Raw genomic sequence first — 57,671 nt, 5'->3', positions numbered from 1 at the left:
AACGATTACATTACAAACCAATACACTATCGTGTCCGGGTGGTTTATGTACATCATATGGTGTTTGGTCAACGGGTGTTTATACCGTTTGGTTCCAGATGAGATTTAATTCTGGATTTTATTGGAGCCGAGGCGGAAAATGCGGATATGGTATCCTAATTGGTGACCAGAATACTGGCGGAGATCCGGGATGGGATGGTAATGGCGGAAGTGCCAGATTTATGTGGTATTGCCCAAATGGATCAAATTCTGCTAAAGGAAGCGGAGCTTATTTGCAGCCTTACGTTTATTACAAAGATCAGCCGGGACAATTTGGTAATGATTTTGGAAAAAAATACTATATCCAGGAAAACGTTACATATAACTGTCAAATATCAGTTAAGCTAAATACTGGATCAAGTACAAACGGATACGTAAAATATTATGTAAATGGTACAGAGATATTGAATCAAACTATTCGCTGGGTGACTAACGATGCAAAACGAAATGTTAATGCAGTAAGTTTACACACTTTCCGTGGTGGTAGTCAGGAATATTGGAAAGCTCCGGTAACAAGTTCTATTTATTATCCAAGTGCATCTTGGGATGCTCTATAATACTTATACGGTTTAAAACATTTTAGCCGGAATAAATAAAAATCACAACTTCGATATTGTTTATTATATACTAATAACACATCGAAGTTGTTGGTTTTTCTAACTATCTTTGTTATCACTTTCATAAACAATTCTGTCAAAAATTATGCTTTCTATATCAAATTTGGTTGTAGAAGAAGAGATTAAAAATTCATTCTCGATACGCTTTCTTGAAGACAAGAAATACGAGCAAAAATCAACGTACAGACTTGTTTATAACCGAATCTTACTAATTGAATCCGGCAAAGGAGAAATAATTATAGACGATCAGGTTTTTCAAATTTCATCTTTACAATTATTTTTAATCGCAAAAGGACAATTTATAAGTTTTAATGCTGAAACAAAATTTACTGGATACGAACTTAGTTTTGGCGATTGTTTTTGGGAAAGAACGCCTTCCAGCGCCAACAACTGTAAAGCTGTTTTGTTTAATAATGCTTCTGCCAATCAAACCATTCCGTTAAATCATCAGGACAATATTGAACTTATTTCAATTTTTAAATCTTTATGGTATGAATATCAAAAAGAGGAATACATCAATCAATTAGATGCTTTGGCTGCATATCTAAAAATTATAATGATTAAAATTGCAAACGTAAATCATTCTCTCTCAAAAGGATTTGACAGTTACGAAAATCAAACCTATGCACAGTTTTTAGAATTAATCAGCAAGAACTATAAAACGTCCCGAGAAGTGGCAGATTATGCAGATCTTTTAGGAATTTCGGCACGAAAGCTAACAGATTTATGCAAACGCTGCAGTAACAGAGGCGCAAAAGAATTAATAAACGGACAAATTCTTGCCGAAGCCAAAAGAGCGCTGCAGTTTACTTCTAACCCAGTAAAAGAAATTGCTTTTCAACTCAATTTTACTACTGCAGAGCAATTCAGTCATTTCTTTAAAAAGAATGCTCAGGTTTCTCCTCATGAATACAGATTACTTTTTTTAAATATCGGAAATTAACTCCTTAATAATAATCCTGTAATTTTTGACATGCGCTTGACGTAATTTGACATTCCTCAAACAAGTTTCTCACGATACCTTTGAAAAAAACAAATTATCATGTCAGTAAACAAACTAAAAACAGTTGCAGGAATAATTATTCCGGATAGTTCTATTGCACAGCAGGCTACAGAACTTTTATTAGAACACGGTACAGAATTTATCTACAATCATTCTTTGCGTGTATTTCTGTTTTCTTCTTTAAACGGAAAAAGAAAACAACTTAAATATGATGAAGAATTATTGTATGTGGCTTCCGCTTTTCACGATTTGGGTTTAACGAAACATTACAGCAGTACAGATCTTCGTTTTGAAGTAGACGGTGCCAATGCGGCAAGAGATTTCCTCAAAAGCCATAATTTACCAAAAGAGTCACTGCAATTGGTTTGGGATACTATCGCACTGCATACTACAATTGGTATTGCAGAACATAAAGAACCAGAAGTCGCGCTTATGTATTCTGGAGTTGGTCTGGATGTTATGGGCGAAGGATATGAACATTTAAGCGATCAAAACAGGATTGAAATTCTGGACGCTTTCCCACGTGATGATTTTAAGAATAAAATTATTCCAACTTTTTTCAGCGGATTTGAACACAAAACAGAAACTACTTTTGGGAACATAAAAGCTGATGTCTGTGCTTACATGATTCCGAATTTTCATCGCAAGAATTTTTGCGACTGTATTTTGCATTCTCCATGGAAAGAGTAATAAAAATTAATTTACAAATAGTAAGATGAGAATTTAGTAACTCATTCTCAAAATTGTATAAAATAAATAGCAGTAAAAAAATTTAATTTTAAGTTATGCTAATTGAAAAGTTAGATAAAGCTTAAACTATAAATTTAAACCTCTCTATTATGATTTTTGACGATTACTATTATATACCAGAAGAATCTACAGGCGACATGACTTCTTACGAAGAGCAGCTGCTTTTAAATTATGATGATTATCTGCAAGGAAATCTTTCGAACACATTAACATCGCATAAGCATTTCAATCTTGAACTGGATGATCTTGAAGATGAATTCCTAGATGATGATATGGAATCTGAATACGACGAAAATGACTGGGAAGAACTGGAGAATGAAGATGATTCTGAACCTGAAACTTTTTTAATGCAAAGCTGAAAGTGGATGCATAAATATTGGTAAAGGAGCCTTTGAAAATATTCATTGGCTCCTTTATCTTATAATTGATTTTGATTGAATTTATACTAATGAAGTTCCTCCATCAATAATTAAAGTCTGTCCAGTGCCGTATTCCTGTTCCAGTAAATACACAAATGTTTTAGCAACATCTTCGGCCTCACCTACTCTTTTTACAGGCAAAGCGTTTCCAATATTAGTATACATTTCATTTCTTTCATTCTCAGACATACCGCCCCAAAGTTCTGTTTTTACTACTCCAGGCGAAACAATATTAACTCTTATTGGTGCTAATTCCATTGCTAATGCTCTTGAAAAACCTTCCATAGCTGCACAAATACTGGCGCCTAAAGCCCAGCCTTTATTAGGTCTGTTGCTTGCAATTCCGCTGGTTAGTACAATTGAACCTGTAGAATTGATAAATGGCGCTGCATATTTTACGGCTGTAAAAGCGCCCCAATAACGAATATTAAAATAATTTTTAGCTGTTTCTAAAGCAGTATCTTCCACATTTGAAAGCATAATATTTTCACCCGCAGTAAAAATCAAATGATCAAATGGGCCAATTTTTTCAAAAAAACTTTTGACTTGCAATTCATCAGTCACATCAATAACATATCCACTTGCCTGACCTTTTATTTCCTGCAAAGCTTTGTCTATACGCTGTTGATTACTAGACGCAATTATTATATTTGCTCCTTTTTGTGCGATTGATTTTGCAGTTGCCAAACCAATTCCGGCACTTCCGCCTATTATAACTACTTTTTTGCCTTTTAGATTTTCCATTGTTTCTTGTTTACTATTATTCACTATTTTTTAGTCGAACAAAAGTAGAAAGTCACTTACGGAATGGATTTAACAAATGTTAAAAAGCAAATTTAGAATGCATTCTTTTTAATTCTGCTTAAGGATTGTTTGGCAATGCCGAGATAAGAAGCAATATCAGTTTGTGATACTCTGTAGGCAATATTGGGTTGTCGCTCAATAAATTTTTGATAACGGGATGTTGCATCTGTACCAAGATAAAAATTACGCAATTCTACTTTATTAAGCAGCGCTTGTTGAAAAATAGAATCGAGCATTGGTTTAAAATAAGGTAAATCTTTAATTAAAGACTCTAATTTACTTCTTTCCAAAACAATTATTTCTGAGTTACAAGCAGCCTGAACAATATCTTGAGAAACTATATTTTCGGTAAAACTTTTCAAAATAGTGCAAAAGTGATTTTCGCCGAAAAAGAAATGAATAACATCATTTCCTTTATCGCTAACGCTCGCAATTTTCAATACGCCATTGCAGACAAAAAAGATTTCATTGGCAATTTTATTTTCTTCAATTAAAATCTCTCCTTCTTTTACAGATCTATATTCTAAATATTGCGCAATACTATTTTTATCTTCTAAAGAAATTTCATGAAAAAGATCTAAATGATTACAAAACTGTTCCAGCATATTATTACAATCTTCTTTTAGCATTTTCAGTATATTTTAACTTTATCAAAGTTAGAAAGATTAATCGTCATTGATAAAAAAAAAATCCAAATCCCAATCGTAAAATTGGAATTTGGATTTTTATTATTTAGAATTTAAACTATTTAGTCCAAAATAAAACTTACACTAACATTTGCTGTAATTTCGATTTCACCAACTGCTAATGTTTCGTTTTCAGCACCTGCATTATCAGCAGCCATTGACTTCATAGCTGCGTACATTGGCTGCGGGTGATAAATTTGTGAGTTATCTGAAATAACATATGCTTTACCTACTTTTTGACCTAAAACTGAAACGTAATCTTCTGCTTTTGCTTTAGCATCTTTCATCGCTAATTTTCTGGCTTCAGACTGTAATGATGTTAATTTAGAAGATTCAAAAGAAACTCTGTCAATACGATTAATTCCTTGTTGAACCAAACCTTCCATCAATTCATCATATTTAGATAAATCTTTTAAAACGATTTCTACAGTTTGTGTCGCATTGTAGCTTGTTTTCTTTTTCTCGTAATCGTATTGCGGATTAAGTGCTACTTGCTTTGTTTTGAAATCTGCAGTTGGAAGATTCATTTTTTTGATGAATTTTAAAACCGCATCCATTTTTTCGTCATTTTGCTTTTTGACATCTTTAGCATTATTCCCTTTTGTTTCAACCGTAGCTGAAATACAAACCTGATCAGGTGCTACTTTTACTTTTCCTTCCCCATTTACATTAATTTGAGGAATTTGTTTGGTTTCCTGGCCGTAAGACATAGTCATAAACATGATTGTTAAAAATAATACTAGTTTTCTCATTTCTGTGATATTTTAAGTTATTGATTAAAGCATTTCAAAAGTTATGCCAGCATTATAATTTTCCCAATTTAGCCATGCCGAAAAGAATTAAAATTGGGACTAAAAGTAAAACAACGATGAAAGTATTATCATAAACTAATGAAGGCTCTTTTATCAAAGTAATTAAGTATCCGCCAATTGCGCCTCCAAAATGAGCTGTATGTCCAATATTATCATTTTTTGCTTTCATTCCGTAAATAGAATATAATAAATATAAAATTCCGAAAAGATAAGCGGGAATTGGAATTATACCAAAAATTCCAAGTGTCATATCAGGATGAAGTAAAATTGAAGAGTATAAAACCCCGGTCACGGCTCCAGAAGCTCCAACAGCACGATAGCTGTAATCATTTTTATGAAAGATCATGGTAAGAAGACTTCCGAAAATTAAACTTCCAAAATAAACCAGAACAAAAGAAAAAGTTCCCATCCAGTCTATAACCACCGGTGCAAACATCCAAAGTGTATACATATTAAAAACCAAATGTATAATATCTACATGCAAAAAACCAGACGAAAGCATTCTGATTTGTTCTCCTGCACGTATACTCCCAACATGAAATTCGTATTTTCTAAAAAAATAAAGATCATTAAAACCTTTATAACTAATCAGTACATTGGCCACTATAATTCCAATTAAAATGGTATTCATAAATAATATTTAATGTGAAGGGTAAAGATAAACAATATCAAACATAAGTTGATCAGAATCCAAAATATCGAGCTTATTCATTTTTACATTATATTTGTAGAAAAAAATTTTAGATGCAATTTATTGTTTATATAATAGCCTTCCCTTTACTTTGGCTAATCTCTATACTCCCATTTCGCTTATTTTATTTGTTTTCAGATTTTGTATACTTTTTAGTTTACAGAGTTATTAGATATCGTAAAAGTGTAGTACGCGAAAACCTGGCGCTTACTTTTCCTAATTTAAGCAAAGCTGAAAGAAAAGTCATTGAGAAAAAATTCTATCACCATATGTGTGATATGTTTTTAGAGATGGTAAAAACATTGAGCATCACACCCGAAGAAATGGAAAAGCGATTCCATGTAACCAATATTGAATTAGTTCAGGATTATGCAAGACGAGGTAAAAGTGTAATTCTTGTTGCTTCACATTATGCAAGTTATGAATGGCTTTTAACTATTAATCCAAAACTGGGTTTTCAGGGAATTGCAGTATATAAAAAAATTGCTAATCCTTATTTTGACAAATTGATTAGAAAAATTCGTTCCAAATACAATACCGAATTAGTTGAAACAAGAAAAGCGATTCCAACAATGGCCCAAAATCAGCGTGACGGAAAACTAAGTATGTACGGACTTGCAAGTGATCAATCGCCTAAACTCGACAGAATTTTTCATTCGATGAAATTTATGGGTATTGAAGTTCCCGTGCATACAGGAGCCGAAATGCTGGCAAAAAAATATGATTTAAGTGTCATAATGGTAAAAGTAAAAAAGGTTTCAAGAGGTTATTATGAAGCTACTTTTTTAACCATTGCCGATAATCCGCATGATTATAAAAATTTTGACATTACAGAGAAATACCTGAAAGAAGTAGAAAAACAAATTCTTGAAGCTCCTGAATTTTATCTTTGGACACACAAAAGATGGAAACATAGAGTTACTAAATAATTTACAAAAGAAAATCCAAAAAGCAGTCGTTACTTTTTGGATTTTCTTTTATCGTCAAAACTGTAAATCTTGCATATAAGATTTACAAAGGTGTTGAAATATATTTTGATGGGTTTTTGTAATATTTTTTTTTGACTTAAAAACTACACAAACCACATAAATTTGAAGTTAACTAAATCGAATAAAAAAACCTTACCAAAATTTTAATCATGATTAAAAAGTTACTTTTTACATTTTTGTTAATAACCGTTTCTATTACAGCATTTGCCCAGAGTCCGAAACGCGGAATTGCTTATGGAAATAATTCAACGGCTGATTTATTAGCACTTAAACCGGGGATTTCCTGGTGGTACAATTGGGGATCACTTCCTGAAAATGACGTTAATGCGAATTATGCAACTCTTGGAGTTGAATATGTTCCAATGATTTGGGGAAAATTAAGCGATGCTGAAGTACAAAATTTTATAAATAAAATTAAACCAGGTGCTAAATATTTATTAGCTTTTAACGAACCTAACTTTAATGATGGTGCTCGTTTAACTCCTCAGGAAGCTGTAAATGCATGGGTAAACGTAGAAAAAGTTGCTGCTGCAAAAAACTTAGAAATCGTAAGCGCATCACCGGCTTTTAATGGGCCTGATAATTATGGCGGTTACAGCAGTCCTACTGCATGGCACGATCAATTTTTTCTTTTGTGCCCTGATTGTAAAGTCGATTATATTGCTTTTCATACTTATGATAATACAGCTGGCTCTGTTATTGGCGTAACAAGTCTTTTAAAAAAGTATAACCGCCCAGTTTGGGTGACAGAATTTGCAAATCGAGTTATTCAGTCTGAAGCAGATAAAATTGCTTTTATGAAACAAATCCTTAATAGTTTTGAAAACGATCCGGATATTTACAGATATTCTTGGTTTACAGGCCGCGTTCCGGCAGACTGGACAGATATGCAGGAAGGACAATTGTTGAGCCCAACAAGTGGTGTTTTAAAACCAATAGGAACAGAATATATTAATGTTAGTTATACAACAAAAAAATTAAATGTTCCGGGCAGAATTACAGCCAATCAACATTACAGAAGAAAAGGAACCGGACTTCAAAACACAACAGATTCTGGAACAGGACAAAATGTATGTTTTATAGACAGCGGCGACTGGAACGAATTTATGCTTAATGTTGCCAATGCAGGAACTTATAACTTAACGTTTAGAGTTGCTTCGCCAACTATTCCGGGGAAATTTGACATTTTAGTTAATGATGTTGTAGTAAAAACAGATGAAACGTTTCCTGTAACTGGTGGATATCAAACATATGCAGATAAAGTTGTAAACGGAGTTACATTGCCAAAAGGCGAAGTTTATTTAAAAATTAAGTTCAAATCAAGCGATATGAATTTTAATTATATTGATGTAGCTTCAGGAAACTTAGGCGTAAATGATCCAAAAGCAGATAATGATTCTTTTACGATTTATCCAAATCCTATTAAAGTTGAGTCTACACTTCATATAAAATCTTTTACAACAGAACCTATATCTATAAAAATAGTGGATATGAAAGGAAGTGTATGTTTCTCTTCTAATGATTATTCTACAAACGAAGATATTAAAATTGGCGATAAATTAGCCACTGGAGTTTATATTGTAAATGTTTCTTATGGTTCGATTAACAAATCAATGAAAATTATAAAGAACTAAATTTAACTATACAAAAAGCGCCTTTCAAATAAATGAAAGGCGCTTTTTTATTTCTCATTGCAAAATTTATATTCCTGCAATCTCTTTTATTTCATCAATAATACGAAGTGCTAAAGTATCAGCTTCTTTTTGCGAAGGCGCTTCTGTATAGATTCGAATAATTGGTTCCGTATTCGATTTTCTTAAATGAACCCATTCATTAGCAAAATCAATTTTAACGCCGTCAATTGTCGAAATATCTTCGTTTTTATATTTCTCTGTCATAGCCGTTAAAATGGCATCAACATCAATTTGAGGAGTTAATTCAATTTTATTTTTGCTCATATAATATTCCGGATATGAAGCTCTCAATGCAGATACTGATATTTTTTTATTGGCTAAATGCGTTAAAAACAAAGCTACTCCTACCAAACTGTCACGTCCGTAATGCAATTCAGGATAAATAATTCCGCCGTTACCTTCACCGCCAATAACCGCATTATTCTTTTTCATTAATTCAACAACATTCACCTCTCCTACTGCACTTGCTTCATATTTTCCGTTATGTCCGTTTGTAACGTCACGCAATGCACGGGACGAAGACATATTCGAAACTGTATTTCCCGGAGTTTTACTCAAAACATAATCTGCGCAGGCAACCAATGTATATTCTTCACCAAACATTTCACCATCTTCACTAATAAAAGCCAAACGATCAACATCTGGATCAACAACAATTCCTAAATGCGCTTTTTCTTTTACAACTAATTCAGAAATATCCGTTAAATGCTCTTTTAAAGGTTCCGGATTATGCGGAAAATGTCCGTTTGGTTCGCAGTATAATTTTACCACTTCAACGCCCATTAGTTCTAACAAGTTTGGAATAATAATTCCGCCTGAAGAATTCACTCCATCCACAACAACTTTAAACTTAGCATCTTTTACAGCCTGAACATCAACTAAAGGTAAATTCAACACTTCGTCAATATGAATATCCATGTAGGCGTCATTCAGTGTAATTTCTCCAAGATTATCAACATCAGAGAAATCAAAAGCTTCAGCTTCGGCAATTTCAAGAATTTTAGCACCATCATCTCCGCTTAAAAATTCTCCTTTTTCATTCAATAATTTCAAAGCATTCCATTGTTTTGGATTATGAGATGCCGTTAAAATAATTCCTCCATCTGCTTTTTCAAGAGGAACCGCAACTTCAACTGTAGGCGTTGTAGAAAGTCCCAAATCAATTACATTAATTCCTAAACCTATTAAAGTATTTACAACAAGATTATGAATCATAGGTCCCGAAATTCTAGCATCGCGGCCTATTACAACTGTTAGTTTTTCTTTTGAAGTATTGTTTTTAAGAAAAGTTCCGTATGCCGATGCAAATTTTACAGCGTCAACAGGAGTCAGGTTATCTCCCACTTTTCCACCGATTGTTCCTCGTATTCCTGAAATCGATTTTATTAAAGTCATCTTTGTGAGTTATGGTTATTTTATTACAAATATAAAAAAGTTACTAAGCTTATGAGGTTCTACGAGGCTAAGTTTTTTTTCTACTTTAAATATTCAAGTAAAATCTCTGATTATTTTATCATAATTATCAAGGCTCTTAGATGATAAGATGCTAATGTTTTTTTAATACCTTAAATATTTAAGTAAAATAGTGACTATTTTATAACAAAATGATTTAAAAAAGTTTTTATACATTTACTAAAATAACTTAGTGACTGAGTAACTCAGAACCTTAGCAACTTTAGAAAAAATGAATTTCTTAGCCCATATATATCTTTCCGGTGATAATGATTTAATCAAAATTGGCAATTTTATGGCTGATGGCATTCGCGGAAAAAAGTTTGAGCATTTTCCGCAAGATGTTCAAAAAGGAATTCTTTTACACCGCTTTATAGACACTTACACAGACTCTCACGATATTTTTAGACAAAGCACCAGACGTCTTCACGAAAAATACCACCACTATTCCGGAGTAATTATAGATATTGTTTACGATCACTTTTTAGCTAAAAACTGGTCGAATTATTCCGATGAAAAATTAGAAGACTTCATCAATCGTTTTTACAATTCACTGCACGAAAACTATGCTGTTTTAACCGAAAAAACCCAAGGCTTAATGCCTTATATGATAGAAAGAAACTGGCTTTTAAGCTACAGAACTGTCGAAGGAATCCATCAAATTTTAACCCAGATGGACAGAAGATCTAGAAATGTTTCTAAAATGCAGTTTGCCAGTGAAGAATTAAAAGAATTTTATACAGAATTTGAACAGGAATTCACTCTTTTTTTTGAGGACATTCAACAACAAGCCAAACAAAAATTACTTTCCTTATAAACCTAACCATTTTATAAAATATGTTCTTGTTATGAAAAAAATTTCACTTCTTATTTATTTTATATCCTTTTACAATTTTGCACAACACACAGCCTCACCAACTGGTTTAACCGCTTCAAAAGCAATGGTCGTTTCGGCTCGTGCTGAAGCTTCAAAAATTGGCGTAGAAATAATGAAAAAAGGCGGTAATGCATTTGACGCCATGGCCGCAACAGAATTAGCCCTTGCAGTTGCCTATCCATATGCCGGAAATCTTGGCGGCGGCGGATTTATGGTATACCGAAAAGCAAACGGAGAAGTTGGAAGTTTAGATTACCGCGAAAAAGCACCGCTTGCCGCAACAAAAAATATGTTTCTGGACAAAGACGGAAATGTAATTCCCGGAAAAAGTACCGAAACTCCTTTAGCTATTGGTGTTCCCGGAACTATCGCCGGAGTTTTTGCCGTTCATAAAAAATTTGGTTCTCTGCCAATTTCAGAAATCCTGAAACCAGTTATAGCACTTGCAGAAAAGGGTGTCGTTGTAACCCTAAAACAACAAAAACAGCTTGAGAATTATCATGATGCCATTGTAAAAGCAAATGGGCCAACTACCTTAATGGCCGGAAAATTCAAAGAAGGTGACACAATAAAATATCCTGCGCTTGCCAGCACGCTTAAACGAATTTTAAAAGGCGGTAAAGATGAATTCTACAAAGGCAAAACTGCCCAGGTTTTAGTTGATTATCTGAAGAAAAAAGGCGGTATTATAACGCTTAAAGATTTAGCATCTTATGAAGCAAAGTGGAGAAATCCATTGCAGTTTGATTATAAAGATTTAAAAATTACTTCGATGGCTCCTCCTAGCAGCGGCGGTATTTGTCTGGCACAGATTCTAAAAATGATTTCTCCGTTTTATTTATCAAAAATGGGACACAATTCTGAACAGTCAATTCAGGTAATTGTTGAAGCAGAAAGAAGGGCTTACGCCGATAGAAGCCAATTTTTAGGAGATCCTGATTTTGTAAAAATTCCAATTAAAGGTCTTTTATCAGATTCTTATTTAAAAGAAAGAATGTCAAATTTTGATTCCGAAAAAGCTTCATTATCATCAGAAATAAAAGAAGGAAAAATTACGTATAACGAAAGTACCGAAACAACACATTATTCAATTGTCGATCAATTTGGAAACGCTGTTTCTGCAACTACAACAATAAATGACGGTTTTGGATCTAAATATTATTGTGATGAATTAGGCTTTTTCTTAAACAACGAAATGGATGATTTTAGTGCAAAACCGGGATCACCAAATATGTTTGGATTAGTTGGAAACGAAGCAAACAGCATTGCTCCTCAAAAAAGAATGCTAAGTTCCATGACGCCGACAATTGTAGAGAAAAACGGGAAATTATTCATGGTTGTAGGTTCTCCGGGCGGATCTACAATTATAACATCTGTATTGCAGACTATTTTGAATGTTTACGAATATAATTTAAGTATGCAGGCAGCAGTAAATGCACCACGCTTTCATCATCAATGGCTTCCGGATCTTATTACGTTTGAGCCAAATACGTTCAATTATAATACGATTGAAAGTTTAAAAGCAAAAGGATATTTGATCAACGAAAAAACGACACCTGTAATTGGTAAAGTGGATGCTATTTTGGTTTTGCCGGATAATACTCTTGAAGGAGGTGCCGATTTTCGTGGTGATGACAAAGCTGCGGGATTTTAAAGCAAAAAGATTTTAGTAGAAAAATTTGACAAAATCGAATGTTTAAAGCTAAATTTGCATTCTCCGTAACTTTTTTAAAAATACAATGATAAAAAAACTTTTCCGAAGATTAGAAAGCATTATTGCTTTGGCTCAATCTATTTTGACACCAAAGCAATTCATTTTTTTATCCAGTGTTTTGGTCGGAATTTCGTGTGCGTTTGCAGTAATTATTTTAAAAACATTTGCGCATAGCGTTTTTTCATTTGCAACTTACCTTAGCGGAATTTTAAAATTAGGTTTCATTAATAGTATCCTGCCTATAATTGGTATTTTACTGACTGTTTTGGTGGTTAAAAAAGTTTTAAACGGAACTATCCAAAAAGGGACTTCACAAATATTATATGCTGTTGCCAAAAAGGCAAGTATAATTCCGAAAAAGCAAATGTATGCGCAGATTGTTACAAGCTCTTTGACTGTCGGTTTAGGAGGATCAGCAGGTTTAGAAAGCCCAATTGTAATTACGGGAGCTGCTTTTGGTTCCAACTATGCACAGAATTATAAATTAGCTTATAAAGACAGAACTTTGCTAATTGGCTGCGGGGTTGCGGCTGGAATTTCGGCAGCTTTTAATGCACCAATTGCCGGAGTTCTTTTTGCTATAGAAGTTCTTCTGGTCGATGTTAGTATTTCGGCTTTTACGCCAATTATGATTTCGGCAGCGACCGGAGCTTTGGTCTCGGCAATTGTATTAGACGAAAGCATTCTTTTATCTTTCAAAAAACAAGAAACTTTTGATTATCATAATATTCCCTTCTATGTAATTTTAGGTGTTTTAACAGGCGCAATTGCGGTTTATTACTCTAGAAATTTTCAAAAAGTAGAGCATTATTTTTCAGAACTAAAAATGGGTCCTTATAAAAAAGCCCTGATTGGTTCTTCGCTTTTGGCACTTCTTATTTTTATCTTCCCAACATTGTTTGGTGAAGGTTACGAAAGTATCAAAATCCTATCAGAAACTGATCCCGGGCAATTATTAGACAATACTTTATTTGCCAGCTGGAGAAACAATCAATGGGTTTTACTGCTTTTTGTGGGCTGTACCATGATGATAAAAGTATTTGCTTCGGGACTTACAATTGGAAGTGGTGGAAACGGTGGAAACTTTGCTCCTTCCTTATTTTTAGGTTCTTATCTGGGTTATTTCTTTTCTAAATTTATCATTCTGACTGGTTTAGCAAAACTACCAATAAGTAATTTTACAATGGTTGGAATGGCCGGAATCCTGAGCGGATTATTTCATGCGCCGCTTACCGCGATTTTCCTTATTGCAGAAATTACCGGAGGTTATGGATTGATGATTCCGCTTATGATTGTTTCATCAATTAGTTTTGCGATTTCTAAACGTTTTGAAAAATATTCGCTTGACGTAAAAAATCTGGCTAAAAAAGGTCATGCTTTTACCAGCAATAAAGATTCTAATATTTTATCGACTTTAGATATCGACACGATAATCCAAACCGATTATTTAACGGTTTCTCCAGAAGAACATTTAAGTAAATTGGTAGATCTTATTTCGCACTCCAATCAGGTAATTTTTGCTGTTGTAGATAATGAACGAGAACTTGTTGGTGTGGTACATTTTAATGATATTCGAGAAATTATCTTTAATGCGTACCGCGTAAAATATACTTTGATCAAAGATGTGATGAAAACTCCGCCGGCTACAATTTCTTCAAATGACAGTATGGAGATTGTAATGACCAAATTCGAAAGATCTAAAACTGCTTTTCTTCCCGTTTTACGAAATGAAAAATATTTCGGTATGATCTCCAAGTCTATTGCACTTGAAGCCTACAGAATGAAACTCCGTTCCATGACAATAGAATAAGCTTAATATCGGATAAGTTAAAAATTTGGAGTATCCGATATTAAGAAGTACTTTTGTAGGATTATGTGGAACATTGACTTAACATACAGAGAAGAATTTCAATCGACATTTGATCGATTGTACCAAAAAAGGCTTGATTTGCAAAACAGCAGACCACTGCCCAATATCGCTTTACACAAAATTCGCGAAAGCCTATCACTCGAATGGACCTACAATTCAAACAGTATTGAAGGAAACACAATGAGTTTGCGCGAAACCCAAATGGTAATTCAGGAAGGAATCACCATAAAAGGAAAATCGCTTCGGGAACATTTTGAAACACACAATCACGATAAAGCAATTGATTATTTGTATTCAATTGTTGATGATAATTATAAACTTCGAAGCATCGATATTCTTTCCATTCATGGTTTAGTTTTACGTTCTATCGAAGATGATTTTGCAGGTCGTTTACGAAATGGCGGCGTTCGAATTTCGGGAGCTAATTTTATGCCTCCAAACGCCAATAAAGTTTCAGATCTTTTAGATGAATTAATTGAGTTTGTCAATACAAATCCTTTAGGTTTAAACGATATAGAACTAGCCACTATTTATCATCATAAATTAGTGTGGATACATCCATTTTTTGATGGAAACGGGCGTACTGTTCGTTTAAGCATGAATCTGTTATTAATGCGCTGTGGTTTTCCGCCGGCAATTGTTCTTAAAAACGATAGAAAGAAATATTACGAAGCACTAAATCAGGCAAACAATGGCAATTATCAAAAACTAACCCTTTTGATGTGTCAGGCATTAGAGCGAACTTTAAATATATATTTAACCGCAATGCCGGGTAGCAGTTATGATTATCAGCCTATCATAAATATCGTAAGCGAGCCAGAAGCCACTTATGGTCAGGAATATGTAAGTTTATTGGCCAGAACAGGAAAAATTGACGCTTATAAAGAAGGCCGAAACTGGTACACAACCAAAGAAGCTATCGAAGAATACATGGCAACAAGAAAAAGAAAACGCTAGTTTAGGCTAGCGTTATTTTGTTACAATTTTTAACATAAACTTCTATACTCTAGTACTAAAAGAACAAATCAAAGTGGTAACTTTGCGTTTTGCTCAAATTTATGCTAGATAAAGACAATACTATTGAAGTTCTTGGCGCAAGAGTTCATAATCTAAAAAATATCGATATTTCTATTCCGCGTGAAAAACTTGTTGTTATAACAGGTCTTTCAGGTTCGGGAAAATCATCATTAGCGTTTGATACGATTTATGCTGAAGGTCAACGTCGTTATGTAGAAACTTTTTCTGCATATGCGAGGCAGTTCCTTGGCGGATTAGAACGTCCAGATGTTGATAAAATCGACGGACTTTCTCCGGTTATCGCGATTGAACAAAAAACAACTAGTAAAAGTCCGCGTTCAACCGTAGGAACAATTACTGAAATATATGATTTCCTTCGACTTTTATACGCTCGTGGTGCTGACGCTTACAGTTACAACACCGGTGAGAAAATGGTTTCGTATTCTGACGAACAAATTAAGGATTTGATTATTCAGGATTATAATGGAAAACGCATTAATATTCTTGCTCCGGTAATTAAAGCCAGAAAAGGACATTATGCTGAATTATTCCAACAAATTACCAAACAAGGATTTTTGAAAGTCCGTGTAAATGGTGAAGTTCAGGATTTAGTTGCAGGAATGAAACTGGATCGTTACAAAACTCACGATATTGAAATTGTAGTCGACAGAATGTTGATTGAAAATACCGAAGACAATCAAAAACGATTGGCTGAAAGTATTAATACAGCTATGCATCATGGCGAAAATGTATTAATGATTTTAGATCAGGACACAAACGAAGTTCGTTATTTCAGTAGAAATTTAATGTGTCCAACAACCGGAATTTCGTATCAAAATCCAGAACCAAATTTATTTTCTTTCAACTCTCCAAAAGGTGCATGTCCGCATTGTAACGGATTAGGAACGGTTCACGAAATCAATGTTAAAAAGATCATTCCAAATCCGAAATTATCAATTAAAAGCGGTGGATTTGCTCCGCTTGGCGAATATAAATCTTCGTGGATTTTTAAGCAGTTAGAAACTATTGGAGAAAAATTTGGGTTTAAGATTACAGATCCAATTGAGAAAATTCCGGAAGAAGCCATGCAAATGATTTTGTATGGAGGAAAAGATAAATTTGCCATCAACTCAAAAGATCTTGGCGTAACAAGAGAATATAAAATTGATTTTGAAGGAATTTCAAACTTCATCAAAAATCAATATGACGAAAGCGCGACAACAAGCATAAAACGCTGGGCAAAAGATTTCATGGACGAAATTAACTGTCCGGTTTGCGATGGTTCCCGTCTTAAAAAAGAAGCCTTATTTTTCAGGGTTAATGAAAAAAATATCACAGAATTATGTGATATGGATATTTCAGATTTAACGGCTTGGTTTCAGGATTTGAATAAGCATTTAACTGATAAACAGCTTTTAATTGCTTCTGAAGTTGTAAAAGAAATCAAAGATCGTTTAAACTTTTTAATGAATGTTGGTTTAAATTATTTGGCTTTAAGCCGAAGTTCAAAATCACTTTCGGGCGGTGAAGCACAACGTATTCGATTGGCAACACAAATTGGTTCACAGCTAGTTGGTGTTTTATATATTTTGGATGAACCAAGTATTGGTTTACACCAAAGAGACAATGAGAAGTTGATCAAATCTCTGGAACAATTACGTGATATTGGAAACTCGGTTATTGTGGTTGAACACGACAAAGACATGATCGAGACTGCAGATTATGTAATTGATATTGGTCCAAAAGCCGGAAAATACGGAGGAGAAATTATCAGCATTGGGACTCCTGCAGAAACTTTAAAATCAAACACAATTACCGCTCAATATTTGAACGGTAAGATGAAATTAGAGATTCCGAAAGAGCGAAGAAAAGGAAACGGAAAGTTTTTAAAATTAACCGGAGCAACAGGAAATAATCTAAAAAATGTTTCGATAGAACTACCTTTAGGACAATTAATCTGCGTTACAGGAGTTTCAGGAAGTGGAAAATCAACTTTGATTAATGAGACTCTCTACCCTATTTTGAACGCTTATTATTTTAATGGTGTAAAAAAACCACAGCCTTATAAAAAGATTGAAGGTTTAGAACATATTGATAAAGTAATTGATATAGATCAAAGTCCGATTGGAAGAACTCCTCGTTCAAACCCAGCAACTTATACCGAAGTTTTTACTGAAATCAGAAACTTATTTACCATGACTTCTGAAAGTATGATTCGTGGTTATAAAGCCGGACGTTTCAGCTTTAATGTAAAAGGCGGACGCTGCGAAACCTGCGAAGGTTCTGGTGTCAGAACTATCGAAATGAACTTTTTACCAGATGTTTATGTAGAATGCGAAACGTGTCAGGGAAAACGTTTTAACAGAGAAACATTGGAAATTCGATACAAAGGAAAATCAATTTCTGATGTATTGGATATGACGGTTGATGAAGCGGTTCCGTTTTTTGAAAACATTCCGAAAATTCACAGAAAAGTAAAAACAATTCAGGATGTTGGTTTAGGTTATATTACGCTTGGTCAGCAAAGTACAACACTTTCTGGAGGTGAAGCGCAGCGTATCAAACTGGCTGGAGAATTATCTAAAAAAGATACTGGTAATACTTTCTATATTTTAGATGAACCTACAACTGGATTGCACTTTGAAGATATCCGCGTTTTAATGGATGTTATCAATAAACTGGTTGATAAAGGAAATACGATCTTGGTTATCGAACATAATATGGACGTTATTAAACTTGCGGATTATATTATTGATATTGGCCCTGAAGGCGGAAAAGGCGGCGGACAATTAATCGCTAAAGGAACTCCTGAAGAAGTAGCGAAAAATAAAAAAAGTTATACGGCTAAGTTTTTGAAAAAAGAGTTGGAATAAAATATTGTTATTAATGGAATGGTTTAAAATCCGTTGTGTAAAATCAATAACTGATTTTAAACCATTATATCGAAATCTCTAACGGATTGAAATTCGTTATATTGAAACCTCTAACGGATTGAAATCCGTTTCTACAATATGAACCGTTCCTTCGGAACTCTATTCTGGGGAACATTGATATTTTCAACGGATTAAAATCCGTTGCTACCGATATGTCGTTCCTATGGAACTTTATTTAAAACTTAAAAGCAAAATCATTTTAAGAATTATGAACAATGAAATTGAAATTCCTATTGAGCATCAAAAACTAGTTCTGAGTAGAATTGAAGCTAGTAAAGTTTCACCCAAAAGAATGTTAGATTGGGATGAAGTTTCAGAGGAAATAATCCAAACATAAATAACTTCAAATCTGCCAAAAGCTTAATGTATCACAATTTAGTTCCGTAGGAACGACAGATCGGTAGCAACGGATTTTAATCCGTTGAAAATATCGATACGCCCCTAGAATAGAGTTCCGTAGGAACGATACATATTGTAGCAAAGGATTTTAATCAGTTGACAATTTTAAGATACATCTCAATTTAATCCCAAGAAAACATTTTGTATTTCTTTGCAATTTTTAATCTCTTGATTATTAATCTTCAAGCAAAAGTCCCAACAAAGAAATGTTACATTTCAATTAATAAATCTACATTTTTATAACAATTCTTAAAAAAAGCACTAATTTAGTACGCCCTTTTTGTCAACGCTTTTTCATTTTGACGAAAAGACTAAGATATAATCTATGAATCTAAAAGACAAATTCAGTAATGTTGAGCAATATTTTTCGCCTAAAATAATTGACGAAGTAAACGATCAATATATTAAAGTGGCAAAAATAAAAGGTCAGGAAGTTCCATGGCATAATCATGAAAATGAAGATGAGTTATTTTATATTGTCGATGGTGAACTTTTAATGGAAATTGAAAATGAACCAGCCGTTGCAATGAAAAAAGGCGATTTATTTGTCGTAAAGAAAGGTGTAAACCATAGAGTTTCGTCGGTAGAAGAATGTTTGATAATGCTGATAGAATCTAAAACTACAGAACATACCGGAAAGGTAAAAAGCAACATTACAAAATCAATTGAAGAACAAACGTATTAATAAAGAATTCTTCGAATAAACCAATTGTTTAATTGAAACCTAATGCCCTAGCCCTGATGGGAACGGCATCTTTTTGTGGCGGGGTTCGCCACAAAAAATATAGTGGACAGCAGGATTAGCTCCTTCCTTCGACTACGCTCAGGATGACATAAAAGAAACAGCTTAATAAAATATAAATAATTAAAATACCTAAAATGAGATTAGAAGATTTTGATAATGATGAGGATAAAGTAATCCAGGACAGTTTAAAACAGAAAACCTGGAATGAAATTAGAACAAATGACAGCTGGGCGATTTTTAAAATCATGTCCGAATTTGTAAACGGTTACGAAAGCATGGGGCGTATTGGTCCGTGCGTATCTATTTTTGGTTCGGCGAGAACAAAACCAGATGACAAATATTATTTACTTGCAGAAAAAATTGCTTTTAAAATTAGTAAAGCCGGTTATGGCGTAATTACGGGAGGAGGCCCGGGAATTATGGAAGCCGGAAATAAAGGTGCGCATTTAGGCGGCGGAACTTCGGTTGGTTTAAATATCGAACTGCCTTTTGAACAGCATTTTAACCCTTACATCGATCACGATAAAAACCTGAATTTCGATTATTTCTTTGTGAGAAAAGTTATGTTCGTTAAATATTCGCAAGGTTTTGTAGTTATGCCGGGAGGTTTTGGCACACTTGACGAAATGTTTGAAGCGATCACTTTGATTCAGACTAAGAAAATTGGAAAATTCCCAATTATTTTGGTTGGTGTTGAATTTTGGTCTGGTTTACTGGATTGGGTAAAAACAGTGTTGGTAGAAAAAATGCAGACTGTAAGTCCTGAAGATTTGAACTTATTCAAAATTGTAGATACTGAAGATGAAGTTGTTGATGTTCTGGATAAATTCTACAAGAAATACGACTTGAGTCCGAATTTCTAAAATATTTGCAGGGTAAATAAATTTTGTAAGATTAAGTATTCTTAAAAAAATCCGCACTTATTTTACCTATAAGGTTAAATTTACACCTATAACGATATAAAAATTGAAAGCTGTTTTTTAAAACAGCTTTTTTTATGCTATTTTTACATAAAGCCATGAATAAATTTATGCACGAAATTTTAGGTCTATTTATAATTTTTACGCCAATTCTTGAAATCAATATATAAAATTGTAATTCTCATTTTTGTTTTATTTAGTTCAATAAAACAGTATGCACAACATCAGTCTAAGATGGAAGTGGCGGTTAATGTTGAGCTAAAAACACTGAATATAAAACAGGATATTACCTATTTTAATACTTCAAACGATACGTTGGTTACGATTGTTTTGAACGATTGGAATAATGCTTTTGCAGACAAAAACACGCCTTTGGCAAGACGTTTTTCTGATGAGTTTTATCGTGGTTTTCATTTGGCAAAAGCGATTGAAAGAGGAAATACGACCATTTTAAATCTAACCGATTCAGATTTTACGGCGCTGGAATGGGAAAGAACAGATAAAAACCCAGATTTTATCGTGGTTAAGTTAACCCAAAAATTATTTCCGGGTGAACAAATTACATTGCACATCAATTATATTTCGAAAATTCCGAGTGACAAATTCACGCATTATGGATTTAATCAAAACGGGATGAATTTGAAAAACTGGTTTTTAAATCCTGCACGTTTTGAAAATCATCGTTTTATAAGATACAACAACTTTAATCTTGACGATATTGCCAATGCGGTTGTTGATCATGAAGTTGAAATAAAAATCCCGAATGATTATTCGATTACGACAGATTTAAATTCGGTTTCAAAAGACGTTTCAAATTCAGCTTATACTAATTATTCTTTTTCTGGCAAAAACAGATCTGACTTTAATTTATTTATCGAAAGACAAAATAATTTTAAAAGTTATGATAATGGAACTATCGAAGTTCTTTCTGATTTAAAAAATAAAAAAATCAGCGAGGTTCAAAAAGCAATTATAATTGACCGTGTTGCTGCATTTGCAAATGAATTTCTTGGTAAATATCCTAATGAAAAAATTACGGTTTCGCAGGCAGATTATGAGCGAAATCCTTTTTATGGATTGAATCAGCTGCCTTCTTTTATCAGTCCGTTTTCTGATGAATTTATGTTTGAAGTAACGTTCTTCAAAACCTATTTGAACAATTATTTAAAAAACTCTCTTCGACTTGATCCTCGAAAAGACAATTGGGTTTATGACGGAATTCAGATTTATGCCATGATGAAGTACATGGAAGAAAATCATCTGGATGAAAAAATGCTGGGAAGACTTTCGAAAATGAAACTTTTTAAAAGTTACAATATTACCAACCTGACTTTTAATGAGCAGTACAGTTATTATTACATGCTGATGGCTCGCAAAAATCTGGATCAGCCGCTTGGAGATCCAAAAAATACGCTGATAAAATTTAATGAACAGATTGCGAGTAAATACCGCGCGGGTTTAAGTTTGAGTTATCTTGATGATTATTTAAATCATAATATTGTTCCGGAGAGTATTCAGGAATTTTATAATCTGAATAAAACACAGCAGACAAATCGTTATGATTTTGAAAAAATCCTGACTGAAAAAAGCACAAAAAATATTGACTGGTTTTTTAGAACGATAATCGATTCACGTGAAATTATTGACTATAAATTTACACATGTTTCTAAAACGGCAGACAGCATACAGTTTTCGATAAAAAACAAAACCGATATTTATGCTCCAATTCCTATTTATGGTTTAAAGAAAAATGAAGTTGTTTTTAAGGAATGGATTGAGCCTAAAAAAGCAGATTCTGTTTATCAATTTGATCGAAAAAATGCAGATAAATTAGTTATTAATTACAACAATGAAGTTCCTGAATTCAATCAGAGAAACAACTGGAAATCGTTAAAAAGTCTGGTGATTACCAATCGTCCTATAAAATTTAATTTTGCCAAAGATCTTGAAGATCCTTATTACAATCAGATTTTATATATTCCGACATTGACGTATAATTATTATGACGGATTAACGCCGGGAATTCGTTTTCATAATAAAACGATATTAGATAAACCTTTTACTTTTGATATTAATCCGGCCTATTCCATAAAAGCGGGGACAATTTCTGGTTCGTCGGCTTTTTCTTTGAACCAGTTTTATCGAAACAGTACTTTATATAATGTACGCTATTCTATAAGTCAGAACTATTTTCATTATGCGCCAGACGCCACGTACCTTCGATTAAATCCTATGGTGCAGCTGCGTATTCGTGAAGAAAATTTCAGGGATAATAGAAAACAGCTTATTTTGTTTCGTCAGGTAATTGTAAACCGAGAAGCAAGTGCATTTATTACGGATAATTCTAAACCTAATTATTCAGTTTTTGACGCCCGTTATGTAAACACAAAAACAGAACTGGTTAATCATTTTAATTTTATGACTGATATTCAGTTTGGCGGAGGTTTTGGAAAAGTTTCGGGAGAAGTTGAATACAGAAGGTTATTTGAAAATAATCGTAAAATAAATTTAAGATTGTTTGCCGGAAGTTTCTTGTATAATAAAACAAATACTGATTATTTTAGTTTTAGTTTAGATAAGCCTACAGATTATTTATTTGACTATAATATTTTGGGAAGATCTGAAACTAGTGGGATTTTCAGCCAGCAATATGTAATTGCCGAGGGAGGTTTTAAATCAAAAATAAATCCTTCATTTGGTAATCAATGGATGACAACTTTAAACGCCAGCTATGCTTTATGGGACTGGGTTGAAGTTTATGGCGATGTGGGACTTTTGAAAAATAAACGCCAAGATGCATTTTTTGCATATGACAGCGGAGTGCGGTTAAATCTTGTTCCAGACTACTTTGAACTTTATTTTCCTGTCTATTCTAATAACGGGTGGGAAATTTCTCAAAAGAATTACAACGAAAAAATAAGATTTGTTATTACTTTGTCACCAAAAGCATTAGTCACTCTTTTTACCCGAAAATGGTTTTAATTAAATAAATTTTAATCAAAAACATAAATTATTATCACAAAAAAGATAAAAATCATAAAAATAACACAATTAAAGTACGTAGTTTTCTGTTTTTAAATACAAATAATTAAATTATATTTATTTTAAAGAATTATGATTATTGATTGTTTTTAAGTAATTTCGCAGTCTTAACATGACCCACAAGATTATGATAACAGAAAAAAGCAATACTACTTTAACTTTTGAAGATTTCAAAACAGAGGTATTGAACGACTACAGAATTGCAGTAACTAGCCGTGAGTGTAGTCTTTTAGGTCGTAAAGAAGTATTGACAGGAAAAGCCAAATTTGGAATATTTGGTGACGGAAAAGAAGTACCGCAGCTTGCAATGGCTAAAGCCTTTAAAAATGGGGATTTCCGCTCTGGTTATTATCGCGATCAGACTTTTATGATGGCGATTGGCGAATTAACTCCTAAGCAGTTTTTCGCAGGTTTATACGGTCATACTGATTTAGCTCATGATCCAATGTCTGCCGGAAGGCAAATGGGCGGACACTTTGTAACGCACAGTTTAAACGAAGACGGATCGTGGAAAGACTTAACAAAACAAAAAAATTCAAGTTCAGATATATCGCCTACAGCGGGACAAATGCCAAGATTATTGGGATTAGCTCAGGCTTCAAAAATTTACAGAAACGTTAATGGAATTACCATTAAAGATAAATTTTCTGTAGATGGAAATGAAGTTGCGTGGGGAACAATAGGAAACGCAAGTACGTCTGAAGGTTTGTTTTTTGAAACTATAAATGCTGCCGGAGTTTTACAAGTTCCGATGGTAATGAGTGTTTGGGATGATGAATACGGAATTTCGGTTCACGCCAAACATCAAACTACAAAAGAAAACATTTCTGAAATCCTTAAAGGATATCAAAGAGATGAAGATTCTAAAGGTTATGAAATTTTTAGAGTAAAAGGATGGGATTATGCAGAGTTAGTTTCGACTTACGAAAGAGCGGGTGCAATTGCACGTGAAGAGCATATTCCGGTTTTAATTCACGTAAACGAATTAACACAGCCGCAAGGCCACTCTACTTCTGGTTCTCACGAACGTTATAAAAATGCCGAAAGATTAGCCTGGGAAAGAGATTTTGACTGTATTCGTCAAATGCGTTTATGGATGATTGCTATTAATATTGCATCTCCGGAAGAATTAGCAGAACTTGATTTTGAATTAAGGAAAGAAGTTCTTGAAGCTAAAAAAGAGGCATGGAATGATTTTATCAATCCAATTATCGAAGATCAAAAAAATCTTTTGGATTTATTGGAGCAAATTGCAGAAGCAAGCATCAACCATAAAGATAGAATCAGAAAATATATTTCAGAATTAAGTGCGATAAAAGCGCCTTTAAAGAAAGAAATTCTGGTTTATGCAAGAAAGATTCTTCGTTTTATAGAAGTACCAAACAGTAAAGTTCTTTTATCAAACTGGATTACGAATTTTATTGGAGAGACTCAGGGAAAATTCAGCAGTAACCTGCATTCAGAATCGGCACAAAATGTGTTTTCTGTAGAAAAAGTACTTCCTGAATATGCCGAAAATGCAAAACCGGATTTAGACGGAAGAATGATCCTTCGTGATAATTTCGACGCTTTATTCAGCAAATATCCTGAAACTTTGATTTTTGGAGAAGATGTTGGAAACATTGGCGACGTAAATCAAGGTCTTGAAGGCATGCAGGAAAAATACGGAGAACTTCGTGTTGCCGATGTCGGGATTCGTGAAGCCACTATTATTGGTCAGGGAATTGGAATGGCATTGAGAGGTTTACGCCCTATTGCTGAAATTCAATATCTTGATTATTTATTGTATGCGATTCAAATCATGAGTGATGATTTAGCTACTTTACAATACAGAACTGTTGGAAAACAAAAAGCACCATTAATTATCAGAACTCGCGGGCACCGTTTAGAAGGTATCTGGCATTCTGGTTCTCCAATGGGAATGATTATAAATGCTATTCGTGGAATCCATGTTTTGGTTCCGAGAGATATGACTCAGGCTGCTGGATTTTATAATACTCTTTTAGAGTGCGACGAACCTGCATTAGTTATTGAATGTCTGAACGGTTATCGTTTAAAAGAAAAAACGCCTTTAAACTTTGGTGAATTCAAAACGCCAATTGGTGTTGTTGAAACATTAAAAGAAGGTGCAGATATTACTTTAGTTTCTTACGGATCGACTTTAAGATTGGTTCAGCAAGCTGCTGAGGAATTATTAGTATTAGGAATTGACTGTGAAATTATTGATATTCAATCTTTACTTCCTTTTGATATTAATAAAGATATTGTGAAAAGTGTCGCTAAAACAAATCGTCTTTTAGTAATTGACGAAGATGTTCCGGGCGGGGCTTCGGCTTACATTTTACAACAGATTTTAGAAGAACAAGATGCTTACAAATATCTTGACAGCAAACCACAAACGCTTGCTGCAAAAGCACACAGACCTGCTTATGGAACTGACGGTGATTATTTCTCTAAACCTTCTGCCGAAGATATTTTCGAGAAAATTTACAGCATGATGAATGAAGTTAATCCTTCTAAATTTCCTAGTTTATACTAAGGATTTAGAATGTTTTAGATAATAAAAAAAGCTCCAATATTTTGGAGCTTTTTTTATGTTTTTACCCAAACTGACCACACTGTTTTGTCATTTCGACGAAGGAGAAATCTCCGCGAGAAACTACGCAATTTTAATCAATCTTTGTCGAGCTACTTACGGAGATTTCTCCTTCGTCGAAATGACAAGATTGTGGATATCTAATTTAAATTACCAAATTGATTAAATATCTCTCAACATAGCTCTGGCTCTTTCTAAATCCTCTGCCGTATCAATCCCAATTCCAACATGAGTCGTTTCGACCATTTTTATGCGTTTTCCGAATTCTAAATATCTTAACTGTTCCAATTTCTCAGAAGCTTCCAAAGATTTCATAGGAAGGCTGTAAAAATCTAATAAAGCTTGTTTTCTAAAAGCATAAATCCCGATGTGTTGAAAATAACGAACTCCAGCAGCTGCATCTCTCGGATACGGAATTACAGATCTTGAAAAATACAAGGCAAACTGCGATTGATCAACCACCACTTTTACATTATTCGGATTATTGATTTCGTCTTCATTTTTAATTTCACGCATTAACGAAGCCAAATCGATCTTTTTATCTTGATCATTTTTAAAAACAGATAAAACCTGTTCTAAAGGTCCGGCTTCTGTAAAAGGTTCGTCTCCTTGTACATTTACCACAATATCAACATTAAGATTGGCAACGGCTTCGGCAATTCGGTCGCTTCCGGATTCGTGTTCTTTGATGCTCATTATGGCTTTTCCGCCGTTAGAAACAATTTCGTCAAAAATTAAATCAGAATCGGTTACAACAAAAACATCGTCGAATAAATTTGTTGAAACCGCAGCTTCGTATGTTCTTAAAATTACTGTTTTACCTCCCAAATCCTGCATTAGTTTTGCAGGAAAACGTGTTGATGCGTATCGCGCCGGAATTACCGCTATTATTTTCATTTTTTAAGTCATTGCGAGGTACGAAGCAATCTCATCCTCATTATTAATTTATATTTTTTATTCTTTGTGAATCTCTGTGTAAAACTTTGCGAGTCTCTGTGAAAGTTATTATGCAAAGTCACACAAAGGTTTCACAGAGATTCGCAAAGTTTACATTATTTTTACCGAAGTCATACTCAATGAACCAGCCAGCAATTTATCATTAAACAAGTTCAATTCTTCTGATTTTTCTTTTAAACCTAAAGTATACAATAAAGGCAGATAATGATCCGGAGTTGGAATTGCAATTTGAACTGCTTTACTCATTTTTTCGTACTCAATTAACGGCTGAAAATTTCCATCTAATAAATAATTATTTACAGTTTCTCTGGCTTCAATTGCCCAATCGTAACCGTAATTATCTTTATCAAAATTCCTGAAATCAACTAAACGAAGATTATGCACAATATTGCCGCTGCCAATAATTAAAACACCTTTATGACGCAGCGATTGTAATTTCTGAGCCAATTCAAAATGATATTGTCCTGATTTTGTATAATCAATACTTAACTGAATTACGGGAACATCTGCATTAGGATATAAATGTTTAATTACGCTCCACGCACCATGATCTAAACCCCAATGTTCATCTAAATCAACCTGAACGGGATCTAATATTTTTTGAGTTTCTAATGCCAGTTCGGGACTTCCTTTTGCGGGATACTGGACATCAAAAAGTGCCTGCGGAAAACCTCCAAAATCGTGAATGGTTCTCGGCATTTCCATTGAAGTTACTTTTGTACCTTTTGTAAACCAATGCGCCGAAATACATAAAATAGCATTGGGCTGTGGTAGTGTTTTTGCCAGATTTCGGAAACCGGCTACAAACTGATTTTCTTCAATAGCGTTCATTGGGCTGCCGTGTCCTAAAAACAAAACCGGCATTTTATCTGTATTCGAAAACGTAGACGAAATCGAATGTAAGTCGTTTAGTGTTGTCATTTTCTAAAGTTTTTTTCGCCACGACCCGAGCGATAGCGAACAGGCAAAGCAATTTCACGAATTAGCACGAATTATTTTTTCTTGCCACAGATTAAAAGGATTAAAAAGATTAATAAAAAAATCAGTGAGAATCTTTTTAATCTGTGGCAAAAAAACTATTCTTCAAAACTTTCGTCTTTAAATCCTATCAAATATAATTTATTTTTCGCACGCGTCATTGCTGTGTAAAGCCATCTTATATAATCATGATCTATTCCGTTTGGTAAATACGGCTGTTCTACAAAAACCGTATTCCATTGTCCACCCTGAGATTTATGACATGTTATGGCGTACGAGAATTTCACCTGTAAACCATTAAAATATTCGTTTTCTTTTACCTTTTGAAATTTCTTATATTTTGTCGATTCATCTTCATAATCCTTCATTACTTCTTCGTACAAACGATTTGATTCTTCGTAGGTTAATGATGGAGATTCACTTTTTATAGTATCTAAAATCAAAACCGTTTCAAAAGGTTTTTGATCCGGATAATCGACCATTCTTATTTTTACTCTTGCAAAAGTAAATCCGTACAATTCTTTGATCCCGAACATTTCCAGAACCTCAATAATATCACCGTTGGCAATAAATCCGGCTTCATCCGTTTCTTTCAGCCAGAAATAATTGTTCTTTACAACCATTAAAAAATCGCCTACAGAAAGCTCGCTTTCTTTAAACAAAATTCTGGTTCTGATTTGTTCATTGTATTGATTTGCTCTTTTATTAGAGCGGACAATAAACGCCGTATCTTCAATACTATAATTGCTGTAAGCTGTATTTATCGCATCCTGAATATCATATCCATCGGTTAAACGAACAATATCTTTAAACTTTTTGACATTGAATTTAAACTCCGTGATAAAGCTTTCTTTCAATAGTTCACGTAATTCGGTTGCATTGAATAAAATCCCCGAACTTTCTTCCTGACGCATTACTTCATCAAGTTCAATATGTTCAATTTCTTTATCATAATGCACGCCTAAAGTATGCGTATCTAAAGCCGGGCTAATGTCTAAATTTACCGGAGGAAGCTGCGCTGTATCTCCTAAAAGAATCATTTTGCAATTGGTTCCCGAATACACATAATTAATCAAATCATCCAGAAGCGAACCGCTGTCTAAAGTACTGTCTGAAATCATCGAAGCCTCGTCGACTATAAAAATGGTATTTTTATGTTTGTTAACTTGTCTGGTAAAAGCCACTCCTCCACCCGATGATTTTTTAGGGAAATAGATTTTTTTGTGAATCGTAAAAGCTGATGTATTGGAATAATTCGCTATTACTTTTGCCGCACGTCCGGTTGGTGCGAGCAGAACAAACTTTTTATTAATATCGCCAAGATTGTTTACGATTGTCGAAATCACCGTTGTTTTTCCGGTTCCGGCATATCCTTTTAGTACAAAAATGGTGTTGTTTGCTGGTTCGGTCAAAAAAATGGCGATTTTTTGAAAAAAAATATCCTGTTTATAAGTGGGTGCAAAAGGAAATCTTTTTTGCAAAACGCCGTAAAACGATGCTGAATTCATAAGGTAAATTTGAAACACAAAGTTCGTTCTTTTTAATGGCAATGGCAATTTTAAACAATATAAGTAATATAAGTAAATTTAAGTTTTAGGCCTTGCGCTTAATTCCACGAACTTATAATTGCTTACATGATCTAAAAAAATCAAAATAAACATCCCAAAAGCTTAAATTTACTTATATCACTTATATGGTTTAGAAAAAGAAAAAAAAATAACGCAACGATAATGCTCTGCTAACCTTCTTGTAATATTGTTTTTTAAAATTGCAATTATATTAGTTGCTTTTAAATTTGTAAGTTTGTGGTCACCTAAATTCTTTATTGAAACAAAACAGGTAACGAATTGTAAATCAATTATGTCAATACACAATACTAATATTACATCAAAAAATTACAAAAAACTTTCGATTCAGGTTTCGCTGAACGGATTCTCTTTTTGTTGTTTTGATACCTTAAATAATACGATTACTGCTTTTAATGAAGTTCAGTTTGATAGTGCTCAAAAACAGAATAAAATTGAAGATTTATACGCTTCAGCTTTTAAAAATTATTCTGAATTAAAAGAAACTTACGACGACATTTTAGTCATTCACAATAACAATCTTTCGACTTTTGTACCAACGCCGTTGTTTGATGAGGATTATTTAGGAAGTTACCTGCAGTATACCACAAAAGTGTTTGAAACTGACTTTTTTACTTTCGATCAAATCACCAATTACGACATGCATTCGGTTTACATTCCGTATATCAATATCAATAATTTTTTAATTGATAACGTTGGTTCTTTCGATTACAAACATGTTAACAGTATTTTGGTCGAGAAAATTTTAGAAGGCTCAAAAAACAATGACGAGAAAAAAATGGTTGTAAATTTCAATCCGGAGCATTTTGAAATTATCGTGGTACAAAATCAAAAGTTATTGTTATTCAACTCTTTTGAATATCAAACTCCTGAGGATTTTATTTATTACATACTTTTTACAGCCGAGCAATTAAATTTAAATCCGGAGATTTTTCAATTGGAACTGCTTGGAACAATACACCAAAACGATCCGTTTTACGACATCGCTTACAAATACATCCGTAATATTTCTTTTCTTGACGTTAGCGCTTTAAAAGAAAAAAACAACTACACAACAGCTCAGAATCAAAAACATTATATCTTATTTCAATCATGAGAATCATTTCAGGAAAATACAAAGGGCGTAGGATCTTCCCACCAAAAAACCTTCCTGTAAGACCTACGACTGATATGAGTAAAGAAGCATTGTTTAATGTTTTGAATAATCATTTTAGTTTTGACGGCTTAAAGGTTTTAGATTTATTTTCGGGAACCGGCAATATCAGTTATGAATTCGCTTCACGCGGAAGCGCGCCAATTACCTCAATCGACGGTGATTTTGGATGCGTTAAGTTCATCAAACAAGTTTCATCAGAATACGATTTTGACATTGCTGCTACTAAAAGTGATGTATACAAGTTTCTGGAAAACTGCAAAACTTCGTATGATATTATTTTCGCCGATCCGCCTTACGGATTAGATCAGGCTGCATTTGAAAAAATTGTTCTTACTGTTTTTGAAAAAGAATTACTTTCAGAAGATGGAATGATGATTATTGAACATTCGAAATATACCAAAATGGATCATTTGAGTAATTTTTCATTTCAGAAAAGTTACGGCGGTTCTTTTTTCAGTTTCTTCGAATTGAATTCTACAGATGATGATGAAGAACTTCCGGGAGAATCTCCATTAAAAATAGTTGAAGAAGACGAAGGATAATCTATATCAATTTTCAAATTTTTAAAATCCCAAATTCCAAGCTTCAATTGGAATTTGGGATTTTAATTTTGGAATTTTTCATTTTATCTAATTCTATCTTCGTTTTCATTCACATTCTTTTCCTTAAATTCGGTTTCTTTCACTTTCCCAAAAGAATATTTAACCGAGATCGAAATTTCATGAGCATCCACAATATATCTTGCTTTTGAACTGGTATCATTAATCGTAAATTCTTCCGTTTGAATTACATTTTTAAATACATTATTCCAGCTCAAAGTACAATTCCATTTTTTTAGAAATGTTTTAGAAAGCACCATATCTACAACAAATCTAGGATTTCTTTCAAAAACACCTTTCTTCTGTTCCGTTAATCCCCAAAAACTTAAAACGAAAGTATATTCTTTTGGAAGCTTAAATTCGTTGTTGGAGTAATAATACAAATACGGTTTTGAGTCTAAAAATTCAGCCGATGGATCTTCTATTTTTTCGAGAATAAAAACCAACGAATTAGTTGTTGTCCAAAATTTATATGCGAAAGGCAATTCAAAATCAAGGCTTAAACCAGCTTCCTTATCAAAATTTATATCTTTAAAAGTCATTATATTTTGGCTTTTATCATAGAGAAAACTATTATAAACCGGATTTTTATTTTGCCAATAACTCACTTTAACCGATTTATCATTGTATTGAAAAGTCGACGAAATTTCATTATTAAATGTTGGTCCCAAATTGATATTACTCGCGTATATAAAATACGGATTTATATAAGTCGCAATATTACTTAACGACGAATAATTGGGACGCGAAATACTTTTGGCATAATTCAAACTAATATTTTTAGTGCTGTCTATTGCCATAGAAAACTGTACTTTCGGGAAAAGATTGGTATAATTTTTATCGATCAAAGCCGAAGCATCTGTTTTATATTTTCCGGATACATTTGTGTTTTCAACTCTAAGTCCGGCAGAAAAACTAATCTTTTTAATTTTTCCGGAAAGCTGTGTATAAGCCGCTGAATTCTCTTCTTTAAAATCATAATCTAAAGCCGTTTTTTCATTTTCTTCGAAATCAAAAATAGTAGTATTTGATTTGGATTTTGCTGCAGAATAAAGTCCGCCGTATTCCAGGTTAAATCCGTTTTTAAACTTTTTTTCTAAATCAATTCTTCCCGAAAAAACATCAACATTAAATTTTTGATTCCGGTTTTGAGACAAAGCAAATTCAGTATCGTTATAATTATTTTCGACCATAGTTACTAAATTCTGCTGGAAATTCGAATACTGAAAACCTGCAAAAAGCTGTGTATTAATTGCTTTTATTTTTTTAGAATAATTCAGAAATGAGTTTACATAATTCTTTTTACTCGAATTTTCACTCCAGGTTAAAACGTTGTTTTCTACATTTTGATTTTTATTGTATGTAAAAGTATCTATGGGAAAAGTGTCTGTACGAAGTCTGGAACTAACATTAAATGAAAAATAATCGTCGTCATTTATTTTATAAAATAAACCGCCGCCAAAAACATATTGCTTTCGTTTTGTTTCGGCCATAACATCATATTTTGAAGCAATATCAGCATTTTGAATTTGATAATCAATACTATGACTTTCCCACGGATTAAGTCGGTTGTAATTGAAATTCGCTTTCCATTCGAATTTGTTTTTCTTGAAACTCGTATTCAATCCGAGGTAATTATTATAGTTTTTCTTAAAAGAAGCAACTTCAGAAATTTCAGTTCTAAAACTGTCTTTTTTGCTGAATTTTCGAGTAATCAAAATTACCGAACGCCCTTCGGCTTCGTATTTTGCAGATGGATTCTGGATGATTTCAATCGTTTTGATATCGGCGGGAGCCAAAGCATTTAAATCGTTTATTCCCACTTTTTGATTGTCGATATAAATCAGCGGATTTCCTTTACCAACAACAGTAATATTTTCTTTGTCTAAACTAACCTGAACGGTTGGAAGTTTCGCCAGTAAATCGAATGTATTTGGAATTGAATTATAAACAGAATTAGCAACATCAACTTTTATATTTCCGTTTGTATTGGTAAAAGTTTTTTTGTTTTGAGTGATAACAACTTCTTTTAATTGTTCATTTGAAATCGAATCTTTTGGCCTTTCATTTTGAGCCTTTACAGTAAAGGAAAGACAAAAAAGTAAAAGCACGAGAAGAAGTTTTAAAGGCAGATAAATGTTCATTTTTAAAAGTTTTTTGATTTTGTGATGATGCAAAAATGCTTCTAAAAAAGCGCTGCGAAAGTTAATTGAAGGTTAATGCGGAGTTAACGTCATTTTTGATTCATAAAAGCATTATTTTTGGGTGAAGAAAATGGGCCGCGGATTTTACGGATTAAACGGGTTTACGCTGGTTTATTTTTTTTAAGATTTAGTTTAAATATAATCTGTGCAAACCTGTTTAATCCGTGTTATTAGTGTGCTATAATTTCTCTCGCAGATTTACAGATTAAGCAGATAATTTTTAATTTGCTTAATCCGCAAAATCGGCGAGAAAAACAAAAATAAAATCTGTGCAAACCTGTTTAATCCGTGTCATCCGCGGGCCAAAAAAATGAAACAAAGAATCAATTTATTAATAGCATTTTCAGTTGTGGCGTTGATCGTTTTGTCGACTGTGCAATGCTATTTGGTAAAAACAACTTACGATTATAAAGTGGCGCAGTTTCATACGCAGATTAAAAATGAAATTGCTCAAATTTCTAATAATTACAGCGATATTGATTCGGTTTTAGTTTCCAGAAAAGAAGCACTTTATACGCATTTATCAGAAAAATACATTCAGGGAAAAAATTCCAAAATCGACATTAAAAAAGGGATTTTAGAAAATGAATACCGAAGCGCATTAACGGCACAAATTCAGCGAAAATTCGAAAGAGATTTACCTAATTTCAAAATCGATTTTGCTATTGTTCTCAACAAATTCATTTTGTACAAAAACACAAAAAAGGCCGATACTATTTTTTCTGAAAAGCCTTTTATTCAAAACAAATTATACGGAAATCTGGCTTCCTTAAATCATGCTTTTTTAGTCCGAAATTATGTTGGAACTACAAACGGAACTTTTGAAAATCAGGAATATCAATTATTGACAGAAGATTCGATGTACGTTTCGGTTATCGATTGGGAAATGATTATTTTAAGGCGAATGGCTTTTATTTTGGTTTTGTCTTTATTCTCGATTCTCACACTTATTACTCTTTTTGTAATTGCCCTTAAAGCTTTAATCAAACAGAAAAAAGTAAGCGATGTAAAAACCGATTTTATCAATAATATTACGCACGAACTTAAAACGCCTTTGGCAACTTTAGGTATTTCGACTAAAATTCTGGAGCAGAAAAATATTCGTGAAAACGATGAAAATTTCAATGCAATTGTCAATACGATTTCACGCCAAAATAATCGTTTACAAAGTTTAATCGATCAGGTTATGGCAAATTCATTGGCCGAAAATAAAATTGAATTGCAAAAGGAGAAAATCGAAACCGAAGATTTCCTGCAGACAATTGTAAATGATTTTAAAATCACGTATCCTAAAATTGGTGTTAAAACTGATTTTCAGACTCAAAAAACGAATTTGGTCCTTGATAAATTTCATTTGACAACGGCTCTTTTAAATGTTTTGGAAAATGCTGTTAAATACGGTTCAAACACTATTATTGTAAAAACGAAACAAGTTGAAAATCAATTTTCAATTAGTATTGAAGACAACGGAATTGGAATTGCAAAAAACAAACAATCGCTTCTTTTTGAGAAATTTTATCGTGTAGAACAAGGAAATCTTCACAATACAAAAGGCTTAGGTTTAGGATTGTATTACGTTGCCCAAATCGTAAAAGCGCATCAGGGTTCTGTTAACGTGATTAGTGATTTAGGAAAAGGAACACAGTTTACTATTTTATTAAAAGTTTAATTACCCTATTTTGAAAAAATTACTTTTAGCTGAAGACGATCATGATTTTGCAGCGATTTTAAAACAATATTTAGAACTTCATCAATTTGAAGTAATCTGGGCAGAAAATGGCGAAATAGCTTTAGATTATTTTAAAAACCAGATTTTTGATATTTGTGTTTTTGATGTAATGATGCCCAAACTAGACGGGTTTTCACTAGCCGAAAAAATAATTACAATAAATCCTGAAACTCCCTTTATTTTTTTAACGGCAAGAAAGTTAAAAGAAGACAAAATCATTGGATTAAAACTTGGTGCAGACGATTATATCGTGAAACCTTTTGAAGTCGATGAACTGGTATTGCGCTTGCAGAATATATTAAAGAGAATCGAACAAAAGAGAAGTCTGGACGGAAATAATAGTATTGAAATTGGTTCGTATGTTTTTGACAACGAACGTTTAACGCTGAATAATAAAAATCACGTGCAGCAGCTCACAGAGAAAGAAGCCGCTCTTATTGAATATTTATATCTCAACCATAATCAGTTATTAAAGAGAGATGAAATTTTAATGTCTGTTTGGAAAAAAGATGATTATTTCTCTGGCCGAAGCATGGATGTTTTTATCAGCAGGCTTAGAAAATATTTTAATTCAGATCCAAACATAAGGATCGAAAGTGTTCGAAATATTGGTTTAGAGTTTAAGATTCTAAAGTAATCCTGCAAATCATATAAGTTTCTTAAACAATTGTATAACAACAATTAATAGTTATGACAATACATTTGTTAGGAACTTAAAATCTAAAATCATGAACCTAAAAAGATTTTTCGGAGGGTTGTTGACAATCCTCGGAATTGTAGGACTTATTTATACTGCCGTTATTTTTGCAGGTACTTCTGGAGAAACCAGAGATGTTAAATCATTAATTATATATGGCATATTAGGAATTGTTTTCTTTATGTCAGGAATTAGTTTAGTTCGTACTACAAAGGACGAAGCGTAATATTTTTTTTAAACACATAGAAACATCGTTCTCTTTAGTTTTAATTAAACTTTATTTCTATGTGTTTAAAAGAAATCTATTTTACCAAAACAGCGGCAATCTTTTCATAAAGCGGCGTTTTTACACCGTATTTTTTTCCTTCATTTACCACAAATTGTGTGAGTGACAGTGCTTCGGTATTTTTTCCTGTCAGTAAATCCCTGTGCATAGACGAAGTAGCTTCTTTTGGCGATTTTTCTAATTTCTGAATGCTCTGTGCTACAATATCATGCGGTAATTTTAAACCTTTTGCCTGCGCCACATCTTCAATTTCATGAAGCAGTTCTATGTATGTTACTTTGGATTCTGAATTGCTTAAAATTTCACCAATATTTTGGTTTAAATAAGAAGTCGCAGACGCTAAAGCTGAAATAAAAATGAATTTTTCCCAAACGGTTTCCTCTATATTCTCTACTAAATAACTTTCGATTTTTGCTTTTTGAAGGATGTTTTGCAATTCTTCCATTTTTAAAAACGAAGCTGTTTTAGATCCAAAAAACAGCTTTTCATAAAATCCGATTCTACGGATAGTTCCAGGTGAAAAAATCATCGAAACAATGTAAACGCAGCCTTGTAAAACTTCATTATCGGGTAGTATTTTTTTAATTCTTTCCTGCGCGTCAACGCCATTGTATAACGGAAGAATTAAGGTTTCTTTTTTAATGCAGCTTTTTAACGAGGTGAAACTTTCTTCAATATCATACGTTTTTGTTGCACAGATTAAATAATCCAAAACACCAATTTCTGACGGATTATCCGAAACCAAATTCGGGCGAGCAATCATTTCAGAATCATCAGTTACAATCTTTAATCCGTTTTCGGCAATCGCTTTTTGAGTTTCGCCGCGTGCGATAAAAATGATTTCAACATCATCAGATTTTTGATAGGCTTTCGCCAAAAGTCCGCCGAAATAACCTCCAACGCCCCCAAGTCCTAAAATTCCAATTCTTTTCATAAAATTTCAATTTAATGCTACAAATTAATGCCACAAAGGCGCTAAGTCACAAAGTTATTTTAACCCAAAAAGAAAAACAAAAACTTAGTGTCTTTGTGTCTTAGTGGGCTAAACAAATTATTCCTCCAAAACAGGATTCAAATCAAGTTCTGTAAAATCGTGTTCTGTTTTCGAAATTATAATCGTTGCGACTGTATTTCCAATCAAGTTTGTAATAGCTCTCGCTTCGCTCATTTTATCAACTCCTAATAAAAAAGCCAAACCTTCTACAGGAATTTTATGCAGCGCTGTTAAAGTTGACGCTAAAACAATAAATCCGCTTCCGGTTACGCCTGCTGCACCTTTTGACGTAATCATCAAAATACCAATAACGGTCAAAATTTCGAAGAAACTCAAATGCACATCATACAACTGCGCCAAAAATATTACCGACATCGACAAGTAAATCGAAGTTCCGTCGAGATTAAAGGAATATCCTGTTGGAATCACCAATCCCACAACCGATTTACTACAGCCCATTCTTTCGAGTTTAACCATAATACTTGGCAGAGCAGCTTCTGAAGATGAAGTTCCTAAAACCAGTAAAAGTTCTTCTTTAATGTATTTTAAAATCGAAAGTATACTTATTTTATAATAGCGCAGAATGGTTCCTAAAATTAGAAAAACAAACAACGCCATGGTGAGATAAACACAAAGCATTAATTTTCCCAGCGGAATTAAAGTTGCTAATCCAAATTTTCCAATTGTATAGGCCATTCCGCCAAAAGCACCAATTGGAGCGAGGTACATTACGTATTTTAAGCCGAGGAAAACGACTTTTGAAATTCGTTCTAATACTAAAATGGTCTGCTCTCTTTTTTGATAAAAATTCAAGGCGATTCCGCAGACAATTGCTGCGAGTAAAACCTGCAAAGTAAAATTGGAAAAGAAAAACTGAAGCCACGAAAAATCCTTTGCGCTTGAGTTTGTATATTGGCTAGCGTCGCCTAAAGTCAATCCCGATTTATCAATTTTTCCGGGCTGAAACAAATAAGCAACCGCAACACCAATTGCTAATGCAACAGTCGAAACTACTTCAAAATATCCTAAAGCTTTAACGCCAATTCGTCCGACTTTTTTTAGGTTTCCCATTCCGGAAATTCCTAAAACAATCGTCAAAAATATAATTGGACCAATAAATAGTTTGATAATGTCGACAAACCTTTCGCCAACAATTTTCATTTTCACACCATTATCCGGTGAAAAATGTCCGAGTAAAACGCCGGCAATAATGGCTATTAAAACCCAAAATGTCAGATTGGTGATTATAGTTTTAAAAAGACTTTTGTTAGCTTTTGAAGCAGGATTTGGGGTGGTTATATTCATGAAGATAGATTAGAGTCCTTCACAAATATATAAAAAAAGCAGACCTATAAGCCGGATTCTGTCCCTGATAAATCAAGGCCTTATCATTTATCTAGATTCCGCATTACTGCGGAACTCAAGCTACCTACCCTTCAACAACGGACGAGAAGCCCTTAAATGCTGATATACTTGGTATTTCACCGCATAGAGTTTACCTGGTTTCACTACAGCATTACCTGTACATACTTTCTGCTGCACTTGTCCTAATCCTCTCGTTCCAAAAAACGAGAGAACCGACGGGCGTTACCCGCTATGCTTCTCTGTGGTGTCCGGACTTTCCTCCCTCCCTAATTGGAACGGCGATAAGGCGGTCTGCGGTGCAAAAGTAACACTTTATGAATGAAGAATTCGAAAATTATAGTATTTTAGTTTTTTGAAAAAGTTACTTATACTTACTTTCAAAAACTTAACCTTTTAAAACCTCTAACCAAGTTGAAAAAATTTTTATCCACTATTTTAATAATTTTAGGTCTGCTTTTTATATCCCGACATGTTTATAAATTTTATCATGAAAATTATTTACTAGATACTGAAGCAGTTGTAAATATCTATCCGAATATTCCAGATGAAAAAGTTGATGTTTTTTTGGTTTAACAAAAGGAACGTTTGATAGGAAAAAGCACAGGATTCTTTTCAGTTTTGTAAAATCTGATGGATATTCACTCAATTATTATTTGAATTTACCTGTTTACGATTATAACAGTCTGAAAACTTTAGATTGTGAGGAATACTATTCGAGAGAAAAACATTCACGTTTTTCAAGAAAAGAAATTGTCGATAACGGTATGGTGTATGTAAGATTAACAAGTGACTTGCATAATTTTAATGTAGGCGAAAGTTCGAAATCAATTATTGCAGTAAGAGCTGTACCTATCAGTTTTACATTTGGTAAAATAAACAGCATAATTATCAATAACGAGAGAGCTATTCGATATTGCAATTAATACATTTTTTGAGCGCATTGATTTACTAAAATCATTTTCATTCTTTTTTCGTAAAATTTTAATTTTAAAATAGTTATCTTTAAAATTCCGTAATTTTTAAATTAAGTCTATTATGAAAAGAATGTATCACTACGCAACTGTTTCAAAGGCTTTAGATCAATTGAATGAGAAAGGATTTACTTGTGATTTTAATCGAAATGCAGACGCGATTAAAAAGAATCCTGAGAAATTTGAAATTGTTCATGTGTATCGATACGAAGGGGAATCTGACCCTGGCGATGAGGCAGTTGTATACGGAATTAAGTCCGTTAACGGTAAAAAGGGCGTTTATGTAGCAGGTTTTTCCGCCGATTCAGATCAGGAAACTGCCAAATTTTTATTTGATTTAAGTATTAGGGGAAGGTAATTATGATTACATCCAGTTTTGTCATTTCGACGAAGATTGAAGATAAACTGCTCTGAATTTCTAGTGCGATTTCTCCTTTCGTCGAAATGACATAAAATGTGGAAATTTTTACAATTAATATTTGGCTGTTTTATTGATTAAATATTATTTAATCCTTTTTCTTTTTGCTTTTAAACTATCCAGATAATTTTTAGAATTGAAGTTCAAACTAAGACCACTGTCAATTCCTTCCTGAACTAATCTTTTTAAAATTAATAATTTATTTTCTTCTCCAAATCGATTTCTAACTTCATTAATTTTTTCAGATCTTTTTTCTGAGAAATTATTTTCAATGAAATCATCAGAATGATTTACTAAAGATGTAGAAGGATTTCTTTTCATATAAATTTTATCTAAATGTAAAGTTGCCTAAAATTGATAATATTTACAAAAAATCTTTGCCGAATTTCTGTATGAAATTGCTTCGTTACTCGCAATAACTAACAAAAAAGCCCATCAATTAAGACAGGCTTTTCAAAACAGTAAAATTATACTGTTGGTATTTTTAATTTCCAGCCGGGCTGAATTAAGTCGGGGTTTGTAATTATATCTTTATTTGCTTCATAGATATCCTGCCATGAAACTCCGTAAGCTTTTCCAATCTTCGAAAGAGAATCTCCTACTTCAACCGTATATTCTCTGGAAACACTTTCTTCGACTTCAATATTCATCACCACATCTGCTGATCTATAATCCGGATCAATTTTATTATAAGCGTTCCAAAGTTTTTCTTTGTCTGCTGCAGATTTTGCTGTTCCGTCAATATATAAAACATTATCCTGTTCTCTAACTTGCAAATTATCAATTTGTAATTCGCCCGCTAGATCAGTTACTTCTCTGTATTTATCTTGTAAACTCATAACTGCTTATTTAATAGTTAATTTGTTATCAACTTTTTTAGGCTTTAATTCCTGCACTCTTTGAATTAAAGATTGCAGCTGATCTCTTTTGATTTCTCCAGAAAGCGTTACTACCCCGCCTACTACAGTTGCACTTACTCCATCATAAGCTTTTACTACTTTAGCAACTGAGGCATCTAAATCTGCATCTGAATTAATTATAACCGCTGCCGCAGCAGGCTCTACATTTGGTTCAGGAATCTGACAATTGTTTACTACTGTTTTTACTCCTTGAACTGATTTAACAGATTTCTCAATATTTTTCTTGAAAGCTTCATCATCACAAGTCCCAACTATAGTTGCAACACCTTCGTGTACTGTGACATGTATTCCTGGTGTATCGCTTAATTTTTCATTGATTTGTTTTTCAATATCTGCATCTTTTGGAGTACAAGCAAATAAAGAAAACGCAAACCCCATTCCCAATAAAATTGACTGAATTTTCATAACACTACATTTTAATAATTAACTATTTAAAATTAAACAGATTAACTACCAAAACATTATAGGATGTTCTTGTTGATTTTATATCTTTTCCAGTAAAAAGTAATTAATTTATCTTTTAAGAGTTTTTAAATAATCTAAAAAAAGATCTGGAATTTTACTGAACCCTGTCTGGTAAACATCCACAAGATATATTTCATTTTCCAGCATTCCGTTTTGAATTCCTTTTTTAGAAGCTAGAATATCTCCCTTTCTAACAATCAGAATTTTATAATAATGATCATTATCTTTTAAAGTCAATTCATTAAAATCAGATATTTTGGGATCGTTATAAATATTTTGCTGTCCAATGTCGGCTCCTAAATAACCTTGAAATTTTCCGAAATCATAAAATGGGTTATTGTTATCGAAGTTTCGATATGTTTTTCTGTTTCCTTTTTCTAAAATAAATTCTTTGACATTTTCAAAATCCTCTGCCGAGAATTGGTTTGTAATTTTCAAGAAATTAGTTTCATTGGAACTCATTGTTTGGGATATTGATTTTACAAAACTTAATAATATCAGCAGTAGAATAATTGGTTTTGAAATGCTAAAAGATTTCATTGTTAATTTTTGAAATTATATAATTACAGTTTCAACTCCAACTGAAATTTTACTGTTTTTTTAAAATCAAAATCAATTCTTCAACTTGAGCCATTGGCATTTTTACAGCGGTTTCAATTTCTGCGTTTTCACAAGTTATAACTAAAACAGCTTCATTATCTTCTTCATAACCAACCGACTTAAATGAGTATTGAGGAAGAATTAATTCTATTTCTTTTTTAGCATCTTTAAACCAGCCGTAATTGGCTTCGTAGACAATTTTATTAGGCAAAAAGTCTATAATTTCTTCTCCATATGTGTTCCACAATGAAACTCGCAGAAGATAAAATCCTATAAGTCCAAATATACCAATTCCAATGAAATAACCTATATGCAGTCCATTTCCGCTTGCAATACTTAAAATAACTCCTAATACGGGAACGACAAAAAACAAAAAAGCCAAGAGAAACATAATTAATAGAATTATAAAAGGCGATTTTTTTACTTTTAAGTTTAGAGTATTGAATTCCAGAGTGTATTGTTTCATATAGGTTGGTTGATATTGATTAGGACAAGATATTTTTTCTAATACTGAACATTTAAAATTTTATTGACGCTGGTTTATTATTAGAAGAAGAAGTTGGAAAAATTAAAGTTTTTTGATTTAAGCTCTCACAGATATTATTATACTTCTTAATATTAGTAAAAATTTGATTTTCAACTTCTGCTAATTCGTAGGTAAGATCAATAACGTTTTTATCACTTTTCATTTTAAAATCGAGTTCTAAATTAACTAATATTCTAACTAAATAAGTATTTAATTCATCATTGGCTTGTTTTACTTTGTTGACTGATTCTTTATTCAAAATATTAATTTCAGATACTGCTTTTAACTTTCCAGCATTTATAACAGTTTTATCCAGTTCTGATTGGTTTATTTTTTTTGATTTTTGAAGCTTATTGGTGAGTTTAAAAAGTACTTCTGTCTTTTTAATAAAAGATTCTTTAACACTTTTCCAGCTTGTATCAATATCCGTTTGGGAAAAACAATTTAAGTTTAGAAGAATAAAAAATAATAGATAATATTTTTTCATAAAAATGATCAATGTAACTTTTGTTTCGTATTTAACTATTTAGAAATAATGTCAAAAATGGTCTTTTTCTTTAGCAACTTGGCTTGCAAAAATGGAATTCCGATAGGAAAGCACCAAGCTGCCGCGAAATAAAAAAATTCTGGAATGCGAGTGTCATTTTGCAATAAAGTGATTTTTTTTGCAACAAAATAGCTTACGTAAATGTAGCCGGCAAATACAATCAATGTATATAAACTCCCAAGAGCTTCAAGAATAGCCCAAGTTGAGTTCTCTAATAAAATTGGATTTTTGGTTATGTCCATTTCTAAGCCTAATATGAACCTAATTAAAGCGTAAGAGAACAATACCCAAAACGAAATTTTAAAATACAACTTATTTGATTCTTCTTTTTCTTCAACATAATATATAATGCCCCAAACCCAAATAAAATATACAATTCCTACTATAGTTACCGAAATTAAAACTAATGGAAAGATAAATTCAAAATTGGCAAAAAAGCCTATAAAAGTTATTATTCCTGTTACTATTAACGAAACAAAAGGCAAAATAATAAATAACATTATAAAAGTTACAGGCTGTAAAGAAAGAATTTTAGAGGTTATTTTTTCCATTTCAAAAGGTGGTTAGTTTATTTAAATGTGTTTTTGGTTATGGCTAAAATAATGCTTTTTTGATATGAAACTTTAATTAAAATTTTTAAAGATGAAATAAATATTTTTCTCAAAATAGCTCTATTCAATCACTTAAAAATCTTTCAATTTTTAAATTTTTAAATCATTAAATTATACTCTATATTTGCTATCGAATAAAAAAGAATATGGAACAATTTGTAGTATCGGCTCGTAAATATCGCCCGCAGACCTTTAAGGATGTTGTGGGGCAAAAAGCCATTACCAACACGTTGTTGAATGCTATTGACAGCAATCACCTTGCTTCTGCTCTTTTATTCACCGGACCACGTGGAGTTGGAAAAACTACTTGTGCGCGTATCCTGGCCCGTAAAATAAACCAGCCCGGATATGATGATCCAACTGAAGATTTTGCTTTTAACGTTTTTGAGTTAGATGCTGCTTCAAACAACTCGGTTGATGATATTCGTAACCTTATTGATCAGGTTCGAATCCCGCCGCAAACCGGACAATATAAAGTCTATATTATTGACGAGGTTCATATGTTGTCTTCGGCTGCTTTTAATGCTTTTCTTAAAACATTAGAAGAACCGCCAAAACATGCTATTTTTATTTTAGCTACAACAGAAAAACACAAAATCATTCCTACGATTTTATCTCGTTGTCAGATATTTGATTTCAAAAGAATTACGGTAAAAGATGCTAAAGAACATTTAGCAGAAGTTGCAACAAGTCAGGGAATCAATTTTGAAGATGATGCTTTGCACATTATTGCTCAAAAGGCTGATGGTGCCATGCGTGATGCTTTATCTATTTTTGACCGTGTGGTTTCGTATTGTGGAACTAACTTAACACGTCAGGCTGTAACTGAAAATCTAAACGTTTTAGATTACGAAACTTATATTAGTGTTACAGATTTGATTCTGGAAAATAAAATCCCGGATCTCTTAATTGCATACAACGACATCCTTTCTAAAGGTTTTGACGGACATCATTTTATTGCCGGATTAGCGTCTCATTTTAGAGATTTGTTAGTGAGCAAAACTCCTGCTACAATTGCTTTATTAGAAGTTGGAGAACAGGCACAGCAAATGTATGGCGTTCAGTCTCAAAAATGTTCTCAGGATTTTTTACTGAAAGGAATTGACATTGCAAACGACTGCGATTTAAAATACAAACTGAGTCAAAATCAGCGTCTTTTAGTCGAATTATGTTTGATGCAATTGGCCTCTATCAACTTTGATGGAGAAAAAAAAAAGTTGAGCAATTCATAATTCCGCCTACTTATTTTAAAAACGGAAGTTTTTCTATTGTTGAAATCCAAAGTCCAAAGTCGAAAGTCGAAAGTCAAACTGAAGAAAAAGTCAATGTCAATCAAAATGACAATGGGAATTCTGCTGTAAATACTACAACGCAAACTCCTGCTGCTGAAACTCCAAAAGTTGAAACTCCTACTCCAAGGGTTGAAATAGGCGGTGAACCTAAAGTTTCTGCGTTTTCTTTGGCGAGTATTCGCAAGAAAAAAGAATTAGAATTAAGCAGTAAATCTTACGTTAAACCATCATCTTCATCTGTTTTGCCTACTGAAGAGTTTACTGAAACAGAAATGTTAGTGCAATGGAATAAATATGCAGAACGTTTAGGTCAGAAAGGTTTGAAGATCATGGAGTCTATCTTATTAATCAATGATCCTGTTTTAAACGGAACTAACATTACTTACGAACTTCCTAACGAAGGTTCTAAACTGGAATTCGAAAGTCAGATGAATGCGCTTTTAGGACATTTAAGAGGTCACCTTCACAATCATGATATTACTATTGAAGTAATTGTAAATGAAAAAGTTGAAACTAAAAGAAATTTAAACGATCAGGACAGATACAATCGTTTACATGAAATCAATCCAAACATTGAACTTTTGCGTTCTACATTTGGATTGGAATTACCTTCTTAGTGTTTTTTTTTTAAAGCCACGACTCGAGCGATAGCGAACAGGCGAAGCAATTACACTAATTTTCACTAATTTCTTTATGCTGAAATTCTAAAAAATAATTCGTGGAAATTCGTGTAATTCATAGCTAAAAATCTACTTATTTTTTAAGCCGAAATCGTAGATTTTATCCAGCCATTTTGCTCTTTGGAGATCGTGAGATCCTTTTATGATTCCAACGTAGCTTACTTTTACGGGTTTTACACCGCAGAATTCTAATGTTGATTTTTTTAATTGATTTACGCTTGGTCTTCCAAAAAACAATCTGTAATACCAGCTTGGCTGATCTAAAGTAGTTATAATATGTGCTGTTTTCCCTTTTAGCAATTTATCCCACCAAACTGAATTTTCTCTGTATTGAAATGCCATTCCGGGTAAAAATAATCGATCTATAAATCCTTTTGTAATTGCCGGAAGTCCGCCCCACCAAACGGGATGTATCCAAACCAAATGATCGGCTCTTTTGATTTTTTCCCATGATTCTAATAAATCCGGTTCTAATTCGGTTCGTTTTTTGTAACCGAATTTTAGATTTGGGCTGAAATATAGGGAAGCGATTGTTATGGTTTCTACAACTGCTCCAGAAGCAAGTGCTCCTTCTTTATATTCATCGGCAATAGCGAAATTAAAGCTGTCGGGATTTGGATGTCCGTTTATAATCAGTATTTTTTTCATATTAATGTTTTTTCAAAAATACTATTCGGGGCATTTATTTTACTGGACAAATGTCTAGAAAATTACTCAGATTTATTTCTCTTTTTCTCTCGCAGATTTAGCAGATAAAGCGGATTTATATTTAAAAAAATCTGTTGAATCTGCTAAATCTGCGGGAAACAAAAAAATTAAACAATTGCTTTTCTGATTCGGCTTAAGTGTCTTGGCGTAACGCCTAAATAAGATGCTAAATATTGTAACGGAATTAACTGTATGTATTTTTGATGATTCTTATACAATTCTTCATAACGCTGGGCTCCGGATAATTTTTGAAAAGAAACCATTCTTTTATGCAGGTTTACAAACTCTAATTCTGTTAATTTTCTTCCTGTTTCCTGCCAGTTAATGCTTGATTGATAGAGTTTCTCCAGACCTTTACGATCTAAAATCTGCAGTTCTGTTTCGGCTAAAGCCTGAATGCTTTCTTCTGCTTTTTCTTCTGTTATAAAACTGGAGAATGAGGCCATGAATTCATTTTCGAAAGCAAAACAATTGGTAATTTCGTCACCTTTATGATTCAAAAAAAAGGAACGCAAAATTCCTTTCTTTATAAATACAATTTCATTGCAAACCTGATCTTCTGTCAATAAAAGCTCTCCTTTTTTCAGTGTACGAAAAGTTATTAAATCATCTAAAAGTGATAATTCTTCTGCAGAGAAATCCTGTATGGCCTGAAAAATTGATTTCATTTATGAAGGTTTTGCCACGAATTACACGAATTTCCACGAATTATTTTTACACTTTTGAATAAAGAAATTAGTGTAAATTCGTGTAATTCGTGGCTAAAAAAATTAAATTTTACCGTAATACATCGCTTTAACGATTCCGTCAGAAAGTCCGATTTTTGGAACATAAATCTGGCGTGCTCCACTCCATTTCATCGCATTCAAATAAATACGGGTTGCGTGGATAATAACGTCGGCACGGTCAGAGTTTAAACCTAATTCAGCAATTCTCTGTTCGTAAGTCAATGAATTTAAAAAGGCATATTGTGAATTGATGTAAATGTATGAAAGCGGTTTTTCCTGCTGTTTTCCAGACATTTTAAACAATTTATTGATGTTTCCTCCAGAACCAATCAACGTAACTTCATCGTAATCTGCTGTATTGGCTTTGATCCATTTTTCGATTTCATCCCAAACTACATCATGAACCATATTATTCAGTAAACGAACGGTTCCGGCTTTGAATGATCTTGAAGTAATCATTTTTCCGTCAGAGAACAAAGTAAATTCTGTACTTCCACCTCCAACATCAACAAAAAGATAGGTTTCATCTCTTTTTAATAAATGATGTAAATCTGTAGAAGCAATAATTGCAGCTTCTTTTTTACCATCAATAATTTCAATTTTAATGTCGGCTTTTTTCTTGATTAAAGCCACGACTTCTTTTGCGTTATAAGCTTCGCGCATTGCAGAGGTTGCAAATGCCATATAACGTTCTACTTTATGTACTTTCATCAAAAGGTTAAATGCTTTCATGGCATCAATCATTCGATCTATATTTTCTTCTGAAATTTCGCCTACGGTAAAGGCGTCTTGTCCCAAACGAATTGGCACACGAACAAGCGAACTTTTATTAAACTGCGGTTCTTTTCCATCTTGTTCCACAACATTCGATATCAGAAGCCTCATGGCGTTTGAACCGATATCTATTGCTGCAAATTTCCTTATATTAATCATGCTCACTCTATGATTTTTGTAATTGAATTTAATTATTTAGTCTACTTTTTGAGGAACCTCTTCTAGTACCGCAATCTTGTCTTGATAATATTTATAGGTTTCAAATTGTGCTCTAAATGGGGCATGATGATTTCTAGGCTTATATTTATTATCTAATTTATAGGAATGATATCTTACTTTTACGTTTCCTTTCCAGGCAATATTGAAATTGTCGATTAATTCTTTTTTGATTTCGTGATCGTAAACCGGACAAGTTACTTCTACTCTTCCGTCAAGGTTTCTGGTCATAAAATCTGCCGAAGAAATGTATACTTCGTTTAGACCTGCATTTCCAAAAATATATACTCTCGTATGTTCTAAATAGTTATCTACAATACTTATGGCTTCAATGTTTTCACTCATTCCCGGGATCCCCGGAATCAGACAGCAAATTCCTCTTACATTCAACTGAATTTTAACTCCGGCATTACTTGCTTCGTATAGTTTATCGATCATTTTAAAATCAGATAAACTATTCATTTTTAATTTGATAAATGTTTTTCTTCCGGCTAATGCGTGAAGAATTTCACGATCTATCAGTTTTATAAATTTTGTTCTCGTATAATGCGGCGAAACTATTAAATGCTTATATCTGTGAATTCTGTAATTGATATCGAAGAATTCGAATATTTTCGAAACGTCTTTTAAAATTCCCTGATGACAGGTAAAAAGTGTTACATCGGTATAAATTTTAGCGGTCGACTCGTTAAAGTTTCCTGTTGAAATAAATCCGTAACGACGATTTTTTCCGTCTTCGGTTCTTTCGATTACACATATTTTACTGTGTACTTTTAGTCCTTTTATTCCAAAAATAAGTTCAATTCCTTCGGTCTGCATTTGCTCGGCATAGGAAATATTCGAAGCTTCGTCAAAACGTGCCTGAAGTTCAATTTGAACGACTACTTTTTTTCCATTTTTTGCGGCGTTTATCAATGAACTGATAATTTGTGAGTTCTTTGCTAAACGATACAACGTAATTTTTATACTTGTTACTTTTGGATCCAGAGCTGCTTCTCTCAAAAATTTTGTCAAATACGAAAATGACTGATATGGAGTATGTATCAGATAATCTTTTTTATTGATTTTTTCTAGAATACTTCCGTCAAGACTTAAACCGGGAACTGGCAAAGGTTCGTTTGGTTTATAAAGTAAATCGTAACGTCCTAAATTTGGAAAATCCATATAATCGCGTCGGTTGTGATATCTTCCTCCGGGAATTATACTATCTGTTTCTACAATTTTCATTTTATCTAAAAAGAATCGCAGCGTATCCTCTTCAATTAAACTGTCGTAAATAAAACGAACTGGTTCTCCTATACGACGGTCTTTTACAGATGTAGCGATTTTCTCGAGCATACTTTTGCTCAAATCGCTGTCTATATCTAACTGTGCATCACGCGTAATTTTGATCATGTGTGCCGAAACACTTTTGTAATCGAATATATTAAAGATGTTTTTTAGTTTGTAACGAATAACATCATCAATTAAAATTACGTATTGTTTATCATCTTCTGAAGGAAGTACAACAAACCTGTTTATGGTTTTAGGAATTTCTATTAAAGCGTAACGAACTTCATCATTTTTCAATTCGAGACGAACGGCTAAATATCCTAAAGTATCTTTTAAAACCGGAAATACAGCAAGATCATTTAAGATAATGGTAACTAACTCCGGACTTAATTTTTGCATGAAAAAGTCCTTTAGAAAACATTCCTGTTTTGGTGTAATCTGATCTTCGTTTATTATGAATATATTTTCTGCTTCAAGTTCTGCTTCGATATTTCCAAGAATACGTAAACTTTCTGATTGCTGCTGAATTACGATTTCTGTAATATCTTTAATTAATTGATGAGCAGAAACTCCGCCTAAGTATTTTTCACCGGAAATTCCAGAAAGGCTTAATCTTCGAATTGCGGCATATCGAACCCTAAAAAATTCATCTAAATTATTTGAAAAAATTCCAACAAAACGCAGTCTGTCTAAAAGTGGAACCGTATTATCTGCGGCTTCCTGAAGTACTCTTGCATTAAACGCTAACCAGCTTTTTTCTCTATCGATATATTTCTGTTCGTACACTTGATTTATTTTAGGTCTTTGGGGAATAATGTTTTATGGGTTTTGCCTTTATTGATTGAGTCCCAGCTTTCTGAGTCAAATTGTAATGAAACAAAGCCTGAAGTTGGAACATTATCGATAAAAACATCCCCAAATTTATTAACAAAATTTGTAATAGCCTCGTTATGTCCAAAAAGAATAACGCTTTCTAAACTATTATCACACGATTTGATAACTTTTTCGAGTTGTCTTTCATCAAAAGTATACAGATCGTCTTTGTAAATGATACTTTCTATGGGATATGAAATATTTTGTGCAAAAATTAAAGCTGTTTCTGAAGCACGTGCGGCTGTACTGCTCCATATAATATAAGTCTTAGGAAGATATTTTGAAATATTTGTCGAAACTTCATGAGCATCTAAAATCCCTCTCTTCATTAAAGGTCTGTCAAAATCTTTTAAAGGGGCTTCCCAGCTTGATTTAGCATGACGTATTAAAATTAAATTTTTCATAAACAGGAGGTTTAAAAAACCGCAAAAAAGGGCTGCGATTTTATTTAAGTTCTAATTTACAAAAGATATTTTAATACTCCCCATTTTTTTATTTCTGTTAACATTAAATGGAAATTTTAACAAGAATAAATAATCCTCAAAACGTTAACAATCCAATTTTTTTGATTTTTCTATTCTTAAAAAAATGTTCTTCGTCTAGTAAAACTGCACTTAGTCGAGATTTTGATATTGACAATAAATTAACCAAATAATTGATTATTAACCATTTAACATCGATCAAGTAACGTGGTTTTTGATAAAAAAGAAAGAAAAATCAGTAATAAATTTTTACCGAACTAATCAAAAAAATCTTTTTTTGAGGCAATTTTTAATAAAAAAAGAGTAGTTAAACGAGTTTTTAGGTTAGTTACAGATAAAAAAAATCAATTAGAAAAACTCTAATATAATTTTGATTATGTTAAAATTTCAAGAATATCACAAACTAAATTCTTTAAGTTATGAAAAGTAAATCTACTCTTAAAAAGGCCGTAAAATTTGTGAGCAATTGTAAGTATATTTTTTTACTGTCTAAAAATATCTTTCAAAAAAGCATTTTTTCATTCACACTCTTCCTGATCTCTACCATCTCATTCGCACAGTCGGGTGCATGCAAAACGACTTTAGAAGTTGAGAAAAACAGAAACTATAGTAATGCTGGCGAAGATGGTGCTTACTTTACTCTTGTTTTAACAAATGAAGGCAATTCGACAGATGTTTATAACCTGAATGCCGCTAATGTAAATTCTGCCTGCTCCAATAACGATGGAACCGGTACATCTGATAATGTTAATCTAAACAGTACTTTTTTGGATAACAATTCATCTCTGATAACTTCTATTACAGTTCCAGCCAATCAAACTGCAACTTTTTCAATTCATCTGACAGTTCCACAAGGTACGTCATTCAATAAATGGAATTGCACGCAAATAAACGCTGTGTCTACAAACTGCTCTAACTACACAGTTAACACTGTGGTACATACGATTGTAAACAATCCTTCTGAAAATTAAATATCCTGAAAAAATATTTAGGCGTTTTTCAATTTAAACTTGCATAAAATGAAAAAAACTTTACTCTCTTTCAAGTTTACAAAAAAGATTAACAAAGCATTTTATCTGTTGTTGTTTTTGCTTTTTTCTATAATAGGCTTTGCACAAACCATTACACCAACAAAAATTGTTACTGTAGCTCCGGGAGTCTGTGGTGCATTAGATGTCGAACTAAAAATTCAGGGATCAAATCCTGTGGCAAGACCTTTAGAAGTTGTTTTAGTAATTGACGTATCAGGAAGTATGGGAGATGGAAACAATCCTAAACCATTATCCCGGGCGCAAGATGCTGCTATTGATTTTATCAACAAAATGTTTTTACCTGCAAATAATACAACCAACAAAAACAGAGTAGCTATTGTAACTTATAGTACTACAGCGTCAATACGAAGAAATTTAACCCTCGCTTCTGGACAGGCAGATTTAATATCTGTTATAAATGGGCTTTCTGCAAATGGAAGTACCAATATTCAGGATGGTCTTGTAAAAGCAAAAACAGTTTTAGACGGCGCTACTTATGACTGCGCTACTGCCAGAAGTATTGTTTTATTAACTGATGGCGTTGCTAACGCGACAGGAACGAATGGTGCAAGCTGTTCTGATGGTCAACAGGGAACTTGTATTCAAAGTGCTATAACGGCTGCGACGGCTGCAAAAACGGTAACAGTTTCTGGTACGAGCTACAATAATCAAATTTTTTCTGTTGGATTATTTGGTGCTATTTCCGGCACTGAACAAACTAATGCACAATATGCTTTAAATCAGATTCAGTCTGGAGGTTCTTTTTTTACAGAAAATGCAGCTGACTTAACTGGAATTTATGGACAGATTTTTACTCAATTATCCTGGGTTGCGAAACAAATACCTTCAACAGCTTTTGAAAAAGAGACCGTTGACAGTAATTTTATAATTGGAACGGTAACTCCATCAAAAGGTACGGTAACAATTGTGGGACAGCAAATCAACTGGAACATTGACTTTTTGAATGTTGAAACGATCACTTTAAAATACCGATTGACTCCAAAACCTAATACTTGCGGAAATCAATTAGTAAGTACATCAAGACTAGATTTTCAAAATGCTGCTTGTGTCACTACATTTCAAAATATAACTTCGCCTACTACTAATGTGCCTTGTCCAATTATAACATTGGCATCGCAAACAAATGTGACTTGCTTTGGAGGAAACAACGGAGCTATTACGTTAAATACTCCTACTGGCGGACAAGCGCCATATACTTATAAATGGACGAAAAATAATGTCGATTTTGCCACTACAAAAGATTTAACGAATTTAAGTTTTGGAACTTACAAAGTAACAGCTACAGATAGTAATGGATGTGCTACAGGAATTTTGACCGTTGAAATAACACAACCGAGTGCAGCGCTGGTTCTTGCTGCTTCATCTAAAACTGATGTTTCTTGTTTTGGAAAAAGTACTGGAACTGTGACCGCGGGAACTGTAACCAATTCAGTTGGAACGGTAACCTATAGTTGGAAAAACGCTTCAAATGTTACTGTTGGAACTACAGCTTCGGTATCCAATCTTCCGGCAGGAACTTATACTTTGAATGTTACTGACAGTTGTTCTTCTCAAACGAATTCCGTTACGATTACACAGCCGAGTGCAGCTTTGGCTTTGGCAACTTCTTCTAAAACTGATGTAATTTGTTTTGGAGCAAGTACTGGAACAGTAACAGCGGGTGTTGTAACCAATTCTGTAGGAACGATTACTTATACTTGGAGAAACGCTTCAAATGTGACTGTTGGAACTACAGCTTCGGTTTCAAATCTTCCGGCAGGAACTTATACTTTGACGGTTACTGATACCTGTTCTTCACAATCCAATTCGGTTACGATTACGCAGCCTAGTGCAGCTTTGACTTTGGCAGCTTCTTCTAAAACTGATGTAACTTGTTATAGTGCAAGTACTGGGACAGTAACAGCTGGAGCGGTAACCAATTCCGTTGGAACAGTAACTTATACCTGGAAAAACGCTTCAAATACTACAGTTGGAACTACAGCTTCAGTTTCGAATCTTCCAGCGGGAACTTATACTTTGACGGTTACTGACAGCTGTTCTTCACAAACGAATTCCGTTACGATTACACAGCCGAGTGCGGCTTTAGCTTTGGCAGCTTCTTCTAAAACGGATGTAATTTGTTTTGGAGCAAGTACCGGAAGTGTAACGGCGGGTGTTGTAACCAATTCCGTCGGAACTGTAACTTATACTTGGAAAAACGCTTCAAATACTACAGTTGGAACTACGGCTTCTGTTTCGAATCTTCCAGCGGGAACTTATACTTTGAATGTTACTGACAGCTGTTCTTCTCAAACGAATTCGGTTACGATCACGCAGCCTAGTGCAGCTTTAGCGTTAGCAGCTTCTTCTAAAACTGATGTAATTTGTTTTGGAGCAAGTACTGGAACAGTAACTGCGGGAACGATAACCAATTCCGTTGGAACAGTAACTTATACTTGGAAAAACGCTTCAAATGTGACTGTAGGAACTACAGCTTCAGTTTCGAATCTTCCAGCGGGAACTTATACTTTGACTGTTACTGATAACTGTTCTTCACAATCTAATTCGGTTACGATTACACAGCCGAGTGCGGCTTTAGCTTTGGCAACTTCTTCTAAAACTGATGTAACTTGTTTTGGAGCAAGTACCGGAAGTGTAACGGCGGGTGTTGTAACCAATTCCGTCGGAACTGTAACTTATACTTGGAAAAACGCTTCAAATACTACAGTTGGAACTACGGCTTCTGTTTCGAACCTTCCAGCGGGAACTTATACTTTGACGGTTACTGATACTTGTTCTTCTCAATATAATTCGGTTACGATTACGCAGCCTAGTGCGGCTTTAGCTTTAGCAGCTTCTTCTAAAACTGATGTAATTTGTTTTGGGGCAAGTACTGGAACGGTAACTGCGGGAACTGTAACCAATTCCGTTGGAACAGTAACTTATACTTGGAAAAACGCTTCAAATGTGACTGTTGGAACTACAGCTTCAGTATCGAATCTTCCAGCGGGAACTTATACTTTGACTGTTTCTGATAACTGTTCATCACAAACTAATTCGGTTACGATTAATCAGCCTAGTGCGGCTTTAGCTCTTTCTGCTTCTTCCAAAACTGATGTAACTTGTTTTAACGCAAGTACTGGAACGCTAACTGCTGGAACGGTAAGTAATGCAGTAGGAACTGTAACTTATTCATGGACAAATGCATCAAATGTGACCGTTGGAACTACAGCTTCGGTTTCAAATCTTCCGGCAGGAACTTATACTTTGACTGTTTCTGATAATTGTTCTTCTCAATCTAATTCGGTTACGATTAATCAGCCTAGTGCAGCTTTGACTTTGGCGGCTTCATCTAAAACTGATGTAATTTGTTTTGGAGCAAGTACTGGAACTGTGACCGCTGGTCTTGTAACCAATGCTGTTGGAACTGTAACTTATTCATGGACAAATTCTTTAAATGCTGTTGTTGGAAATACAGCTTTGGTTTCGAATCTTCCAGCAGAAACTTATACTTTAACGGTTTCTGATAACTGTTCTTCTCAATCTAATTCTGTTACGATTACGCAGCCTAGTGCAGGTTTAGCACTTTCTGCTTCTTCTAAAACTGATGCTTCTTGTTTTGGAGAAAGTACTGGGACAGTAACATCAGGAACCGTTACCAATGCAGTTGGAGCAATAACCTATTCATGGACAAACTCTTCAAATACTGTTGTTGGAAATACCGCTTCTGTTCCGAATCTTCCTGCGGGAACTTATACTTTGACCGTTACTGATGATTGTTCAAGCCAATCTAATTCGGTTACCATTTCTCAACCGGGTGCAGCTTTAACTTGTTCAATTACACAAAATAAAGCCGTAACGGCAAATGGTTTAAGCAACGGAGAGGCTACTGTAACTCCAATTGGTGGAAACGGAAATTATACTTACTTATGGGATAATAATGAAACTACACAAAAAGCTATTGGACTTAATGCTGGATTACATACTGTAACCGTAACTGATGAAAAAGGCTGTACAACAACTTGCAGCATAACAATTACAGAACCTAACGTTTTATCTTGCAGTATTACTCAGGATAGTGCCGTTAAATGTTTTGGAGAAAGTAACGGTCAAGCTACTGTAACTGCAATTGGCGGAAACGGTGACTATACTTATTTATGGGACAATAATGAAACGACAGCTCAGGCAGTTTCTTTAAATGCAGGATTACATAATGTTACTGTTACTGATAAACTGGGTTATACTACAACTTGCACTGTTACAATTACTCAGCCTCAAGAAGCTCTTAGCGCCACAACTACACAAGTTGATGTTGTTTGCGGTGGGCGAAATACAGGATCTGCAACAGTTTTTGCTTCCGGAGGAACAAGCCCATATACTTATTCATGGAATACAAATCCTGCGCAAACTTCAGCTACGGCTACTACGCTGACAGCAGGTAATTATTCTGTTATTGTAATCGATGCGAATTTATGTACCGTTACAAAATCGGTTACCATTATTGATGGAGATTCGGTTAAACCTATAATTGATCCTTTACCAGAAACCTCAACTATCAATTGTCCTGCAGAACCAGTTTTTGCACAAGCGACTGCAACAGACAATATCGGAACTATTGCTTCTTTAACTTTTGAAGATGCTATTGTTCCTGGTAATTGTAGTGGTTCTTATACAAAAACCAGAACTTGGACAGCAACTGATTCTTGTGGAAATATTTCGTTTCCTGTAAGTCAAACTATTATTGTACAAGATACAACTACTCCAAATTGGACAACACTAGCGGGATCTTTAAACCAAACTATTGAGTGCAATAATGCGGAAGCTTTAACTTCTGCGCAAGCTTTATTCCCAACAGCTTCTGATTTATGTGATGCTGATGTTTCGAATATTACTAAAGTAAGCGGACAGTTTGTGGCTTCTGAAGGATGTGCAAATTCTGGAACTTACACCAATACCTGGACTGTAAAAGATGATTGTGGAAATACTTCTGATACTTTCACTCAAATTATTACGATTCAAGATACAACGGCTCCAGCTTGGACAACACAAGCGGGATCTTTAAACCAAACTATTGAATGCAGCAATGCTGAAGCTTTAGCAACAGCTCAGACTTTATTCCCTGCTGCTTCAGATTTATGTGATGCTGATGTTTCGAATATAACTAAAGTGAGCGGACAATTTTTAGCTTCTGAAGGATGTGGAAATGCTGGAACTTATACCAATACCTGGACAGTAAAAGATAACTGTGGAAATACTTCTGATTCTTTCACTCAAGTAATTACAATTCAAGATACAACTGCTCCAACTTGGACAACACAAGCGGGATCTTTAAATCAAACTATTGAATGCAGTAATGCGGAAGCTTTGACTTCGGCGCAAGCCTTATTCCCAACTGCTTCTGATTTATGCGATGCTGGTGTTTCGAATATCACTAAAATAAGCGGACAGTTTACAGCTTCTGAAGGATGTGCAAATTCTGGAACTTACACCAATACTTGGACAGTAAAAGATGACTGTGGAAATACCTCTGATACTTTCACACAAATCATTACGATCCAAGATACTACTGCTCCAACTTGGACAACTCAGACTGGCTCTTTAAACCAAATTATAGAATGCAGCAATGCGGAAGCTTTAACCTCAGCGCAAGCCTTATTTCCAACTGCTTCAGATTTATGCGATGTTGATGTTTCGAACATCACTAAAGTAAGCGGGCAGTTTACAGCTTCTGAAGGATGCGCAAATTCCGGAACTTATACCAATACCTGGACAGTAAAAGACGACTGTGGAAATACTTCTGATACTTTCACACAAATCATTACTATTCAGGATACAACAGCTCCAACTTGGACAACTCAGACTGGCTCTTTAAACCAAATTATAGAATGCAGCAATGCGGAAGCTTTAACCTCAGCGCAAGCCTTATTTCCAACTGCTT

50 protein-coding genes and 1 other RNA gene (1 of these 51 only partly in view) are annotated in these 57,671 nt (G+C 33.6%); 26 read left to right on the top strand and 25 right to left on the bottom strand.

Going from position 1 to position 57,671, the window contains the following annotated elements; genetic code table 11:
• From FLAPXU55_RS15675 to FLAPXU55_RS15660, 4 genes are all read left to right on the top strand, one after another.
• A protein-coding gene (locus FLAPXU55_RS15675; RefSeq protein WP_053470708.1) for a polysaccharide lyase crosses the window boundary here: on the top strand, positions 1-595 show its 3' portion. 197 nt of this gene lie to the left of the window's left edge; only the last 595 of its 792 coding nucleotides appear in the window; the start codon falls outside the window, past its left edge; its stop codon occupies positions 593-595.
• A gap of 145 nt (positions 596-740) precedes the next feature.
• Positions 741-1,598 carry a helix-turn-helix domain-containing protein gene (locus tag FLAPXU55_RS15670; RefSeq protein WP_180858869.1) on the top strand — a complete coding sequence of 286 codons (858 nt, stop codon included), beginning with the start codon at positions 741-743 and terminating at the stop codon, positions 1,596-1,598.
• Positions 1,599-1,697: 99 nt separating this feature from the next.
• Positions 1,698-2,348 carry an HD domain-containing protein gene (locus FLAPXU55_RS15665; RefSeq protein ID WP_180858868.1) on the top strand — a complete coding sequence of 217 codons (651 nt, stop codon included), beginning with the start codon at positions 1,698-1,700 and terminating at the stop codon, positions 2,346-2,348.
• A gap of 149 nt (positions 2,349-2,497) precedes the next feature.
• On the top strand, positions 2,498-2,767 hold the full coding sequence (locus tag FLAPXU55_RS15660; RefSeq protein WP_180858867.1) for a hypothetical protein: 270 nt from the start codon (positions 2,498-2,500) through the stop codon (positions 2,765-2,767).
• 81 nt (positions 2,768-2,848) lie between these two features.
• On the opposite strand, the gene FLAPXU55_RS15655 is transcribed toward FLAPXU55_RS15660, so the two are convergent.
• The 4 genes from FLAPXU55_RS15655 to FLAPXU55_RS15640 all read right to left on the bottom strand — a co-directional run bounded on the left by FLAPXU55_RS15655 (position 2,849) and on the right by FLAPXU55_RS15640 (position 5,760).
• Positions 2,849-3,571 carry an SDR family oxidoreductase gene (locus tag FLAPXU55_RS15655; RefSeq protein WP_180858866.1) on the bottom strand — a complete coding sequence of 241 codons (723 nt, stop codon included), beginning with the start codon at positions 3,569-3,571 and terminating at the stop codon, positions 2,849-2,851.
• A gap of 92 nt (positions 3,572-3,663) precedes the next feature.
• Positions 3,664-4,260: a Crp/Fnr family transcriptional regulator gene (locus FLAPXU55_RS15650; RefSeq protein WP_180858865.1), complete on the bottom strand. Its 597-nt coding sequence runs from the start codon at positions 4,258-4,260 to the stop codon at positions 3,664-3,666.
• Between the two features lie 119 nt (positions 4,261-4,379).
• Positions 4,380-5,069, bottom strand: a complete 690-nt coding sequence (locus FLAPXU55_RS15645) for an SIMPL domain-containing protein (protein ID WP_180858864.1) — start codon at positions 5,067-5,069, stop codon at positions 4,380-4,382.
• A gap of 52 nt (positions 5,070-5,121) precedes the next feature.
• The gene (locus tag FLAPXU55_RS15640; protein ID WP_180858863.1) at positions 5,122-5,760 is read right to left on the bottom strand and encodes a rhomboid family intramembrane serine protease; all 639 of its coding nucleotides are present in this window, start codon (positions 5,758-5,760) and stop codon (positions 5,122-5,124) included.
• A gap of 113 nt (positions 5,761-5,873) precedes the next feature.
• Here FLAPXU55_RS15640 and FLAPXU55_RS15635 point away from each other — a divergent pair, with 113 nt between their 5' ends.
• Both FLAPXU55_RS15635 and FLAPXU55_RS15630 read left to right on the top strand, forming a co-directional pair.
• Positions 5,874-6,749, top strand: a complete 876-nt coding sequence (locus FLAPXU55_RS15635; protein WP_180858862.1) for a lysophospholipid acyltransferase family protein — start codon at positions 5,874-5,876, stop codon at positions 6,747-6,749.
• Between the two features lie 209 nt (positions 6,750-6,958).
• Positions 6,959-8,443 carry a glycosyl hydrolase gene (locus tag FLAPXU55_RS15630; protein WP_180858861.1) on the top strand — a complete coding sequence of 495 codons (1,485 nt, stop codon included), beginning with the start codon at positions 6,959-6,961 and terminating at the stop codon, positions 8,441-8,443.
• Between the two features lie 66 nt (positions 8,444-8,509).
• Here the strand turns inward: FLAPXU55_RS15630 and glmM are convergent, their stop codons facing one another.
• On the bottom strand, positions 8,510-9,898 hold the full coding sequence (glmM, locus tag FLAPXU55_RS15625) for a phosphoglucosamine mutase (RefSeq protein WP_180858860.1): 1,389 nt from the start codon (positions 9,896-9,898) through the stop codon (positions 8,510-8,512).
• A 289-nt stretch (positions 9,899-10,187) separates the two neighbouring features.
• Between glmM and FLAPXU55_RS15620 the strand changes: the two genes are divergently transcribed.
• The 9 genes from FLAPXU55_RS15620 (at position 10,188) to FLAPXU55_RS15580 (ending at position 26,011) form a co-directional block, all read left to right on the top strand.
• Complete coding sequence (locus tag FLAPXU55_RS15620; RefSeq protein ID WP_053470680.1) at positions 10,188-10,772, top strand: acyl carrier protein phosphodiesterase; 585 nt, start codon at positions 10,188-10,190, stop codon at positions 10,770-10,772.
• A gap of 31 nt (positions 10,773-10,803) precedes the next feature.
• Positions 10,804-12,486 (top strand): gamma-glutamyltransferase, encoded by a 1,683-nt coding sequence (ggt, locus tag FLAPXU55_RS15615; protein WP_180858859.1) that lies wholly within the window; start codon positions 10,804-10,806, stop codon positions 12,484-12,486.
• A gap of 85 nt (positions 12,487-12,571) precedes the next feature.
• Positions 12,572-14,356 carry a chloride channel protein gene (locus FLAPXU55_RS15610; protein ID WP_180858858.1) on the top strand — a complete coding sequence of 595 codons (1,785 nt, stop codon included), beginning with the start codon at positions 12,572-12,574 and terminating at the stop codon, positions 14,354-14,356.
• A gap of 63 nt (positions 14,357-14,419) precedes the next feature.
• Positions 14,420-15,373, top strand: coding sequence for a Fic family protein (locus tag FLAPXU55_RS15605; RefSeq protein ID WP_180858857.1), 954 nt, complete (start codon positions 14,420-14,422; stop codon positions 15,371-15,373).
• A 101-nt stretch (positions 15,374-15,474) separates the two neighbouring features.
• Positions 15,475-18,306, top strand: coding sequence for an excinuclease ABC subunit UvrA (uvrA, locus tag FLAPXU55_RS15600; protein WP_180858856.1), 2,832 nt, complete (start codon positions 15,475-15,477; stop codon positions 18,304-18,306).
• A gap of 784 nt (positions 18,307-19,090) precedes the next feature.
• Positions 19,091-19,450, top strand: a complete 360-nt coding sequence (locus FLAPXU55_RS15595; protein ID WP_180858855.1) for a cupin domain-containing protein — start codon at positions 19,091-19,093, stop codon at positions 19,448-19,450.
• A 194-nt stretch (positions 19,451-19,644) separates the two neighbouring features.
• Positions 19,645-20,373 carry an LOG family protein gene (locus FLAPXU55_RS15590; protein ID WP_053470674.1) on the top strand — a complete coding sequence of 243 codons (729 nt, stop codon included), beginning with the start codon at positions 19,645-19,647 and terminating at the stop codon, positions 20,371-20,373.
• A gap of 291 nt (positions 20,374-20,664) precedes the next feature.
• Positions 20,665-23,412, top strand: a complete 2,748-nt coding sequence (locus FLAPXU55_RS15585; RefSeq protein ID WP_180858854.1) for a gluzincin family metallopeptidase — start codon at positions 20,665-20,667, stop codon at positions 23,410-23,412.
• 187 nt (positions 23,413-23,599) lie between these two features.
• A complete protein-coding gene (locus FLAPXU55_RS15580; RefSeq protein ID WP_180858853.1) occupies positions 23,600-26,011 on the top strand; it encodes an alpha-ketoacid dehydrogenase subunit alpha/beta in 2,412 nt (803 codons plus the stop codon).
• A 219-nt stretch (positions 26,012-26,230) separates the two neighbouring features.
• Here the strand turns inward: FLAPXU55_RS15580 and kdsB are convergent, their stop codons facing one another.
• The 3 genes from kdsB to FLAPXU55_RS15565 all read right to left on the bottom strand — a co-directional run bounded on the left by kdsB (position 26,231) and on the right by FLAPXU55_RS15565 (position 29,511).
• Positions 26,231-26,965 carry a 3-deoxy-manno-octulosonate cytidylyltransferase gene (kdsB, locus tag FLAPXU55_RS15575; protein WP_180858852.1) on the bottom strand — a complete coding sequence of 245 codons (735 nt, stop codon included), beginning with the start codon at positions 26,963-26,965 and terminating at the stop codon, positions 26,231-26,233.
• Between the two features lie 150 nt (positions 26,966-27,115).
• Positions 27,116-27,946, bottom strand: a complete 831-nt coding sequence (gene ygiD, locus FLAPXU55_RS15570; RefSeq protein ID WP_053470670.1) for a 4,5-DOPA-extradiol-dioxygenase — start codon at positions 27,944-27,946, stop codon at positions 27,116-27,118.
• A 155-nt stretch (positions 27,947-28,101) separates the two neighbouring features.
• Positions 28,102-29,511, bottom strand: a complete 1,410-nt coding sequence (locus tag FLAPXU55_RS15565; protein WP_180858851.1) for an ATP-dependent DNA helicase — start codon at positions 29,509-29,511, stop codon at positions 28,102-28,104.
• Positions 29,512-29,863: 352 nt separating this feature from the next.
• Between FLAPXU55_RS15565 and FLAPXU55_RS15560 the strand changes: the two genes are divergently transcribed.
• Both FLAPXU55_RS15560 and FLAPXU55_RS15555 read left to right on the top strand, forming a co-directional pair.
• A complete protein-coding gene (locus FLAPXU55_RS15560) occupies positions 29,864-30,685 on the top strand; it encodes a DUF3822 family protein (RefSeq protein ID WP_180858850.1) in 822 nt (273 codons plus the stop codon).
• Positions 30,682-31,287 carry an RsmD family RNA methyltransferase gene (locus FLAPXU55_RS15555; protein ID WP_053470668.1) on the top strand — a complete coding sequence of 202 codons (606 nt, stop codon included), beginning with the start codon at positions 30,682-30,684 and terminating at the stop codon, positions 31,285-31,287. The genes FLAPXU55_RS15560 and FLAPXU55_RS15555 overlap by 4 nt, the downstream gene beginning before the upstream one ends.
• Before the next feature lie 83 nt (positions 31,288-31,370).
• On the opposite strand, the gene FLAPXU55_RS15550 is transcribed toward FLAPXU55_RS15555, so the two are convergent.
• The gene (locus tag FLAPXU55_RS15550; protein WP_180858849.1) at positions 31,371-33,488 is read right to left on the bottom strand and encodes an outer membrane beta-barrel family protein; all 2,118 of its coding nucleotides are present in this window, start codon (positions 33,486-33,488) and stop codon (positions 31,371-31,373) included.
• Between the two features lie 370 nt (positions 33,489-33,858).
• Here FLAPXU55_RS15550 and FLAPXU55_RS15545 point away from each other — a divergent pair, with 370 nt between their 5' ends.
• From FLAPXU55_RS15545 to FLAPXU55_RS15535, 3 genes are all read left to right on the top strand, one after another.
• Positions 33,859-35,217, top strand: a complete 1,359-nt coding sequence (locus FLAPXU55_RS15545; protein ID WP_180858848.1) for a sensor histidine kinase — start codon at positions 33,859-33,861, stop codon at positions 35,215-35,217.
• A 10-nt stretch (positions 35,218-35,227) separates the two neighbouring features.
• Positions 35,228-35,914, top strand: coding sequence for a response regulator transcription factor (locus FLAPXU55_RS15540; protein ID WP_053470665.1), 687 nt, complete (start codon positions 35,228-35,230; stop codon positions 35,912-35,914).
• 91 nt (positions 35,915-36,005) lie between these two features.
• Complete coding sequence (locus tag FLAPXU55_RS15535) at positions 36,006-36,200, top strand: hypothetical protein (protein ID WP_053470664.1); 195 nt, start codon at positions 36,006-36,008, stop codon at positions 36,198-36,200.
• A gap of 76 nt (positions 36,201-36,276) precedes the next feature.
• Here FLAPXU55_RS15535 and FLAPXU55_RS15530 read toward each other — a convergent pair whose 3' ends face one another.
• The 3 genes from FLAPXU55_RS15530 to rnpB all read right to left on the bottom strand — a co-directional run bounded on the left by FLAPXU55_RS15530 (position 36,277) and on the right by rnpB (position 38,917).
• On the bottom strand, positions 36,277-37,194 hold the full coding sequence (locus tag FLAPXU55_RS15530) for a ketopantoate reductase family protein (RefSeq protein WP_180858847.1): 918 nt from the start codon (positions 37,192-37,194) through the stop codon (positions 36,277-36,279).
• 117 nt (positions 37,195-37,311) lie between these two features.
• Positions 37,312-38,559, bottom strand: a complete 1,248-nt coding sequence (locus FLAPXU55_RS15525) for a cation:dicarboxylate symporter family transporter (RefSeq protein WP_180858846.1) — start codon at positions 38,557-38,559, stop codon at positions 37,312-37,314.
• A gap of 31 nt (positions 38,560-38,590) precedes the next feature.
• An RNA gene (gene rnpB / locus FLAPXU55_RS15520) (RNase P RNA component class A) lies at positions 38,591-38,917 on the bottom strand.
• A gap of 355 nt (positions 38,918-39,272) precedes the next feature.
• Between rnpB and FLAPXU55_RS15515 the strand changes: the two genes are divergently transcribed.
• The gene (locus FLAPXU55_RS15515) at positions 39,273-39,542 is read left to right on the top strand and encodes a hypothetical protein (RefSeq protein ID WP_180858845.1); all 270 of its coding nucleotides are present in this window, start codon (positions 39,273-39,275) and stop codon (positions 39,540-39,542) included.
• A gap of 112 nt (positions 39,543-39,654) precedes the next feature.
• Entirely contained in the window at positions 39,655-39,948 is a 294-nt protein-coding gene (locus FLAPXU55_RS15510; protein WP_053470661.1) for an SH3 domain-containing protein, read from the top strand.
• Positions 39,949-40,092: 144 nt separating this feature from the next.
• Here the strand turns inward: FLAPXU55_RS15510 and FLAPXU55_RS15505 are convergent, their stop codons facing one another.
• The 7 genes from FLAPXU55_RS15505 to FLAPXU55_RS15475 form a co-directional block, all read right to left on the bottom strand.
• Complete coding sequence (locus FLAPXU55_RS15505; protein WP_180858844.1) at positions 40,093-40,329, bottom strand: type II toxin-antitoxin system ParD family antitoxin; 237 nt, start codon at positions 40,327-40,329, stop codon at positions 40,093-40,095.
• A gap of 146 nt (positions 40,330-40,475) precedes the next feature.
• The gene (locus tag FLAPXU55_RS15500) at positions 40,476-40,847 is read right to left on the bottom strand and encodes a LysM peptidoglycan-binding domain-containing protein (RefSeq protein WP_180858843.1); all 372 of its coding nucleotides are present in this window, start codon (positions 40,845-40,847) and stop codon (positions 40,476-40,478) included.
• 6 nt (positions 40,848-40,853) lie between these two features.
• Positions 40,854-41,333, bottom strand: coding sequence for a BON domain-containing protein (locus FLAPXU55_RS15495; RefSeq protein WP_053470659.1), 480 nt, complete (start codon positions 41,331-41,333; stop codon positions 40,854-40,856).
• 108 nt (positions 41,334-41,441) lie between these two features.
• Positions 41,442-41,933, bottom strand: coding sequence for a hypothetical protein (locus FLAPXU55_RS15490; protein WP_180858842.1), 492 nt, complete (start codon positions 41,931-41,933; stop codon positions 41,442-41,444).
• Between the two features lie 49 nt (positions 41,934-41,982).
• A complete protein-coding gene (locus FLAPXU55_RS15485) occupies positions 41,983-42,459 on the bottom strand; it encodes a hypothetical protein (RefSeq protein WP_180858841.1) in 477 nt (158 codons plus the stop codon).
• A 52-nt stretch (positions 42,460-42,511) separates the two neighbouring features.
• Entirely contained in the window at positions 42,512-43,006 is a 495-nt protein-coding gene (locus FLAPXU55_RS15480) for a LemA family protein (protein WP_180858840.1), read from the bottom strand.
• Between the two features lie 35 nt (positions 43,007-43,041).
• The gene (locus tag FLAPXU55_RS15475) at positions 43,042-43,617 is read right to left on the bottom strand and encodes a hypothetical protein (protein WP_180858839.1); all 576 of its coding nucleotides are present in this window, start codon (positions 43,615-43,617) and stop codon (positions 43,042-43,044) included.
• Positions 43,618-43,823: 206 nt separating this feature from the next.
• Between FLAPXU55_RS15475 and dnaX the strand changes: the two genes are divergently transcribed.
• Complete coding sequence (gene dnaX, locus FLAPXU55_RS15470) at positions 43,824-44,909, top strand: DNA polymerase III subunit gamma/tau (RefSeq protein WP_053470654.1); 1,086 nt, start codon at positions 43,824-43,826, stop codon at positions 44,907-44,909.
• A gap of 100 nt (positions 44,910-45,009) precedes the next feature.
• Here the strand turns inward: dnaX and FLAPXU55_RS15465 are convergent, their stop codons facing one another.
• Positions 45,010-45,153 (bottom strand): hypothetical protein, encoded by a 144-nt coding sequence (locus FLAPXU55_RS15465; RefSeq protein ID WP_180858838.1) that lies wholly within the window; start codon positions 45,151-45,153, stop codon positions 45,010-45,012.
• On the opposite strand from FLAPXU55_RS15465, the gene FLAPXU55_RS15460 reads away from it, so the two are divergent.
• Entirely contained in the window at positions 45,137-45,586 is a 450-nt protein-coding gene (locus FLAPXU55_RS15460; protein ID WP_053470653.1) for a hypothetical protein, read from the top strand. The genes FLAPXU55_RS15465 and FLAPXU55_RS15460 overlap by 17 nt on opposite strands.
• Before the next feature lie 132 nt (positions 45,587-45,718).
• Here the strand turns inward: FLAPXU55_RS15460 and FLAPXU55_RS15455 are convergent, their stop codons facing one another.
• The 5 genes from FLAPXU55_RS15455 to FLAPXU55_RS15435 all read right to left on the bottom strand — a co-directional run bounded on the left by FLAPXU55_RS15455 (position 45,719) and on the right by FLAPXU55_RS15435 (position 50,624).
• Positions 45,719-46,297, bottom strand: coding sequence for an NAD(P)H-dependent oxidoreductase (locus tag FLAPXU55_RS15455; protein ID WP_180858837.1), 579 nt, complete (start codon positions 46,295-46,297; stop codon positions 45,719-45,721).
• Positions 46,298-46,464: 167 nt separating this feature from the next.
• On the bottom strand, positions 46,465-47,025 hold the full coding sequence (locus FLAPXU55_RS15450) for a Crp/Fnr family transcriptional regulator (protein WP_180858836.1): 561 nt from the start codon (positions 47,023-47,025) through the stop codon (positions 46,465-46,467).
• A 102-nt stretch (positions 47,026-47,127) separates the two neighbouring features.
• On the bottom strand, positions 47,128-48,018 hold the full coding sequence (locus FLAPXU55_RS15445) for a Ppx/GppA phosphatase family protein (RefSeq protein WP_180858835.1): 891 nt from the start codon (positions 48,016-48,018) through the stop codon (positions 47,128-47,130).
• A 36-nt stretch (positions 48,019-48,054) separates the two neighbouring features.
• Complete coding sequence (ppk1, locus tag FLAPXU55_RS15440; RefSeq protein WP_053470649.1) at positions 48,055-50,133, bottom strand: polyphosphate kinase 1; 2,079 nt, start codon at positions 50,131-50,133, stop codon at positions 48,055-48,057.
• A gap of 5 nt (positions 50,134-50,138) precedes the next feature.
• Positions 50,139-50,624: a SixA phosphatase family protein gene (locus tag FLAPXU55_RS15435; RefSeq protein WP_053470648.1), complete on the bottom strand. Its 486-nt coding sequence runs from the start codon at positions 50,622-50,624 to the stop codon at positions 50,139-50,141.
• A gap of 497 nt (positions 50,625-51,121) precedes the next feature.
• Between FLAPXU55_RS15435 and FLAPXU55_RS15430 the strand changes: the two genes are divergently transcribed.
• Together FLAPXU55_RS15430 and FLAPXU55_RS15425 are read left to right on the top strand one after the other, a co-directional pair.
• Positions 51,122-51,673, top strand: a complete 552-nt coding sequence (locus tag FLAPXU55_RS15430; RefSeq protein WP_180858834.1) for an Fn3-like domain-containing protein — start codon at positions 51,122-51,124, stop codon at positions 51,671-51,673.
• 48 nt (positions 51,674-51,721) lie between these two features.
• Positions 51,722-57,671, top strand: a 5,950-nt coding sequence (locus tag FLAPXU55_RS15425; protein WP_180858833.1) for a VWA domain-containing protein, incomplete at its 3' end; no start/stop codon positions are given.

Source organism: Flavobacterium panici (assembly GCF_903819335.1).
GTDB classification, from domain to species: Bacteria; Bacteroidota; Bacteroidia; order Flavobacteriales; family Flavobacteriaceae; genus Flavobacterium; species Flavobacterium panici.
Note: the sequence above shows the minus strand (reverse complement) of the source record. Positions and strands in the feature narration are given on the sequence as shown.

Coding starts and splice junctions, on each gene's coding strand:
- FLAPXU55_RS15495 (WP_053470659.1), bottom strand. CDS start 41,333: ATGAAAATTCAGTCAATTTTATTGGGAATGGGGTTTGCGTTTTCTTTA.
- FLAPXU55_RS15525 (WP_180858846.1), bottom strand. CDS start 38,559: ATGAATATAACCACCCCAAATCCTGCTTCAAAAGCTAACAAAAGTCTT.
- FLAPXU55_RS15650 (WP_180858865.1), bottom strand. CDS start 4,260: ATGCTAAAAGAAGATTGTAATAATATGCTGGAACAGTTTTGTAATCAT.
- FLAPXU55_RS15535 (WP_053470664.1), top strand. CDS start 36,006: ATGAACCTAAAAAGATTTTTCGGAGGGTTGTTGACAATCCTCGGAATT.
- FLAPXU55_RS15590 (WP_053470674.1), top strand. CDS start 19,645: ATGAGATTAGAAGATTTTGATAATGATGAGGATAAAGTAATCCAGGAC.
- FLAPXU55_RS15565 (WP_180858851.1), bottom strand. CDS start 29,511: ATGAATTCAGCATCGTTTTACGGCGTTTTGCAAAAAAGATTTCCTTTT.
- FLAPXU55_RS15485 (WP_180858841.1), bottom strand. CDS start 42,459: ATGAAACAATACACTCTGGAATTCAATACTCTAAACTTAAAAGTAAAA.
- kdsB (WP_180858852.1), bottom strand. CDS start 26,965: ATGAAAATAATAGCGGTAATTCCGGCGCGATACGCATCAACACGTTTT.
- FLAPXU55_RS15450 (WP_180858836.1), bottom strand. CDS start 47,025: ATGAAATCAATTTTTCAGGCCATACAGGATTTCTCTGCAGAAGAATTA.
- FLAPXU55_RS15610 (WP_180858858.1), top strand. CDS start 12,572: ATGATAAAAAAACTTTTCCGAAGATTAGAAAGCATTATTGCTTTGGCT.
- FLAPXU55_RS15660 (WP_180858867.1), top strand. CDS start 2,498: ATGATTTTTGACGATTACTATTATATACCAGAAGAATCTACAGGCGAC.
- FLAPXU55_RS15635 (WP_180858862.1), top strand. CDS start 5,874: ATGCAATTTATTGTTTATATAATAGCCTTCCCTTTACTTTGGCTAATC.
- FLAPXU55_RS15585 (WP_180858854.1), top strand. CDS start 20,665: ATGGAAGTGGCGGTTAATGTTGAGCTAAAAACACTGAATATAAAACAG.
- FLAPXU55_RS15480 (WP_180858840.1), bottom strand. CDS start 43,006: ATGAAAAAATATTATCTATTATTTTTTATTCTTCTAAACTTAAATTGT.
- FLAPXU55_RS15550 (WP_180858849.1), bottom strand. CDS start 33,488: ATGAACATTTATCTGCCTTTAAAACTTCTTCTCGTGCTTTTACTTTTT.
- FLAPXU55_RS15645 (WP_180858864.1), bottom strand. CDS start 5,069: ATGAGAAAACTAGTATTATTTTTAACAATCATGTTTATGACTATGTCT.
- FLAPXU55_RS15430 (WP_180858834.1), top strand. CDS start 51,122: ATGAAAAGTAAATCTACTCTTAAAAAGGCCGTAAAATTTGTGAGCAAT.
- FLAPXU55_RS15545 (WP_180858848.1), top strand. CDS start 33,859: ATGAAACAAAGAATCAATTTATTAATAGCATTTTCAGTTGTGGCGTTG.
- ggt (WP_180858859.1), top strand. CDS start 10,804: ATGAAAAAAATTTCACTTCTTATTTATTTTATATCCTTTTACAATTTT.
- FLAPXU55_RS15555 (WP_053470668.1), top strand. CDS start 30,682: ATGAGAATCATTTCAGGAAAATACAAAGGGCGTAGGATCTTCCCACCA.
- FLAPXU55_RS15455 (WP_180858837.1), bottom strand. CDS start 46,297: ATGAAAAAAATACTGATTATAAACGGACATCCAAATCCCGACAGCTTT.
- FLAPXU55_RS15490 (WP_180858842.1), bottom strand. CDS start 41,933: ATGAAATCTTTTAGCATTTCAAAACCAATTATTCTACTGCTGATATTA.
- FLAPXU55_RS15630 (WP_180858861.1), top strand. CDS start 6,959: ATGATTAAAAAGTTACTTTTTACATTTTTGTTAATAACCGTTTCTATT.
- FLAPXU55_RS15655 (WP_180858866.1), bottom strand. CDS start 3,571: ATGGAAAATCTAAAAGGCAAAAAAGTAGTTATAATAGGCGGAAGTGCC.
- uvrA (WP_180858856.1), top strand. CDS start 15,475: ATGCTAGATAAAGACAATACTATTGAAGTTCTTGGCGCAAGAGTTCAT.
- FLAPXU55_RS15580 (WP_180858853.1), top strand. CDS start 23,600: ATGATAACAGAAAAAAGCAATACTACTTTAACTTTTGAAGATTTCAAA.
- glmM (WP_180858860.1), bottom strand. CDS start 9,898: ATGACTTTAATAAAATCGATTTCAGGAATACGAGGAACAATCGGTGGA.
- FLAPXU55_RS15595 (WP_180858855.1), top strand. CDS start 19,091: ATGAATCTAAAAGACAAATTCAGTAATGTTGAGCAATATTTTTCGCCT.
- FLAPXU55_RS15640 (WP_180858863.1), bottom strand. CDS start 5,760: ATGAATACCATTTTAATTGGAATTATAGTGGCCAATGTACTGATTAGT.
- FLAPXU55_RS15560 (WP_180858850.1), top strand. CDS start 29,864: ATGTCAATACACAATACTAATATTACATCAAAAAATTACAAAAAACTT.
- FLAPXU55_RS15435 (WP_053470648.1), bottom strand. CDS start 50,624: ATGAAAAATTTAATTTTAATACGTCATGCTAAATCAAGCTGGGAAGCC.
- FLAPXU55_RS15605 (WP_180858857.1), top strand. CDS start 14,420: ATGTGGAACATTGACTTAACATACAGAGAAGAATTTCAATCGACATTT.
- FLAPXU55_RS15445 (WP_180858835.1), bottom strand. CDS start 48,018: ATGATTAATATAAGGAAATTTGCAGCAATAGATATCGGTTCAAACGCC.
- FLAPXU55_RS15475 (WP_180858839.1), bottom strand. CDS start 43,617: ATGGAAAAAATAACCTCTAAAATTCTTTCTTTACAGCCTGTAACTTTT.
- FLAPXU55_RS15620 (WP_053470680.1), top strand. CDS start 10,188: ATGAATTTCTTAGCCCATATATATCTTTCCGGTGATAATGATTTAATC.
- ygiD (WP_053470670.1), bottom strand. CDS start 27,946: ATGACAACACTAAACGACTTACATTCGATTTCGTCTACGTTTTCGAAT.
- FLAPXU55_RS15530 (WP_180858847.1), bottom strand. CDS start 37,194: ATGAAAAGAATTGGAATTTTAGGACTTGGGGGCGTTGGAGGTTATTTC.
- FLAPXU55_RS15510 (WP_053470661.1), top strand. CDS start 39,655: ATGAAAAGAATGTATCACTACGCAACTGTTTCAAAGGCTTTAGATCAA.
- FLAPXU55_RS15670 (WP_180858869.1), top strand. CDS start 741: ATGCTTTCTATATCAAATTTGGTTGTAGAAGAAGAGATTAAAAATTCA.
- FLAPXU55_RS15665 (WP_180858868.1), top strand. CDS start 1,698: ATGTCAGTAAACAAACTAAAAACAGTTGCAGGAATAATTATTCCGGAT.
- FLAPXU55_RS15505 (WP_180858844.1), bottom strand. CDS start 40,329: ATGAAAAGAAATCCTTCTACATCTTTAGTAAATCATTCTGATGATTTC.
- dnaX (WP_053470654.1), top strand. CDS start 43,824: ATGGAACAATTTGTAGTATCGGCTCGTAAATATCGCCCGCAGACCTTT.
- FLAPXU55_RS15500 (WP_180858843.1), bottom strand. CDS start 40,847: ATGAGTTTACAAGATAAATACAGAGAAGTAACTGATCTAGCGGGCGAA.